The 56635-nt window shown below is 57.2% G+C and carries 61 protein-coding genes (2 of these 61 only partly in view); 19 read left to right on the top strand and 42 right to left on the bottom strand.

Features of this window, described 5'->3' with window-relative positions; translation table 11 throughout:
- Positions 1-158, bottom strand: the 5' end (the start) of a protein-coding gene (gene radA, locus APA10_RS06925) for a DNA repair protein RadA (protein WP_035367384.1). Its footprint begins 1234 nt before the window's first position; the window shows 158 of its 1392 coding nt (coding positions 1-158); the start codon lies at positions 156-158; its stop codon lies off the left edge, out of view.
- 85 nt (positions 159-243) lie between these two features.
- Entirely contained in the window at positions 244-1275 is a 1032-nt protein-coding gene (locus APA10_RS06920) for a hypothetical protein (protein ID WP_003629139.1), read from the bottom strand.
- A 208-nt stretch (positions 1276-1483) separates the two neighbouring features.
- On the opposite strand from APA10_RS06920, the gene APA10_RS06915 reads away from it, so the two are divergent.
- From APA10_RS06915 to APA10_RS06905, 4 genes are all read left to right on the top strand, one after another.
- A complete protein-coding gene (locus tag APA10_RS06915) occupies positions 1484-2269 on the top strand; it encodes an MlaE family ABC transporter permease (RefSeq protein WP_003629138.1) in 786 nt (261 codons plus the stop codon).
- Positions 2266-3054: an ABC transporter ATP-binding protein gene (locus APA10_RS06910; RefSeq protein ID WP_003629137.1), complete on the top strand. Its 789-nt coding sequence runs from the start codon at positions 2266-2268 to the stop codon at positions 3052-3054. Before APA10_RS06915 ends, APA10_RS06910 begins: the two co-directional genes overlap by 4 nt.
- A gap of 88 nt (positions 3055-3142) precedes the next feature.
- Positions 3143-3292 (top strand): hypothetical protein, encoded by a 150-nt coding sequence (locus APA10_RS15120; protein ID WP_003629136.1) that lies wholly within the window; start codon positions 3143-3145, stop codon positions 3290-3292.
- Positions 3293-3523: 231 nt separating this feature from the next.
- Positions 3524-5941: a mechanosensitive ion channel domain-containing protein gene (locus APA10_RS06905; protein WP_003629134.1), complete on the top strand. Its 2418-nt coding sequence runs from the start codon at positions 3524-3526 to the stop codon at positions 5939-5941.
- A gap of 61 nt (positions 5942-6002) precedes the next feature.
- On the opposite strand, the gene APA10_RS06900 is transcribed toward APA10_RS06905, so the two are convergent.
- The 5 genes from APA10_RS06900 to gmk all read right to left on the bottom strand — a co-directional run bounded on the left by APA10_RS06900 (position 6003) and on the right by gmk (position 11818).
- The gene (locus APA10_RS06900; RefSeq protein ID WP_003629133.1) at positions 6003-6791 is read right to left on the bottom strand and encodes a nuclease-related domain-containing protein; all 789 of its coding nucleotides are present in this window, start codon (positions 6789-6791) and stop codon (positions 6003-6005) included.
- A 178-nt stretch (positions 6792-6969) separates the two neighbouring features.
- Positions 6970-8472, bottom strand: a complete 1503-nt coding sequence (locus APA10_RS06895) for a replicative DNA helicase (RefSeq protein ID WP_035362011.1) — start codon at positions 8470-8472, stop codon at positions 6970-6972.
- A 72-nt stretch (positions 8473-8544) separates the two neighbouring features.
- On the bottom strand, positions 8545-9729 hold the full coding sequence (locus tag APA10_RS06890) for an AGE family epimerase/isomerase (protein WP_003629128.1): 1185 nt from the start codon (positions 9727-9729) through the stop codon (positions 8545-8547).
- A complete protein-coding gene (hldE, locus tag APA10_RS06885) occupies positions 9726-11159 on the bottom strand; it encodes a bifunctional D-glycero-beta-D-manno-heptose-7-phosphate kinase/D-glycero-beta-D-manno-heptose 1-phosphate adenylyltransferase HldE (RefSeq protein ID WP_003629127.1) in 1434 nt (477 codons plus the stop codon). Before hldE ends, APA10_RS06890 begins: the two co-directional genes overlap by 4 nt.
- Before the next feature lie 5 nt (positions 11160-11164).
- The gene (gene gmk, locus APA10_RS06880; protein ID WP_003629126.1) at positions 11165-11818 is read right to left on the bottom strand and encodes a guanylate kinase; all 654 of its coding nucleotides are present in this window, start codon (positions 11816-11818) and stop codon (positions 11165-11167) included.
- A 99-nt stretch (positions 11819-11917) separates the two neighbouring features.
- Here gmk and APA10_RS06875 point away from each other — a divergent pair, with 99 nt between their 5' ends.
- Together APA10_RS06875 and APA10_RS06870 are read left to right on the top strand one after the other, a co-directional pair.
- The gene (locus APA10_RS06875; protein ID WP_003629123.1) at positions 11918-12736 is read left to right on the top strand and encodes an SDR family NAD(P)-dependent oxidoreductase; all 819 of its coding nucleotides are present in this window, start codon (positions 11918-11920) and stop codon (positions 12734-12736) included.
- Positions 12737-12786: 50 nt separating this feature from the next.
- On the top strand, positions 12787-14139 hold the full coding sequence (locus tag APA10_RS06870; protein ID WP_035365723.1) for a purine-cytosine permease family protein: 1353 nt from the start codon (positions 12787-12789) through the stop codon (positions 14137-14139).
- Here APA10_RS06870 and rlmB read toward each other — a convergent pair.
- Complete coding sequence (gene rlmB / locus APA10_RS06865; protein ID WP_035365721.1) at positions 14073-14915, bottom strand: 23S rRNA (guanosine(2251)-2'-O)-methyltransferase RlmB; 843 nt, start codon at positions 14913-14915, stop codon at positions 14073-14075. The genes APA10_RS06870 and rlmB overlap by 67 nt on opposite strands.
- Positions 14916-15119: 204 nt before the next feature.
- On the opposite strand from rlmB, the gene APA10_RS06860 reads away from it, so the two are divergent.
- From APA10_RS06860 to lptB, 5 genes are read left to right on the top strand one after another with little or no spacing between them, the layout of a single operon-like run.
- Positions 15120-15773 (top strand): ribonuclease D, encoded by a 654-nt coding sequence (locus APA10_RS06860; protein WP_035365719.1) that lies wholly within the window; start codon positions 15120-15122, stop codon positions 15771-15773.
- Between the two features lie 47 nt (positions 15774-15820).
- Positions 15821-16834: a KpsF/GutQ family sugar-phosphate isomerase gene (locus APA10_RS06855; RefSeq protein WP_035367383.1), complete on the top strand. Its 1014-nt coding sequence runs from the start codon at positions 15821-15823 to the stop codon at positions 16832-16834.
- Positions 16831-17568, top strand: coding sequence for an LPS export ABC transporter periplasmic protein LptC (gene lptC, locus APA10_RS06850; protein WP_035367381.1), 738 nt, complete (start codon positions 16831-16833; stop codon positions 17566-17568). Before APA10_RS06855 ends, lptC begins: the two co-directional genes overlap by 4 nt.
- A 1-nt stretch (position 17569) precedes the next feature.
- A complete protein-coding gene (locus tag APA10_RS06845) occupies positions 17570-18676 on the top strand; it encodes an LptA/OstA family protein (protein ID WP_003629117.1) in 1107 nt (368 codons plus the stop codon).
- Between the two features lie 2 nt (positions 18677-18678).
- Entirely contained in the window at positions 18679-19500 is an 822-nt protein-coding gene (gene lptB, locus APA10_RS06840) for an LPS export ABC transporter ATP-binding protein (protein ID WP_003629116.1), read from the top strand.
- Positions 19501-19511: 11 nt separating this feature from the next.
- Here the strand turns inward: lptB and APA10_RS06835 are convergent, their stop codons facing one another.
- Positions 19512-20345: an MOSC domain-containing protein gene (locus APA10_RS06835; RefSeq protein ID WP_003629115.1), complete on the bottom strand. Its 834-nt coding sequence runs from the start codon at positions 20343-20345 to the stop codon at positions 19512-19514.
- Positions 20346-20377: 32 nt separating this feature from the next.
- The gene (locus APA10_RS06830) at positions 20378-20680 is read right to left on the bottom strand and encodes a hypothetical protein (protein ID WP_003629114.1); all 303 of its coding nucleotides are present in this window, start codon (positions 20678-20680) and stop codon (positions 20378-20380) included.
- A gap of 345 nt (positions 20681-21025) precedes the next feature.
- Here APA10_RS06830 and hpf point away from each other — a divergent pair, with 345 nt between their 5' ends.
- Positions 21026-21646: a ribosome hibernation-promoting factor, HPF/YfiA family gene (hpf, locus tag APA10_RS06825; RefSeq protein ID WP_003622606.1), complete on the top strand. Its 621-nt coding sequence runs from the start codon at positions 21026-21028 to the stop codon at positions 21644-21646.
- 92 nt (positions 21647-21738) lie between these two features.
- On the opposite strand, the gene APA10_RS06820 is transcribed toward hpf, so the two are convergent.
- Positions 21739-22005 (bottom strand): hypothetical protein, encoded by a 267-nt coding sequence (locus APA10_RS06820; RefSeq protein WP_003622604.1) that lies wholly within the window; start codon positions 22003-22005, stop codon positions 21739-21741.
- Positions 22006-22023: 18 nt separating this feature from the next.
- The gene (locus APA10_RS06815) at positions 22024-22533 is read right to left on the bottom strand and encodes an Hsp20 family protein (RefSeq protein ID WP_035365717.1); all 510 of its coding nucleotides are present in this window, start codon (positions 22531-22533) and stop codon (positions 22024-22026) included.
- 238 nt (positions 22534-22771) lie between these two features.
- Between APA10_RS06815 and def the strand changes: the two genes are divergently transcribed.
- From def to truA, 3 genes are read left to right on the top strand one after another with little or no spacing between them, the layout of a single operon-like run.
- The gene (gene def / locus APA10_RS06810; RefSeq protein ID WP_012812631.1) at positions 22772-23332 is read left to right on the top strand and encodes a peptide deformylase; all 561 of its coding nucleotides are present in this window, start codon (positions 22772-22774) and stop codon (positions 23330-23332) included.
- A gap of 19 nt (positions 23333-23351) precedes the next feature.
- A complete protein-coding gene (gene fmt / locus APA10_RS06805) occupies positions 23352-24290 on the top strand; it encodes a methionyl-tRNA formyltransferase (protein WP_003629111.1) in 939 nt (312 codons plus the stop codon).
- Positions 24287-25075, top strand: coding sequence for a tRNA pseudouridine(38-40) synthase TruA (gene truA, locus APA10_RS06800; RefSeq protein ID WP_003629109.1), 789 nt, complete (start codon positions 24287-24289; stop codon positions 25073-25075). Before fmt ends, truA begins: the two co-directional genes overlap by 4 nt.
- A 24-nt stretch (positions 25076-25099) precedes the next feature.
- Here the strand turns inward: truA and APA10_RS06795 are convergent, their stop codons facing one another.
- The 8 genes from APA10_RS06795 to rpmH form a co-directional block, all read right to left on the bottom strand.
- Positions 25100-25723, bottom strand: a complete 624-nt coding sequence (locus APA10_RS06795; protein ID WP_003622590.1) for a hypothetical protein — start codon at positions 25721-25723, stop codon at positions 25100-25102.
- Complete coding sequence (dapE, locus tag APA10_RS06790; RefSeq protein WP_003629108.1) at positions 25720-26895, bottom strand: succinyl-diaminopimelate desuccinylase; 1176 nt, start codon at positions 26893-26895, stop codon at positions 25720-25722. Before dapE ends, APA10_RS06795 begins: the two co-directional genes overlap by 4 nt.
- Positions 26896-26933: 38 nt before the next feature.
- On the bottom strand, positions 26934-27782 hold the full coding sequence (gene dapD, locus APA10_RS06785) for a 2,3,4,5-tetrahydropyridine-2,6-dicarboxylate N-succinyltransferase (protein ID WP_003622584.1): 849 nt from the start codon (positions 27780-27782) through the stop codon (positions 26934-26936).
- A gap of 136 nt (positions 27783-27918) precedes the next feature.
- Positions 27919-28836 (bottom strand): acetylglutamate kinase, encoded by a 918-nt coding sequence (gene argB / locus APA10_RS06780; protein WP_012812628.1) that lies wholly within the window; start codon positions 28834-28836, stop codon positions 27919-27921.
- 31 nt (positions 28837-28867) lie between these two features.
- The gene (gene yihA / locus APA10_RS06775; RefSeq protein WP_003622581.1) at positions 28868-29551 is read right to left on the bottom strand and encodes a ribosome biogenesis GTP-binding protein YihA/YsxC; all 684 of its coding nucleotides are present in this window, start codon (positions 29549-29551) and stop codon (positions 28868-28870) included.
- Complete coding sequence (gene yidC / locus APA10_RS06770; RefSeq protein WP_003629107.1) at positions 29548-31299, bottom strand: membrane protein insertase YidC; 1752 nt, start codon at positions 31297-31299, stop codon at positions 29548-29550. The genes yihA and yidC overlap by 4 nt, the downstream gene beginning before the upstream one ends.
- A 122-nt stretch (positions 31300-31421) precedes the next feature.
- Positions 31422-31802 (bottom strand): ribonuclease P protein component, encoded by a 381-nt coding sequence (rnpA, locus tag APA10_RS06765; protein WP_003629106.1) that lies wholly within the window; start codon positions 31800-31802, stop codon positions 31422-31424.
- A gap of 23 nt (positions 31803-31825) precedes the next feature.
- Entirely contained in the window at positions 31826-31960 is a 135-nt protein-coding gene (gene rpmH, locus APA10_RS06760) for a 50S ribosomal protein L34 (protein ID WP_003622574.1), read from the bottom strand.
- Positions 31961-32081: 121 nt separating this feature from the next.
- On the opposite strand from rpmH, the gene APA10_RS06755 reads away from it, so the two are divergent.
- On the top strand, positions 32082-32510 hold the full coding sequence (locus APA10_RS06755; protein ID WP_174714299.1) for a hypothetical protein: 429 nt from the start codon (positions 32082-32084) through the stop codon (positions 32508-32510).
- Between the two features lie 7 nt (positions 32511-32517).
- Here APA10_RS06755 and gloA read toward each other — a convergent pair whose 3' ends face one another.
- From gloA to folK, 20 genes are all read right to left on the bottom strand, one after another.
- Entirely contained in the window at positions 32518-32910 is a 393-nt protein-coding gene (gene gloA / locus APA10_RS06750; RefSeq protein ID WP_003622570.1) for a lactoylglutathione lyase, read from the bottom strand.
- Positions 32911-32934: 24 nt separating this feature from the next.
- A complete protein-coding gene (locus APA10_RS06745) occupies positions 32935-33792 on the bottom strand; it encodes an LpxI family protein (protein WP_003629104.1) in 858 nt (285 codons plus the stop codon).
- On the bottom strand, positions 33789-34646 hold the full coding sequence (gene lpxA / locus APA10_RS06740; RefSeq protein WP_003622565.1) for an acyl-ACP--UDP-N-acetylglucosamine O-acyltransferase: 858 nt from the start codon (positions 34644-34646) through the stop codon (positions 33789-33791). The genes APA10_RS06745 and lpxA overlap by 4 nt, the downstream gene beginning before the upstream one ends.
- A 133-nt stretch (positions 34647-34779) precedes the next feature.
- Positions 34780-35208, bottom strand: a complete 429-nt coding sequence (fabZ, locus tag APA10_RS06735; RefSeq protein WP_414144931.1) for a 3-hydroxyacyl-ACP dehydratase FabZ — start codon at positions 35206-35208, stop codon at positions 34780-34782.
- Between the two features lie 95 nt (positions 35209-35303).
- Positions 35304-36389 (bottom strand): UDP-3-O-(3-hydroxymyristoyl)glucosamine N-acyltransferase, encoded by a 1086-nt coding sequence (gene lpxD, locus APA10_RS06730; RefSeq protein WP_003629099.1) that lies wholly within the window; start codon positions 36387-36389, stop codon positions 35304-35306.
- A gap of 2 nt (positions 36390-36391) precedes the next feature.
- Entirely contained in the window at positions 36392-37264 is an 873-nt protein-coding gene (locus APA10_RS06725; RefSeq protein ID WP_003622560.1) for an OmpH family outer membrane protein, read from the bottom strand.
- 4 nt (positions 37265-37268) lie between these two features.
- A complete protein-coding gene (gene bamA / locus APA10_RS06720) occupies positions 37269-39773 on the bottom strand; it encodes an outer membrane protein assembly factor BamA (protein WP_050923457.1) in 2505 nt (834 codons plus the stop codon).
- 85 nt (positions 39774-39858) lie between these two features.
- Positions 39859-40971: an RIP metalloprotease RseP gene (gene rseP, locus APA10_RS06715; RefSeq protein ID WP_080587125.1), complete on the bottom strand. Its 1113-nt coding sequence runs from the start codon at positions 40969-40971 to the stop codon at positions 39859-39861.
- A 31-nt stretch (positions 40972-41002) separates the two neighbouring features.
- Positions 41003-42160: a 1-deoxy-D-xylulose-5-phosphate reductoisomerase gene (dxr, locus tag APA10_RS06710; protein WP_035365715.1), complete on the bottom strand. Its 1158-nt coding sequence runs from the start codon at positions 42158-42160 to the stop codon at positions 41003-41005.
- A 75-nt stretch (positions 42161-42235) separates the two neighbouring features.
- The gene (locus APA10_RS06705; protein WP_003629092.1) at positions 42236-43072 is read right to left on the bottom strand and encodes a phosphatidate cytidylyltransferase; all 837 of its coding nucleotides are present in this window, start codon (positions 43070-43072) and stop codon (positions 42236-42238) included.
- Positions 43069-43809 (bottom strand): polyprenyl diphosphate synthase, encoded by a 741-nt coding sequence (gene uppS / locus APA10_RS06700; protein ID WP_003629090.1) that lies wholly within the window; start codon positions 43807-43809, stop codon positions 43069-43071. Before uppS ends, APA10_RS06705 begins: the two co-directional genes overlap by 4 nt.
- A gap of 62 nt (positions 43810-43871) precedes the next feature.
- Complete coding sequence (gene frr / locus APA10_RS06695) at positions 43872-44393, bottom strand: ribosome recycling factor (protein ID WP_044583078.1); 522 nt, start codon at positions 44391-44393, stop codon at positions 43872-43874.
- Between the two features lie 148 nt (positions 44394-44541).
- Positions 44542-45279 (bottom strand): UMP kinase, encoded by a 738-nt coding sequence (gene pyrH, locus APA10_RS06690; RefSeq protein ID WP_003622547.1) that lies wholly within the window; start codon positions 45277-45279, stop codon positions 44542-44544.
- A 113-nt stretch (positions 45280-45392) separates the two neighbouring features.
- Entirely contained in the window at positions 45393-46295 is a 903-nt protein-coding gene (gene era / locus APA10_RS06685; RefSeq protein ID WP_003622545.1) for a GTPase Era, read from the bottom strand.
- 6 nt (positions 46296-46301) lie between these two features.
- A complete protein-coding gene (gene rnc, locus APA10_RS06680; protein ID WP_003622542.1) occupies positions 46302-47018 on the bottom strand; it encodes a ribonuclease III in 717 nt (238 codons plus the stop codon).
- A 14-nt stretch (positions 47019-47032) separates the two neighbouring features.
- Positions 47033-47839, bottom strand: a complete 807-nt coding sequence (gene lepB / locus APA10_RS06675) for a signal peptidase I (RefSeq protein ID WP_003622540.1) — start codon at positions 47837-47839, stop codon at positions 47033-47035.
- Positions 47840-47927: 88 nt separating this feature from the next.
- Positions 47928-48335 (bottom strand): holo-ACP synthase, encoded by a 408-nt coding sequence (gene acpS / locus APA10_RS06670; RefSeq protein WP_003629088.1) that lies wholly within the window; start codon positions 48333-48335, stop codon positions 47928-47930.
- A complete protein-coding gene (locus APA10_RS06665; RefSeq protein ID WP_035365713.1) occupies positions 48332-50704 on the bottom strand; it encodes a RelA/SpoT family protein in 2373 nt (790 codons plus the stop codon). Before APA10_RS06665 ends, acpS begins: the two co-directional genes overlap by 4 nt.
- Before the next feature lie 5 nt (positions 50705-50709).
- Positions 50710-51081, bottom strand: coding sequence for a DNA-directed RNA polymerase subunit omega (gene rpoZ / locus APA10_RS06660; RefSeq protein WP_003622533.1), 372 nt, complete (start codon positions 51079-51081; stop codon positions 50710-50712).
- A 90-nt stretch (positions 51082-51171) separates the two neighbouring features.
- Positions 51172-51684 carry a 2-amino-4-hydroxy-6-hydroxymethyldihydropteridine diphosphokinase gene (gene folK / locus APA10_RS06655; RefSeq protein WP_003629086.1) on the bottom strand — a complete coding sequence of 171 codons (513 nt, stop codon included), beginning with the start codon at positions 51682-51684 and terminating at the stop codon, positions 51172-51174.
- Between the two features lie 156 nt (positions 51685-51840).
- Here folK and APA10_RS06650 point away from each other — a divergent pair, with 156 nt between their 5' ends.
- The 3 genes from APA10_RS06650 (at position 51841) to APA10_RS06640 (ending at position 54206) form a co-directional block, all read left to right on the top strand.
- On the top strand, positions 51841-52464 hold the full coding sequence (locus APA10_RS06650; RefSeq protein WP_003622527.1) for a LabA-like NYN domain-containing protein: 624 nt from the start codon (positions 51841-51843) through the stop codon (positions 52462-52464).
- A gap of 157 nt (positions 52465-52621) precedes the next feature.
- On the top strand, positions 52622-53308 hold the full coding sequence (locus APA10_RS06645) for a carbonic anhydrase (RefSeq protein WP_003622524.1): 687 nt from the start codon (positions 52622-52624) through the stop codon (positions 53306-53308).
- Positions 53241-54206, top strand: a complete 966-nt coding sequence (locus APA10_RS06640; RefSeq protein ID WP_080587124.1) for an exonuclease/endonuclease/phosphatase family protein — start codon at positions 53241-53243, stop codon at positions 54204-54206. Before APA10_RS06645 ends, APA10_RS06640 begins: the two co-directional genes overlap by 68 nt.
- 76 nt (positions 54207-54282) lie before the next feature.
- Here APA10_RS06640 and APA10_RS06635 read toward each other — a convergent pair whose 3' ends face one another.
- The gene (locus APA10_RS06635) at positions 54283-55620 is read right to left on the bottom strand and encodes a DEAD/DEAH box helicase (RefSeq protein ID WP_003622519.1); all 1338 of its coding nucleotides are present in this window, start codon (positions 55618-55620) and stop codon (positions 54283-54285) included.
- Positions 55621-56076: 456 nt separating this feature from the next.
- A protein-coding gene (metW, locus tag APA10_RS06630) for a methionine biosynthesis protein MetW (protein WP_003622517.1) crosses the window boundary here: on the bottom strand, positions 56077-56635 show its 3' portion. The gene runs 47 nt beyond the window's last position; 559 of the gene's 606 nt are visible here — the last part of the coding sequence; its start codon lies beyond the right edge, outside the window; it ends in the stop codon at positions 56077-56079.

The raw sequence follows: 56635 nt of genomic DNA, 5'->3' as shown, positions 1-56635 counted from the left end.
TTACCACCGCGCACTGCGGCAGAAGATGCGGCCAAGGGTTCCACAGCCATTTCTTCCAGCGTGTTCCATTCACCGCAGGCATCGCACTGCCCAGCCCATTTGGCATGTACAGCGCCACAATTGGTGCAAACATAGGTGCGGGAAGGTTTTTTAGCCATCAGGCAAGCTCTTTTGCTGTCCGGTTCATCCCCCCTGATGTGGAATAAAACAGGAACAAACTCAAGGGCTCACCCGCACTGTTTTTTACGCGTAACCCAATTGCGCGTTCAGATCGGCCATACCGGATTTGTGGAAATATGCCTCAAACACATCGCACCACGGGTCTGGCTGCTGCCGGGCTTCGCCAGAAAATGTTGGGGTGCGGGCACCATAGGTCTGCACAAACGCATCAGACAAACGCTGCGTAAATTCCGGATTGATAGCCTGCAATTTTTCAATGTTATGGGGCTGCAAATCACCCTGCTTCAGGCTTTCATAGCGCAGCACAATGCTTTGGGGGGATGTATCCGCCAGTATCATGCGGGCCATCTGCCGCACATGCTCCAGCCCCCGTTCATGCTCCACAGCCAGAAAAGCTGTTACGCGGGCATCGCCTTCCTGCTCACGCCAGAACTGGCCCAGAAAATCGTCTGGTTCAGGCGGAATCATGTACAGCAAAAAGCGGAACATGCTTTTCATGATATCGCGCAGGTTGCGCACAACAGAAAGTACCAGAACGCCCTGGCTGCGCACATGGTCTATAACGTGCTGAAAATCGCAATGCGCCACAACATGCCCACCTTGCAGCGTGGCGGTTACCAGATCCAGCGGGCAATACAGCCGCAGGGTTTCGGGCATGATATGCACGCGCTCATCCGGCAGGCCGCGATAATCATCCACCACATCCTCACCCCCCAGATGCAGACGGTGGGAAGGGCACCCTGCGGCTTTTAGCGCGGCTTCCACATAATACGTGCCAGCTTTTGGAATGGTGTTGACCATAACCGGCGGCAGGCCCGGTGTTTCACATGTATCTGTTGTTATCAGGGTGTTAAGGTAAAGTGGGTATCTGCGGCCTTCTACCGTGCCTGCCCATCCGTTTCCCGTACGATGATACCGACTGCTCACCTGCCCCCGAATATTTAACAGGCACAGTTCTTCCCCATCCATACGCCATGTATGTTCGTTTTCGTGTTGATACCCATAAAGTTGGCCGTTGGGCAGAAAAACAACCTTGCCGTAGTTACTGTTGCAAGGAGAACCAAACACAAAAACAGAACGGGAAACATCATCCATAATTGAACACCCTCATATTCTACCATTTCGCAAAATGGCTGGGCGCTGTTTGCCACCTCTGTTCGTAAATTTAAACAAAATTTATTATTTGAAAACGCAATACCCCCTGCTCCACCACACAACGATGCTTTGACGAACCCGCCCGCACAGGTTACGGCTGCTGGAACTGCCTTTTTCACACTTCAGCAGGAACGGACAGTCCACACTCATGGACATGGTGCTTGATCTTGTGGCCCGCCTTGGCCGCGCTACACTTTCCCTTATTCGCGCGGCGGGGGCTTTGGCCCTGTTTGCGGCTTCTGGGCTTTCGCACATTGTGCGCCCTCCGTTTTATGGGCGGGTGTTTTTATCCACCTTTTTAGAAACAGGCTTTTTCTCTTTGCCTGTGGTGGCGCTTACGGCGCTGTTTTCTGGCGGGGTGATTGCGCTGCAATCCTATACCGGGTTTGCGCAATACCATGCCCAAAGCGCCATTGCCGGTATTGTGGTGCTGGCCGTTACGCGTGAACTCGGGCCGGTGCTGGCTGGGCTTATGGTGGCTGGCCGCGTAGGCGCTGCCATGGCCGCCCAAATTGGCACCATGCGCGTAACAGACCAGATAGATGCGCTTACCACCCTTTCCACCAACCCCATGAAGTATCTGGTGGCCCCGCGCCTGCTGGCCGGGCTTATTGCCCTGCCCTTGCTGGTGCTGGTAGCAGACATACTGGGTGTGGCAGGCGGCTTTACCGTAGCGGTGGTGAAGCTGGGCTTTTCTGCCCCCGCTTACATTACAGCCACGCTGAACTCCCTCAAGGCCATTGATGTAACCGTAGGGTTGGTAAAGGCCGCGCTGTTTGGGTTCCTTATTGCGCTGATGGGCTGCTACTACGGCTATAACAGCAAGGGCGGGGCAGAAGGTGTGGGCTCTGCCACAACAGCGGCCGTGGTAGCTGCCTCCATCATGCTGCTGGCCTTTGATTACCTGCTGACAGACCTGTTCTTTTCACAATGAGCCAGACCATGACAGGCACCACGCCTAAAATCCGTATTCGGGACCTGCACAAATCCTTCGGCGCCAAAAAGGTGCTGGATGGTGTTTCCATGGATGTTGCACAGGGCACATCCTTTGTTGTTATCGGCGGGTCTGGCTCGGGCAAATCCGTGCTGCTGCGCTGCATCCTGGGGCTGATTACCCCGGATTCCGGCGTTATCGAAATTGATGGCGAAAACGTTCTGGAAGCTCCGGAAAAACGGCGTGAAAAACTGCGCAGTGAAATTGGCATGCTGTTCCAGAACGCCGCCCTGTTTGACAGTTTGACTGTATGGGAAAACGTGACATTCGGCCTGCTGGCGCTGCATAAAATCACCCGCAAGAACGCCCGCAACCATGCAGGCACCATTCTGGCACAGGTGGGGCTTGATCCTTCTGTGGGGGATTTATATCCATCTGAACTTTCTGGCGGCATGCAAAAGCGCGTGGGCCTGGCACGTGCCATTGCTGCCCAGCCGGATATTCTGTTTTTTGATGAACCCACCACCGGGCTGGACCCCATTATGGGCGCGGTGATTGATGGGCTGATTGTAGATTGCGTGAAAAAGCTGGGTTCCACCGCCATTGCCATTACGCATGATATGGCATCTGCCCAACGCATTGGAGATGAAGCCGCCATGCTCTACAAAGGCAAGCTGATCTGGCAGGGTGCAGCATCTTCCCTCATGAACAGCGGCAACCCGTATGTAGATCAGTTCACCCACGGGCGGCGTGAAGGCCCCATCAGCATGGAATTGCGGCGTTAATCACACTTGGCTGCAATCTCCACTTGCCCGCGCTGCCTTGCAATGAGATAGAAAAAGCAGACAAAACGGGTAAGGGATATTCGGTAAGATGAAACGCGCGGTTCTGCTGCTGGCCTGCACCTTGGGACTATCCGCCTGTGGCATGTTTAGCTCCAGTGAACCGAAGCATCTGACCACAGCCGCCCAGTGGGAAAAATACGGATATCATGATCACCTCAAAACAGGTGATGACGACTAACCTCACCACGTTTCCCATACGTTAATTTTTACCCCTGCCACCGTTGATGGCAGGGCTTTTGCCTGTTTGAAAAGTGCACAGCATTGTGCGGCCTGCACCAAACAGAAACTTACGTACATTCCCCCAACATCACCACGCCGCTTGCTTAATGGTGGCGCAACCCCCTCTTACGCCGCTACGTTACGGATATAAGGGTTATTTTTCCAGACACCTGAAACACAAGGTTTTCTGATGCGTTTGAAGCGGTTCTGTTCTCTTTTTCTAGCGTGTTTTGTGCTTACGCAGGGTGCCCTGCCTTTTGCCGCCAGTTCCCCCCTTTGGGCAGCGGATACAGACAATACCTCCGTTACGGCCCCTGCCCCAACAACCCTTATTACCAATACTTCTGATATTGTCAGTAACAGCACGCTGGAAAGTATTGGCTCAGAAATAAGTGCCATTTACCAAAGCAGCCAGCAGGAAAGAACCAACGGCCAAAGCACAACCGAGCTTGCCGCCCTGCTGCGCCGCGCCAATGCTGTGGCCACACAAACAGATACCCTGCAAGCCCGGCTAAAACCCTATCAGGGCGTTTATCAGAACTTTCTGGATATTCTGGGCAAGCCACCCGGCAAGGATGAGCCAGCAGAAGCAGCCTCCATTACCGAACAGCGCAAACTCCTGCTTAAAAAACAGCAGGACATCAATTCCCGCATGACGCGGCTGAAGCTGTATCAGGTAGAAGCCCAGCAACTTGTAAATGAACTGCGCCAGCATGGCACCGCCATACAGCAGGCCACCTTGTGGCAGCGTTTTCCCTCCCCTCTGGGGGTGAACTTCTGGTCTCAGTTTACCAGCAATTTCCATACAGACACCACACGGCTCAGCGCTTTGGGGGGAGAAGCCCTTGGGGTGCTGGGGGTCGCTTTTTCTGGCAAGCGCATCTTTATTTCGCTGGGTGGCATCGCACTTTCTGCGGTGCTTCTGGTGGGGTGGTTTTTCTCGCACGGTATTATTCGCCGGTTGGTGGCGCGTGTTTTACCTGCGGGACGTATCCGCCCCATTATTGCAACCCTTTTGTGTGGTGTGCTCAGCCTGCTGGCATGGGGTTTTGCCTTCCAGATTTTCTGGAGTGTTCTGGCCTTTGACAATTCTGCGCTGGATGAAGATTTAACCACCCTTGGCAGCATGATGGGCGCGCAGTTTCCGCTTTGCGGGCTTGTGATCGAGCTGGGGTTTTGCCTGCTTTCACGCCATCCGGAATGGCGCATCTTTCCGATGTCGGACACCATTGCGCGGAATTTGCGGCTGTTTCCGCTCTGGTTGGCGGCAGCGCTTATTATACGCGGGTTCCTGCGCTATATTGATACGCAAAGCGGCATTTCCATGCTGTCTGTCCAGCTTATGGATGGGCTGTATGTGCTGGCCGTAAGCCCGCTGCTGTTTGCCATCCCGCGGGAACTGCGGATTTCTGACCAAACAGACAACACCCCCAGCCAGCCCTCGCGCACGCAGTTTTTAATCAGTCTGGCTATGGGTATTTCCATTGTCTGCTGGCTGGCTGTTTTTTCAGGCTACATTCCGCTGGCTTACACCATCATCTCATGGCTGAGCATGATGGCCATTAGCATGACAGGCCTTTTGCTGCTTTCCCTTTTGGTAACGGTTACGGCCAGCACGTTGTTTCCGGCCGGTGCGCCTTTGGGGCGGCATCTGGTTGAACTGGGCCTGCCGCCACGGTTTGTAAACCAGATGTGCGTTGTGGTGCCCGGCATTGTAAATGTGCTGCTGCTGGCTGTGGTTTATGCCGTTGCCACCAGTGGCGGAGGGTTTGACCCGCAGCAGATCTGGCACCAGCTTTACTGGCTGTTTCATGGCCAGGCCAGCACCGATGGCTCCCATATCTCTCTGGATGCCATTTTGCTGTGTGCCGTGTTGCCGGTGGCTGGGTATTACGCCATCAGCATTTTAAAATCGTGGTTTCAGCAAAGGTTTTTCCCCACCACGCGGCTGGATATCGGGGCGCAGGCATCTATCCTGAGTATTCTGAGCTATGCCGCATGGATTCTGGTGGGGCTGAGCATGCTGGCGGTGCTGGGTGTAACCGTTAAAAGCATGACATGGGTTGTAAGCGCGCTTTCTGTGGGCATTGGCTTTGGCTTGCAGTCCATTGTGCAAAACTTTGTTTCCGGCATTATCCTTATGGCCGAACGCCCGGTTTCCATTGGGGATGTTGTCACCATTGCGGGCGTAACTGGCACGGTGGAACGCATTAGCGTGCGCTCTACCGATATCCGGCTGGATGACCAATCCACCATGATTGTTCCTAACTCGCAGTTCATTACCTCGGCGGTTAAAAACGCCACGCGGGCACAAAAACCCGGTGTGTTCACCATAGAACTCAATCTGCCTTTTGCATCTGATCTGGATAAAGCCATGGATGTCATGGCCCGCACCCTTGCCACCTGTAAGGATGTGGATGAAAGCATGCGGCCAACTGTAAGCATGTCTTCTGTATCTGATGGCTCTGCCTTGCTGATTGGATCAGCCAAAGCCATGTCTGGCACAGACGTAAAAGTTGTGCGCAGTGCAGCGCTTTTTGAAATCTGGAAGGCGTTTCAGGAAAACAAGATTCCGGTGACGGTGCGGCAGAACCTGATAACCGTTTAACCAGCACGCCCTATTCTGCGGGCCGCCTGTATGGCCCGCAGAAACCAAGCCACGTTGTTTTTCAGGAAAAACGCTGGCGCAATTTATCTATATGCTCACGCCCTCGCCCCGTATTGGCAACAAAGGCCTGTTGCAGAACATGCCATGCTCTTTCCAGTTCGCGGTCATCCACATAGGCAAAACCTTCTGGCCGTGTGCGTAAAACACGCTCCAGATTTTTCAGGCGCACAACCTGATGATGCACAAATGGGCTGGTATAAGCCCGCCCGGCAAACACCACGACAGACCGTACATTTTCCATTCCGGTAAGGTATTTTACGGCACAGACATGCCGATAGTTCTGGTGCACGGGGTCCATAAACAGCCGGTACCCTACGCCGGTAGAATTTGGAAAACTCTGCTTCCACACCCCCGGCGTAGAGGAACCGGAAATAAAGCCATCGTAATTTTTGGTTTCAATAACCACAATGCCCCACGGGGCTTTTACAAGATGATCTATTTCCGTCAGCCCTCTGTCATCTTCCAGCAAAACATTATGTAGGGCGGCCCAGCCCATGTGTTGGAGAATTGCACATACTTTTTCTTCCCCTTCCCGCCCTTTTTCATGGGCATCAAAATACGGCTTCTCAAAAACCGGTTCTGCCGGGGTTTCATCTTGAGAGGTTGGAGACGGCGGTAAGTGCTTTTCTGGTTTTTCAATAAAACCAAAAACCAGAAACCCGGCCAGGGCGAGAAGCCCCACAACCAAAGCAATTTTTACAAGCAGAAACAAGAACGCAAAAACTGTTGAAATATTCAGCAAGACAAGAAGGCACACTGCCATTGCAATAATGGCACCAAGTTTATCCATTAAAAAATCTGCCCAATCTTATTTGTTCTTTTGGCACGCAGTTTACAGGCTGTTCTTGCGCGTGCATGCAGTTGCACATACGGCGCCATACAGCAAGCGGTATGGTTTTTCAAATTTACGTGGATATCAGAAGGTTTTTACCAAAAAAGGCCCCAACATGGGGGCCTTTTCAACTGGTTTAGTGTTCCTGATGAATGGTATCCAAATCTGCAAAGCGCGTGTATTCGCCCTCGAAAAACAGATTAATGGTGCCCGTGGGGCCATGACGCTGCTTTTCCAGAATAAGCTCGGCCTTGTTATGCACCAGGCTCATCTTGCGCTGCCATTCATCCATTGCCACAGAGTATTTCTCCATGGATTCAAAAGCGGTTTCCTTGGGCATACGCTGTTGCAGGTAGTATTCATCACGGTACACAAACATCACCGCATCGGCGTCCTGCTCAATGGAGCCGGATTCACGCAAATCCGACAGCATGGGCCGCTTGTCTTCGCGGCTTTCCACCTGACGGGAGAGCTGGGAAAGTGCGATAACCGGCACTTCCAGTTCCTTGGCAATGGCTTTAAGGCCCTGCGTAATCATGGAAATTTCCAACACACGGCTTTCTGGGCGGGTGCCAACAGATGGCCGCATAAGCTGGAGGTAATCCACCACCACAAGGCATAGCCCCTGCGTACGCTTTAACCTACGGCAGCGTGTGCGCATGGCGGAAAGAGAGATAGCTGGCGTATCATCAATCACCAATGGCAGGCGGGCCAGTTCGTGGCTGACACGCACAAAGCGGTCAAACTCCTTCTGCCCGATATCACCACGGCGGATACGCTCGCCCGAAACCTCGGCCTGTTCAGACAGAATACGAGTGGCCAACTGCTCTGCTGACATTTCGAGCGAGAAAATAGCCACTGCCCCTTTGGGCTTTTCTCCTGTTTCCTCAGCCTCATCCATAATGGCGCGGGCGGCGGAAAAGGCCATTTTGGTGGCCAGCGCCGTTTTACCCATAGCGGGACGCCCAGCCAGAATCAGCAAGTCAGACGGATGCAGCCCACCTGTTTTTTTATCCAGATCACGCAGGCCGGATGTCAGGCCCGTAACGTGCCCTTCGTTCTGAAAGGCTTGGGCCGCAACAGAAATGGCTCCGCTCAGCGCCTTGTTGAAGGAAACAAAATCCCCTTCATTGCCTTTTTCCGTCGCCAGTTTGAACAGGGCTTCTTCCCCTGCCTCAATCTGGTCCTGCCCGGAAAGGCCCATGGTGGTGCCAAACGCGCTGTTCACCACGTTTTCACCAATATCAATCAGCTGGCGGCGGATCCACGCATCATGAATGGTGCGGCCGTAATCTCCGGCGTTGATAATCCCGACCATGGAGGACAACAGCTTGGCCATGTAGGCCATACCGCCCACGCTGGCCAAAATGCCGGAATGTTCCAGCTCGGCCCGCATGGTTACGGGGTCTGCCAGTTGTCCGTTTTCAATGCGCCGGGCAATGGCTTCATAAATCTGGCCATTCACACGGTTGGCAAAATGCTCACCAGCCAGAAAGTCCGAAACACGGTCATAGGCGCGGTTGTTGGTCAGCAACGCGCCAAGCAGCGCCTGTTCGGCCTCCACATTGGCCGGGGGCTGCCGAAGGGTAAGGGCCAGAAGGCTTTCGTCCTTCTGGTTGGGGGTATCTGTTGTTGTCATGTTCACAACACCGCTTGTATCAGATTCGCGCTGCCACGTCCTGCTTACAGGCACATTTCCGCACAGCGTTTTTTATGCAGATGGCACGCAGGCTCGCGCAGCCTGATCCAGCGCATCATACGCCGTTACGATATGATAAAGCGAGCTACTTGGTATTTGTGAAGCCGCAGGTGCGCCCTGTGCATCCAGTTGGTCCACCCATGTGCCTGTGGGGCAACCTGTAAAATACCGATCCAGCAGATTACTGGCCATACGCGTGGCCCAACCGGCTTTACCCTGCGGATCATGACACAACGCGCCACGCAAAGCCTCGCCTTGCACCCATAAGCGGAATGTTGGCTTAAGTATTTGCCCATTCCGTGCAACGGCATCACGCACTAATGCGGTTTGGGCATCTACGCCATACTGATGTGCAAAATGGTAAAGGCGCGCGGCTTGGGCTGCGGTATCCACCCCGCTCTGGCGTGCATAAGCCTGCAACAGCCATACCCATTCAAAATGATGCCCCGGCTCACACCACTGGCCTTCTGGCCCTGCGGCGGGTTGCCAGTCTGGCCCAAAATATTCGCCCAGCGTGCCGGTGCGTTCATCCATAAAGTGTTGGCTGAACAGCGCATATAATGCGTGCGCCTGCGCCAGATCTGCAGCATCGCCCGTAGTTTCATGCAGGGCCAGAACAGCTTCCAGCAAGTGCATATGGGGGTTTTGCTGCCGCCATGCATCATTGGTGGGCCGCGTGTTCATAAAGCCGCCATTGGGCAGAGCCATTGTCTGCCCCAGCCACGCAAGCGTTTGCCGCGCCAGCTCTACCGCCTGGCCTGTGCGGTCCACACGGCCATACCATGCCAGAGCAAACAGCACGAAAGCGATATCGTACAAATCTGCACTGTCATCCAGCACAGCGCCATCACGCGCCAGCAGCTTAACCCACCCGCCATCTGGCCTATGGGCGTTGAGCAGAAACCTGAAAATACTTTCCGCCCGTTGCGCTGCTGGCTGCCAGCCTTTTAAGGCCGCCCATGAAAACACAAAAAGCTGCCGTGCCTGCACCCTTACGCGCTTGAACGGCGGCAAGGCTGGCGTGCCCTGTAGAGTCAGGCACTCCTGCGCCCCCAAGGCCGCGGGGTTTGAGGCTGTGCCATCGCACCCCGTGCTGGCCCAGAAAGGCAAGGCATCCTCAAACAGCCAGCGCGCAAAACGGTTGCGCACGGCAATAAGCGGCAGGTTTTCTGCACCCGGCAGATCATGCACTGTCATGTATTGCGAATCCGCCCGATTGTAGACGTAGTGGAATGTCCCTGCTGCAAATTGGCCAGCACCAGCCTGCCCCCTGCGGCCTGCACAATATCCGCCCCCACAACCTGTTCTGGCCGGTAATCTGCCCCTTTTACCAGCACATCTGGCATCAGGGCACGGATAAGCTCTAGCGGTGTATCTTCATCAAACGCCACAACGGCATCCACATAACGGATGGCGGCCATAACAGCGGCGCGGGATTCCAATGAGTTCACAGGCCGTGTGTCACCTTTCAGGCGGCGCACGCTGGCATCTGTGTTCAGCGCCACCACCAGCCTGTCACACGCGCTCCGGGCTTCTGCCAGCAGGCTGATATGGCCGGGGTGGATGATATCAAAACACCCGTTGGTAAAGCCGACACGCAGGCCACGCGCCTGCCAGCGGGCCACCTGCGCACAAGCGGCCCCTAAAGGCAGCAGGTGCGGCACTTCATCCGGGCCGGATTGCTCTTCCAGTTCGTGCAGAACTTCCTGAATATCCGCCGTGGCCGTGCCCAGCTTACCCACCACCACGCCAGCCGCCGCATTGGCCACACGCATGCCCTGTTCGAACGACATACCCGCCCCAACAGCCAGCGCCATGGTGGCAATAACGGTATCTCCCGCGCCAGAAACATCAAACACTTCCCGCGCACGGGCGGGCACAGCCAGCACCTCGCCCCCACGCCGCACCAGCATCATGCCTTTTTCCGACCGGGTAGCCAGAATGGCCTGTGCATCGGCCTGAGCCATCACCTTACTGGCAGCGGCCTCTACATGGGCTGCGGTATCCACCGGCATGCCGGAGGCTGCGGCCAGTTCCTTGGCATTGGGGGTAATGCAGGTAGCGCCTTTATAGCGCGTGTAATCAGTAGATTTGGGATCTACAAAAACAGGCACACCAGCTTGCCGCGCCACGTGGAACAGATGCGCCAGCACAGCCGGAGTGCACACGCCCTTGCCGTAATCAGACACCACCACAGCCTGACAGGCTCCGATATGTGCATCAATCTGGCGGCACAGGGCTTCCTGCTCTGGCTCTGCAATGGGGGCGTGGCTTTCTTCATCCACCCGCACCACCTGCTGATGCGCGGCAATAAAGCGTGTTTTGCAAATTGTGGGCCGGGTGGCACTTTGCACCGTAGCATCCACCAGCCGGTTTTTTTCTGCCAATGTGGTGCGCAGGCTGGCCCCGGCCTCGTCCTGACCGCTCAGCCCCACCAGAACGGCACGCCCCCCAAGTGAGATAACGTTGCTGGCCACATTCCCGGCCCCTCCGGGCATTTCGCGCCGGGAATCGAGCAACAACACAGGCACGGGTGCTTCGGGCGAGATGCGGTCCATGCTGCCGTATAAAAAACGGTCCAGCATGACATCACCCAGGCACAGCACGGTAATGGCAGAAAAATCCATGCCGTTCAGGCTCCAAAACTGGCAACAAAATCCAACAGCCCCGTGCGCCGACGGGTTTGCAGGCGTGCCGCTATTAGCACCGCGCGGGCTTCTGTAATGGCGCGGTCCAGATCCGTATTGATAATCACGTGGTCAAATTCCCGCCAATGCGAGATTTCATCCCGCGCGGCGGCCATGCGGCGGGCAATTTCATCGGGGTGGTCTGATGCACGGCCACGCAGGCGGCGTTCCAGTTCCTCCAATGATGGCGGCAGCACAAACAGGCTCACCACATCATCAGGCAGTGCACGGCGAATTTGCTGGTGGCCCTGCCAGTCTATGTCAAACACCATATCGTGCCCGGCAGCCAATGCGGCTTCCACCGGGGCGCGGGGTGTGCCGTAACCACGGCCAAACACGGTGGCCCATTCCAGCAACTCACCATTTGCGGCCATGCGCTCGAAATCTTCCATGGTACGGAAGTGGTAATGCACGCCTTCCTTTTCCCCCGGCCTTGGCTGGCGCGTGGTCACGGAAACCGAGTGCTTGAGCGCGGGCTCGGAAGCACGCAGTGCATTGGCAATGGTGGACTTACCCGCCCCGGATGGCGCAGAAATAACCAGGCACACACCGCGCCGCCGTTCTGCTCCGTTATGGTTACCCTGTGCGTTGTGCGCCATGCTGCCTTCCCTGCGTGTTCTATCTATCCGTCTTGCGCCTTCATGCCAGAAGCCGCCATGCTATGCCATAACCACCATAAGCAAAGGCCGATCTGTAATATGAAGCATGATACCGTTCTGATTACTGGCGCATCCTCCGGCCTTGGGCAAACATTGGCCCAAACGCTGGCCCGGCCAGGGCGCACCCTGTATCTGGGCGGGCGTCATGCACAACGGCTGGAAGAAACAGCAAAAGCCTGCATTAGCCGGGGGGCATCTGTGCATTTGCACCTTGGGGATGTGGCAGACCGTGCAGAAATGGATACCTGGATCCGCAGCACAAACGGGCTGGATCTGGTTTTGGCATGCGCAGGCATAACGGGCGGCACGCGCAAGCCGCAAACGCCCGATGGTATGCCCTATGAACCTGCAGCACAGATTTATCGTATTTTTGAAACGGACATGATGGGCGTGCTCAACACCGTGCTGCCTGCGCTGGATGTTATGCAGCATCAGCCACGTGGGGCGGATGGCATGCGTGGGCGTATCTGTGCCATTTCTTCCGTTGCGGGGGTGGTATCTTACCCCGGCACGCCCTCTTATTCCGCAGCCAAAGCGGCGGTGGACAGATTTATGGTGGCCACCGGGGGAGATGCCAAAAAGGCCGGTATCTTATTAAGCTCTGTTGTATGCGGGTTTTTAGATACCCCGATGGTGGCCAAAAACGCCTTCCCCATGCCGGGGCTCACAGATGTTAACAGCGCCAGCCGCCGTATTTTGCGTGGGCTAAGCCGGAACGAGCGGCGCATTATCTTTCCGCTATGGCTGGTTGCCGGCTCCCGCTTTATGGACCTGCTGCCCATCCGGCTGGCAGAGTTCTATTACAATAATCAGCCCTCTGGGGCCGCGGGGTCCATGCCCGAACCTGACCTTTCATGATACTGTAGCGCCAGCCCCACCATTCCCCACGCCGCAGGAACACGCCACCCATGATACAATCACCCCCTTCAGCCCCCCAGACCGGTGGCCTGATGGAGGATCTTTCCGCAGCATCTGTAAGGGAACCTGTTCCGGCAGCGCTCAAAACCATGCCGACAGACCGGGTGTTCTGGAGCCACTTTTCCCCCAACCTTGGCCCCGGTGGCTGGGTCACGGGGGCGTTGCTTACAGGCATGGGGCTGGATTTTCGCACAGGGGTGGCTGCCATTATTCTTGGCAACATCATAGGCGCGCTGCCCGTAGCCCTTGCCGCCGCCATTGGCCCCAAAACCGGGCTGACACAAATGGAGGCCTCCCGCCGCGCGTTGGGGCAAAAAGGTCTGCGTCCTCCGGCGTTTCTGAACTGGATTTATTGCGTAGGGTGGGATGCCGTAAATAACGTGCCCGCCGCCACGGCCCTTATGGCGCTGCTGCTTTTGGCCGGGCTTTCCATGCCCTTCTGGCTGGCTTTGGGCATACTGGCTAGTATTCAGATGGTGGCCTCTATTTACGGACACCATGTGGTGCAGGCCTTGCAGAAATATCTGGGCACCGTGTTGCTTGTGGTGTTCACGCTTATTGGCATTGTGTTTGCGCTAAAAGGGCAAGCCCCGCTGGCCGCGCATCATGCTGTCAGCTTTTCCACCTTTTTGCTGGCAACGGGTGTGTTGGTCAGCTTCAATCTGTCCTGGGCCTCGTATTCATCAGATTACACGCGATATCTGCCTGCCAATACCTGCCCTAAAAAGGTGGTGTTGCTGGCTTTGGCGGGGCTTTTGGGTTCGGCCATTCCGTTCCAGATTCTGGGGCTTATTTCTGCCGGGTCTGTGGCAGAGGCCTCACCCACGGCGGTTATTGCCTCGCTCCAGCAGGCTATGGGGCCACTTGGGGCTGTGGCACTTGGGGCGATTGCGCTTTCATCCATCACCGGCAATTCGTTTAACGATAATACCGCCAGCTACAGCCTTATTTCTGCCGGGCTGCATGTGCCCCGCATTGCGGCGGCCATTCTTACAGCCAGCCTTGGCTATGTGCTGGCTGTGGCCGGTGCAGGCCGTTACACCACACTTTATACAGACTACCTGCTGGTGACGATGTACTGGATTGCCCCGTGGATCGGCATTGTGCTGGCGGACTGGTATTTTGGAGATCGCACGGTGCACCCTATTCCACCGGGCTGGACACGTGGGGCCACCATTTTTGCCGTAACATCCGTGCTGACCATTGCGCTGTTTTCAACCAGCAGCCTGTATACCGGCCCCGTAGCGCGTTGGCTGGGCGGGGCCGATATTGGGTATTACGTGGGCTTTTTTGCTGCGGCTTTCTGGTACGCGCTGGGCATGCCACGGCGCACCAGTTCATAAAGGCCTACAGCAGCGGCCACAGATACGTTCAGGCTTTCCATTTCTCCGGGCATGTAAAGCCCGGCAATTTCATCACAGCTTTCACGCGTTAAGCGGCGCAGGCCCTTGCCTTCTGCCCCCAGCACAAGGGCTACGCGGCGACCATCAAAACTTGTGCCATCCAACGTGGTGCCGCCTGCATCCAGCCCTACTGTCCAGCACCCACTTTTCTGCAACTGCTCGATCGCACGGGAGAGGTTGACCTCACGCACCATGGGCACGGTTTCCAGCGCGCCAGATGCGGCCTTGGCCAGCACAGCGGTTTCTTCCGGCGCGTTGCGGTCCTGCACCACAAGACAGGCAGCCCCAAACGCTGCGGCTGAACGCAGAATGGCCCCGATGTTACGTGGGTCTGTCACCTGATCCAGCACCAGTACCGGGCCGGGGCGTTCCAACGCTTCATCCAGCGGCATGGGGGGCAGAACACGTGCCAGAAGGGCTACACCCTGATGCACCGCATCCGGCCCCAGCAAATCATCCAGCCGCTGGCGTTGCACCAGTTCCGGCGCCACGCGCACACCTCGGCCAGAGCGTGTGGCCTCTTCCAACGCGGGATGATTTTCTTCGGTTACCAGCAGGCGTTCATACACACGGCGCGGATTATTAAGCGCTGCGGCCACTGCGTGCGTGCCAAACAGCCAGCATGTGCCTGCCGGAGCCGAAGGCGCGCCTTCCCGCCCACCAGCAGAAGAAACACGAGGGCGCCGCGCAGGACGGCCATGACGAGGTTGACGCATAAACACACAGTTCCGGGTTGTTAAGGGTATAACAGATCAGGCCCTTCTAGCGCATTCCGCCTGCCTGCGCCTATCCCGCATATAAATGTGCACCGCCGCCATAACAGCGCCATACACAGCGTGCAGGAATGGACATTCCATCACGCCGGCTGTATCGGTCTGGAACACAACAGCATACAGCAACAGAACACGCAGGAGCGGGTTATGACCTCTGCCCCATCCGAAGGTGCCATTACACTGCACCGGAACGATCTTCCAGACAACGTGACCTTTAGTGGGTCCGTAGCCGTGGATACGGAAACAATGGGCCTGAACCCGCACCGGGACAGACTGTGCCTTGTGCAGCTTTCTGCCGGTGATGGCACAGCACATCTGGTGCAGATCATCCCCACCTCCCTTGGGGGTAAAGGGTATGATTGCCCCAACCTCAAGCGTGTTCTGGCGGACCCCTCCATTACCAAAATCATGCATTTTGCACGGTTTGACGTAGCCATTCTGCAGCACGCGCTGGGCATTACCGTAAGCCCGGTGGTGTGCACCAAAATTGCCGCCCGCCTTGTGCGCACCTTTACAGACCGCCACGGCCTTGCTGCCCTGTGCCGCGACATGCTGGGTGTGGAACTGAGCAAACAACAGCAGACATCAGACTGGGGTGCCAAGGAACTTAAGCCCGAACAGTTGGCTTATGCGGCATCGGACGTACTGTATCTGCACGCATTGTGGGATAAAATGTCCGCCCTGCTGGACCGTGAAGGCCGGCGTGAGCTGGCTCAGGCATGCTATGACTTCCTGCCCGCCCGTGCCCGGCTGGACCTGCTTGGGTATGAAGACCCGGATATTTTCTCTCACCGCGCGTAAGCACGCGCCCTCGCATCCCTTTTTCTGATCAACCGGATCGGCTTGGCATGAACATGTCCACCCATATCAGCTCGCAGGCTTCCTCTTTCCCCGGCGTAGAGGCGGCTGACGTTGTGCGCACGGAACGTGCAGGGCTGGATGCGCTGGCAGAGGCACTGGAAAACCCCGTAGGGTTGGGCGGTGCCTTTGCCGAGGCAGTAGAAATTATTCTGGCGCTGCCGGGCCGTGTGGTTGTAACCGGCATTGGCAAATCCGGCCATATTGCCCGCAAGGTGCACCCCCCGCCCCCCCCCCCCCCCCCCCCCGCCATATTTGTGCACCCGGCAGAAGCATCCCACGGTGATCTGGGGATGGTGCAGAAAGGGGACGCCGTTCTGGCTTTTTCCAATTCCGGGGAAACAACGGAACTGGGAGACATTGCCGCCCATGCCCGCCGCACGGGCCTGCCGCTGCTGGCTGTAACAAGCCGGGCCCATTCCACTTTGGCATCTGCGGCCACGGTGGCACTTACGCTGCCATCCCTGCCGGAATCCTGCCCGATGGGACTGGCCCCCACCACCAGCACCCTCACCCAGCTTGCGTTTGGTGATGCCCTGGCCGTGGCCCTGCTGCGCCAGCGTGGTTTTACCGCCACGGATTTTGGCACCTACCACCCCGGCGGCCGCCTTGGCGCGCGCCTGCGCACCGTGCGGGAGCTGATGCGCACAGATAACGCCATGCCACTGGCCACCCCCAACACCCCCATGCGGGACGTTATTGTGGAAATGACGCACAAGGCGTTAGGATGCGTGGCCATTCTGGGCGAGAATGGTACCTTGGCGGGGCTGATCACGGATGGTGACCTGCGCCGCGCGCTTGATCACGACCTGACGACCACGCTGGCGAAAGATGTCATGAACGATTCACCACTCACCATAGGGCCGGGTATTTTTGCTTCTGAAGCCCTGCGGCTGATGAACGAGCGTAAAAGGCCCATTACATCTCTGTTTGTGTTGGATGATGAGCGCAAACCCTTAGGCGTTGTGCATGTGCATGACCTCATCCGAGCCGGGGTTGGATGACCAGCCCGGAAGACAAACGCCCGCAACGGGCCGATTTTGCCCGCTCGGAAGAAACCATTCGCCGCCAGCGTGAACGGCTTGCGCCCTCCGCCCAGTTGCGCAAACTGCCGGATGCCGCCAGGCGGCCCCCCCGCCGCACCATGCTGCGCTGGGCCAAGTGGGTGCTGCCCGCCACAGCCCTGCTGCTGCTGGCCACCATTGCCGTATGGCCAGAAGTGGACAGGCTGCTAAGCGCCAACCAGACCACCATCAAGGAACTGGCCAAGGTTAAGATTGAAAGCGGCAACCTGATAGGTGCCACGTATCGTGGGGTGGATGAACACAACCGCCCGTTCATGATTACGGCAGACAGCGCGCATCAGGTGAATGACAATCGTATGGACCTGATCCACCCCAAGGCAGACCTGCTGACACAGGGCGGAAGCTGGCTTTGGGTTGAATCGGAAAAAGGCGTTTACATGCAGCATGCACAGATTCTCGACCTGACCGGAGAAGTCACCCTGTACCGCGATGACGGCCTGATGATGCACAGCCCCGTAGCCGATATTGATGTCAAACGCGGCATTATTGCCTCCGATTCATGGGTGCGGGCGGAAGGGCCTTTTGGCTCGCTTGATGCCAAGGGCTATCTGCTGGCCCAGCATGAGGGCATTGCCCAGTTTCGCGGCCCCGGCCAGTTGATTCTGAATGATGACCGCCACAGTGATTCAGCCCCCAAAGGCAAGGCTTCCTGATATGCGCCGCCTTTTTTCCCGCTCCCGCCCTGCCCTGCATGTTGCCTCTGCCGTTATGGCGGCACTGCCGTGTGCCATGCTGGCCCTTTCTGGCACCGCGCTGGCGCAGGCCATTGATATGTCTCACGGCGGGCAGATTACCGTTACCGCCGCCGGTGGGTTTGACTGGGACCAGAACCAGAAAAAAGTTACCGCCTACGATCAGGCAAAAGCCATCCGTGGGGATGTTACGGTTACGGCAGATAAGCTGATTGCCTATTACCGCAAAAAAGCCCCTGTCTCCGGCGCGCCAGATGGCAATACTCCGGCTGCGGCAGATGGTGCAAAACCGGCAAGCGTGCAGGCCCCGGCAGCCAACGGCACCACACCGGCCACACCTCCGGCCAGCACGGATCAGCCGCCACCAGCCCCGGCCACCAATGGCAGCACAGATGCAGGCGGCCAGAAAGCCGCCGGAGGGGATGATCAGGATTCCGGCGCCAACGAAATTTTCCGGCTTGAAGCCATAGGCCACGTGCACATCTTCACCCAGACCGATCAGGCATGGGGTGATAAAGCCGTGTACGACATGGATCAGGCCGTGCTTGTCATGACCGGCAAGGCCATGAAGCTGACCACCCCGCAGGATGTGCTGACCGCGCGGGATTCGATGGAATATTACTCACAACAGCGTATTTCCATCGGGCGCGGCAATGCCACCGTCACCACCAATGATCAGCGCCAGATCCGGGCAGATGTGCTGGTGGGCTACAGCGCCCCGCCTGATCAGAACGCCCAGCCACAGCAGCAGGCCAACAACACTAACAGCAATAGTTCAGATCCGCTTAGCAGTGGTTCGGGCAAACTGGAAAAGGTAAACGCCTTTGGCCATGTATGGGTGCATACGCAAACAGAAATCGTAACGGGGGAACGCGGGGTGTATGTGCCTGATACCGGCATTGCCCGCATTGTTGGCAATGTCCATATCACCCGTGGGCCAAACCAGATTCAGGGCGCTGCCGCCATTATCAACATGCACACAGGCATAGCCACCATGACAGAACGCCCCGGCAGCCGGGTAAGCGGGTTGGTTGTGCCTAATAACGGCGATACGTCGGACAGGAAATAAGCATGAATCAGGAAGTCACCTGGACGTCGGAAGAAACGGTTCGTGAAGAAGTGGTGGGCGTTGGGCCAGAACCTACGGATATTCATGCCCCACATCGCCCCGGCCACGGCCTGTACGCACGCGGCATTGGCAAAAGCTATAAAAAGCGTGAGGTGGTGAAGAACGTTTCCATCGAAGTGCATCGGGGGGAAGCGGTTGGCCTTCTGGGGCCAAACGGTGCGGGTAAAACCACCAGCTTTTATATGATTGTGGGCCTTGTGCAGCCCGATACCGGCTCCATCACGCTGGATGGTGCGGATATTACGCAGTTACCCATGTATCGGCGCGCACGGCTTGGCATTGGTTACCTGCCGCAGGAAGCCAGTATTTTCCGTGGCCTGAATGTGGAGCAGAACATTCTGGCTGCGTTGGAAGTGGTGGAACCAGACCCCGACCAACGACAGGTAATGCTGGATGGGCTGTTGAGCGAATTTGGTATCGGCCATCTGCGCCGCTCACCTTCCCTCGCCCTTTCAGGGGGTGAACGCCGCCGTCTGGAAATTGCTCGCGCACTGGCCAGCCAGCCTCATTACATTTTGCTGGACGAACCGCTGGCCGGGATTGACCCCATTGCCGTAGGGGAAATTCGTGATCTGGTATCTCACCTTAAAGATCGCGGCATTGGCGTGCTGATTACCGACCATAACGTGCGTGAAACGCTGGAAGTGATTGACCGCGCCTATATCATGCACAGTGGTCAGGTGCTGATGCAGGGTGTGCCAGAAGAAATTGTGGCCCATGAAGACGTGCGCCGCGTGTATCTGGGTGAAAGCTTCTCGCTCTAGGCTTGAGCCATCTACGCCAATAGGTTGGATGGCCCGCAGTCTAATACGGTTACTGGCGCGCCTACCTCTATCATGCCGGGCTGCTCCACCACTGCATTTTGCGCAAACATTACCCCTTTGGGCGTGCGGTGGAATGCTGCCAGCGTGGCCAGAGGTTCCTTGGGGTTGGGCACTTCTGCTGTAGCCTGATCTATGGTTGTCACCACACAGCGTGAGCATGGGGCCAGAATACGCAAAATGGCCGCACCAACACGTATGCGCAGCCAGCCATCTTCGGCCCACGGCGTAGCCCCCTGCACCACAATATTGGGCCGAAACCGCGCCATAGGCACAGCCTGCCCTTCAGGCAAACGCGCGTTCAAATCTGCCAAAGATGCCATAGTGGCCACCAGCAGCGGGTATCCATCTGCAAAGGAAACCGGAACCTCGGCCATATCCAAATGGCGCAGGCGCGCTTGCTGGGGTGTATCCATCCACACCAACCTGCATGGTTGCGCCAAGGCCTCGGTGAGCCAAACAGCCGCGCCTTCTCCCGCATCCCGCGCCTGCACCGTGTCTTTCCATACAGTAACAGAAAGCGTGGGCGCGTGAGCATCAGGGAACCGCACGGAACACGGGAGCATATTGGCCTTGCCCAGTTCCAGCCCTTCCGGTGTGGGCACAGCGTTTATCAACGCCATATCCCGGCAGGTTCTTTGGGTGATAAACCGGCCTTGCAGGTCTGTAATCATCCACCGCCGATCTGCCTCCAGCCCCCAAGGCCATAATCTGGCTTGGGTGAGAGAAAGCCCCCGTAACCCCTTAACAGGATAAACATGCACGCTGGCAACGCTTAGGCCTGTCATACGGCATACTCCCGACTGATGGAGATTAATTTCTAACGGCGCTGCCCCGCATGGCGCAGCACCAGTTTTGGTGGCGGGAACGAAACCGGCGCAGGCTGCACAAGCACAGGCTCAACAGGTGGCGGCGCAGGCGGAAGCACCATGGGCACTTTGATAAACCGGATAGCAACACGTGCTGCCGGATTGGGCCGTGGGGCTATTTTTTCATGCGCCAGATGCCAGACAAACGCACCATACAACAGGCCAAGCCCGGCCATGCAGCCCAGCTTAACACGCACCATCCGCCCACGTGGCATTTTAGGCATTTCAACCGGCGGAGCAGAGCGCAGCAGCATGGAAAATATACTCTCCTGTCAGAAAAACATCGTTCTGGCAGACAGGCTGCCCCGTACCGTTCTGGCTTTAATGTTTATTGTTAGGCACGCCTGTTTGCCCACTGCAAGCCTGCTGAGCGCTTTTTACGCAGCCATGCAACCGAGAGGCCCAGCCCTGCATTATATTTGAAACAAAGGCATGGACACCAACCGCCACCCATGCCCAAATGTGAAAGAAGCGTTACAGACACTTCGCGTAACGTAACAAGGCTAGCCAGTTGAACCTGAAAAACCCGGTTCTGGTATGGCACCGGTGTTTATTCAGATCTGGAGATTCTGCCACTTAGCAGCAAGGAACGACGTTCTATGCATATTCAGGTTTCAGGTAAACAAATTGATCTGTCCGATGCACTCAAGCACAGAGTCAATTCCCACCTTGGCAACCTAGCGGAACGATATTTTGACAAAGCCCTGCAAGCACAGGTGACGTTTAGCAAGGCGCGTTCCTTCTTTACCTGCGATATCAATGTGCGCACAGGCAGCGGCCTTGTGCTGCGCGGTGAAGGCGAAGCCGCAGATGCCAATGGCGCATTTGATGATGCCGCTGAACATATTGCCAAACGCCTGCGCCGCTATAACCGCCGCGTCACATCCCATGCACGTGGCGCACAACGGCAGGCAGCCGCCCAAAGTGGCCGCACCTATGTGCTGCAACCTCTTAATGAAGATCCGCTACCCTCTGAAAACAGTGCAGAAAAACCCGTGCTGGCCACCCAGCCGGAAGGCACGGATACAGAAACCTTTGCCGCCATTATTGCCGAACAGCCCACGGATATTCCCGTGCTGAGCGTGGGTGAAGCCGTTATGCGGCTTGATCTGGCAGGCATTTCCTTCCTGCTGTTCCGCAACGCGGCCAATGAGCAGGTCAGTCTGGTTTACCGGCGCAATGACGGCAATATCGGGTGGATTGATACCAACCCACGCTAAGCCAGTAGCGTTATGCGCATAAAAAAAGGATCGGCACTGGCCGATCCTTTTTCTCTGTCTGGCATGGCTGAATGGCCCTTGCGCCGCTTCTGTTACTGCAAGCTGGCGGGGATCATATCATTCTGCACAATAGCGCCCCATGCGGTTTCAAGATCTTCCACCACGGCCAGCAAAGACCCGTCAGCCGCGTAAATGGCGCAACCAATTTCATCATCTTCCATCAGCGCCGGGCGCGTATAGGCAACCTCCCGCAGCCCAAGGGAGCGGAACTGGCTTTCTGAAAGCTGGCGAACATTTGCTGGGCGTTCAGCCGCATGCGGCATAACGGGGGCGCTACCGTTGTAGATGGAACTTTTCATGGCGTCCTCCTTATTGGGTCAGCTTTCATCCACGTCCATCACTGGGCGCAGCATGCGCGATGAGCGGGCTTTCAGCACGCTGCCATTACCGGCAGCAGGCGCGCGGCTATTTTTTTGCCCACCCTGCACAATTTCAATGCGTTTCACACGCACCTCCGGCTGGGGGCGAAACAGGTCTATATGCAACAGACCGTTATCCAGCCACGCCCCGCCAATTTCTATACCTTCCGCCAGCACAAAGGCTTTCTGAAACTGGCGGGAGGCAATGCCCCGGTGCAGAAAAACGCGTTCTTCTCCGTCTTCCATCTGCCGGCCACGAATAACAAGCTGATTATCTTCCTGCGTAATCTGCAAGTCATCCATTTTAAAGCCTGCTACGGCCAAAGTGATCCGCAGGCCGTTGGGGGCAATCTGCTCAATGTTATAGGGCGGATATCCATCGCCCGATCCCTTGCTGGCGCGTTCGAGCATCTGCTCAAGATGATCAAACCCTAAAAACATGGGTGAGCCAAACAGTCTTCCAGACATCCAAGCCTCCTCCTTCCTTGAGCGAGACAGAAAAATCAGACCCGTTACGGCATCTGATCTTATCACGATATGGGATAGGCCCGCTGACACGCAACCCCGCCCCCATGCCTGTATTCGGCCATATGGGGGTATTGGACAACACACTGTGGCGCACAGGCAACAGGTTTTAAGGCCAGAGGCAGATTTTCCCTGTGTTTTTCTCTGGCATCAGGCGCGGCGGAACGCTACATCCCGCAGTATGACACACGCAGCCAATACAGACATCTCTTTTTCTGCTGCATCGGATGGCGCAGCACCCCTTCAGATCCTTACGCCGCCGCACCCCGTGCTGCGCCAGAAGGCGCGGCTGGTGAAGCCGGAGGACGTGGCAGAAATTCGCAAGATTCTGCCCAACATGTTCTCGGCCATGTATCAGGCCCCCGGCATTGGGCTTGCGGCACCGCAGGTGGGCCTGAGCCAGCGCTTTATTCTGGTTGATCTGGGAGAAAAAGACGCGCGGGACCCGATTGTCATGATCAACCCCGAAGTGATTGCGGAAACGGAAGACATGGCTGTGCGGGAGGAAGGCTGCCTCTCCCTGCCCAACCAGTATGCGGAAGTGGTGCGCCCGGAAAAGATTCGCGTGCGCTGGAACAACGTGAATGGTGATGTGGTGGAGCGCGAAGCCGAGGGCCTGCTGGCCACCTGCATCCAGCACGAAATAGACCATCTGGAAGGTGTGCTGTTTGTGGACCACCTTTCCGCCCTGCGCCGCAACATGATCCTGCGCCGGCTGGCCAAGGAACTAAAGCGTAAATAAGCCTGAGGGGCCGCCAACCATGCGTCTTGTCTTTATGGGCACGCCGGACTTTTCTGTTCCGGCGCTGCGTGCGCTCCATGCTGCGGGGCACGAAATTGTGGCTGTGTACTGTCAGCCCCCGCGCCCTGCTGGACGCGGCAAAAAGCTTCAGGCTTCCCCCGTGCAACAAGCGGCGGAAGAACTGGGGCTGCTGGTGCGCCACCCGCTCTCGCTCCGTAAAAATGAGCCCGAATGGGCAGATTTTGCAGCACTACAGGCCGATGCCGCCATTGTGGCTGCCTATGGGCTTATTCTGCCCCAAGCCATGCTGGATGCCCCACGCCTTGGCTGCCTGAACATTCATGCCAGCCTGCTGCCACGCTGGCGCGGCGCCTCCCCCATCCAGAGCGCCATTCTGGCCGGAGATACGCAAAGCGGCGTTACCATTATGCAGATGGAAGCCGGGCTGGATACAGGCCCCATGCTGCTGCGTGAAGCCGTGCCCATTACCACCACCACAACCGCCACCAGCCTGCACGATGCCCTTAGCGCATTGGGGGCAGATATGGCGCTGCGTGTACTGGCCGATATGCCCACACCCACTCCGCAGCCGGAAGAAGGCGTTACCTACGCTCCGCGTCTGACGCGTGAAGATGGACGCATAGACTGGGCCAAAACCGCCACGGAAATAGACCGCCAGATTCGCGCGCTCACCCCGTGGCCCGGCACCTTTACTACCCTGCCCGATGGCACGGTGCTGAAAATTGGCGCGGCCACTCCACTGCCCGATACCAAACACACCGCCCAACCCGGCACTGTGCTGGATGATGCCCTCACTATTGCCTGTGGCAGCGGTGCTATGCGGCTAACACGCCTGCAAAAGCCGGGCCGGGGCATGATGGATGCCGATGCCTTTTTGCGTGGCCAGCCATTGGCCGCTGGCACACTTTTAGGGGCCGAGCAGCAAAACCCCGCATGATGGAAGAAGAACTCGCCCCCGTTCAGCGTTGGGCCGTAAAACTGGAATACGATGGTACCGGCCTTGTGGGCTGGCAGCGCCAGAAATCCGGCCTTTCCGTGCAGTCTTTGCTGGAAGAAGCTGCTGCACGGCTGGCCAACAACCGCCCCGTAAGCAGCATTACCGCCGGGCGCACGGATTCCGGCGTGCATGCACTGGCACAGGTGGCGCATCTGGATTTTCCGGCTGATGTGCGTTTCTCCCGCCATTCCGTGCGGGAGGGTCTGAGCTATCACCTCAAGCCCCATAACGTGGTGGTGCTGGATGCTGCCCAAGTAGATACAGACTGGAGCGCGCGTTTTTCAGCCATATGGCGCTCATACCAGTATCGTATTCTCAACCGCCGCTCGCGCCCTACCTTGCTGGCCGGGCAGGTGTGGCACGTTAAAAGCACGCTAGACGTAGAAAAAATGCAGGAAGCGGCCAATATTCTGGTGGGCTCGCATGATTTCACGTCTTTCCGCGCCGTAGCCTGCCAGGCCCATAGCCCTATGCGCACGCTGGACCAGCTAGAAATTTCCCGCCACGGGGATGAGGTGATTGTTTTTGCCAAGGCCCGTTCCTTTTTGCACCATCAGGTGCGGAACATGGTGGGCACGCTTAAACTTGTGGGAATTGGGGCGTGGCAGCCAGAGCGCGTTGCAGAAGCTCTGGAAGCCCGCAACCGCTGCGCCGCAGGCCCTACCGCCCCGCCAGAGGGGCTTTACCTGAACGGCGTGGGGTATGATCCAGACCCGTTTGACTAAAACGGGTCTGGCACAAAACTTTCTTCAGGAATTGTTCATCACAATCATGGGCTGAAGCAGATCAGTCAGCACCTTGTAATGGGGCGGCAGCAGTGCGGCCAAACCATACAGCGCCAGCGTGGCCAGCAGCACAGAGGCATACAGCACAAAGGCACGCCCACCGCTAATGCCCAAGCCCACGCGGGCCACAAACCATTGCAGCCAGAGTTCATAGACAGCAGCCGTCATCACCAATGCGGCCATAAAGCCCGGCTGTTGTGCAATGGCGGGAAACAGCAGAGCAGCCAGCAACGTGGCGGCCAGAGAAATCAGCACCACCACCCAGTTGCACCATGTAGCCGCCGTAATATAGCGCAGCCACAGTGCCCCACGGCCCCAACGCTGGGCGTAAAAGTGAGACACAACAGCAGGCAGCAAGGTAACGCACAAGGAAAGCAGAACCTTGATAAGCGCCATGATCTTGTCAGTCTGGAGGAAGACCTGCATCAGCCCGACCACCAGAAACGCCAACTGCGGCGCAAGCGCTGCGCCAAAGGCATCCAGCGTGCCATCAAAACACGCTATGCCATCGCGGCGCCCGCTGGCCAGCAGCAACATGCCCTGCAATGTGCGCCGGATCACACCCGGCTTGCTGGTATCGGGAATCATGCCTGCGCTCCTTCCAGAAAAGTCTGATAGATCCGTGTCAGCATTTCCAGATCCGCAACATCCGTGTGTTCATCAACTTTATGAATACTCGCGCCCACCAGCCCGAATTCGGAAACCGCACAATACCGGCTGATAAAGCGGGCATCCGATGTGCCACCCCCGGTATCCAGCTTGGGCGTGCGGCCCGTAACCTGCTTGATGGCCTCTACAAGGGCCGTGGTTTCCTGCGTGGGGGACGTAAGGAAAGATTCGCCACTTATCTTGATCTCCACGCGTGAACGCGGGGCATGCTGGCGGCAAACGGTTTCTACCCAGCCCTTCAGCGCGGCCCCTGTGTGCAGATCATTAAACCGAATATTCAGGCGGGCTTCGGCCCGTGCGGGAATAACATTGGTAGCCCCATTGCCTACATCCACACTGGTGACCTGAAGGCTAGAGGGTTCAAAATACTCGGTGCCGTTATCCAGCGGTGTGGCGCGCAACGCTTCCAGCACTGCCAGCAGGCGATGCACCGGGTTATCTGCCCGGTGGGGATAGGCCACATGGCCCTGCGTACCTTCCACCACAATATGCGCGTTTAAGCTACCACGGCGGCCAACCTTCACCATCTCGCCCAAAACCTTGGGGTTGGTGGGTTCACCTACCAAGCAGTAATCTGGGATCTGATTGTGCTGCGCCATCCATTCCAGCACCTTTACCGTGCCATAGGTGGCGGGGCCTTCTTCATCCCCCGTGATCAGAAAACTGATAGAGCCTTTGCCCGGCCCAGCCGCCACATGCCGCGCCACGGCAGACACAAAAGCCGCAATGCCGCCCTTCATGTCACACGCGCCACGGCCATACAGCACGCCATCCACAATATCCGCCGCATAAGGGGGGTGAGACCAATCGGCCTCGTTCCCCGGCGGCACCACATCGGTATGACCAGCGTAACAGATATGGGGGCTGCCCGTGCCCAGACGGGCAAAGAAATTGGGCGTGCGCTCTGCACCCTCGCCAAACGGAAGGTGCGTGACCTCAAACCCCAGACGCTCCAGCATGGCTGCAAGCAGATGCTGCGATGCACCGGGATCTGGCGAGACAGAAGGCAGACGGATAAGCGCCTGCGCCACTCCAACCGGATCTGTCAGTGCCAGATTGGCCGGAATACTCACCTGCGCTGCGTCCGCCATGCTTTTCTGCCTCTTTTTTCGCTTTTTAGTCTGCCAGATCAGTCACGCAGCAGATCGTTAATGGAGGTTTTGGAACGTGTGCGTTCGTCCACCCGCTTTACAATCACGGCGCAAGCCAGAGCAGGATTGGGGCGACCATCCGGCCCAACCGGCTTGGAAGATGGCATGGTGCCCGGCACAACAACGGAATAAGCCGGCACACGGCCCATGTAGATTTCACCCGTTGCACGGTCCACAATCTTGGTGGAAGCGCCAAGGAACACGCCCATGGACAGCACGGAGCCGCGTTCCACAATCACGCCTTCTGCCACTTCGGAACGTGCGCCGATAAAGCAGTTGTCTTCAATAATTACCGGAGCAGCCTGCAGCGGTTCCAGAACGCCACCAATACCTGCGCCACCGCTGATATGGCAGTTCTTGCCAATCTGGGCACAGCTGCCAACAGTGGCCCATGTGTCCACCATGGTACCGCTATCCACGCGGGCACCCACGTTTACAAAGCTGGGCATCAGCACAGCGCCGGGAGCGATAAAGGCGGAGCGACGCACAACAGCGCCCGGCACCACGCGGAAGCCAGCCTTATCAAAACGGGCCTGATCCCAGCCAGCAAACTTCAGCGGCACTTTATCGTAAGCCGGGGCACCGGCTGCGCCACCGGGAATGGCCACGCTATCGTTCAGACGGAAGGAAAGCAGAACAGCTTTTTTCAGCCATTCATTCACCTGCCAGCCATCTTCCTTGGGTTCGGCCACACGCAGCGCACCAGAATCCAGAGCTTCCAGAGCCGTTTCAATGGCTTTGCGGTCTTCCCCCGTTGTAGCGGAGGAAATCTGGTCCCGCTTTTCCCACAGGGCTTCAATATGCGCGCGCAAGGTTTCGTTGGTCATAACACACCGTCAGACAGGATGGACAAACACCGGGCCTGCACCACAGCCCCGGCAGAAAAAATACAGAGCGACCATGCGGACACACACGCGGCGTGTCAACGCATGGCACCCCGGAAAATGGCTGGCAACCGCGGCGTTATTCCGCCCGGATCATGGTGCCGGAGCCAGATGCCGTAAACAGTTCCAGCAGGCAGGCATGGGGCATACGGCCATCAATAATCACGGCTGCACGCGCACCGGCCTGCACGGCCTGAATGCAGGTTTCCACCTTGGGGATCATACCGCCAGTAATCACACCATCCTCAATAGCCTGCATGGCCTGCGCGGCTGTGAGTTCTGGTATCAGCTTGCCATCGGCATCCAGCACGCCGGGTACGTCTGTCAGCATCAGCAGGCGGGTGGCATGCACCGCACCGGCTACAGCACCGGCAGCCGTATCGGCATTGATGTTGTAGGTGGCGCCATCTTCCCCAAAGCCTACCGGCGCAATAACCGGAATAAGGCCAGAGCCGGAGAGCGCATAAATCACGCGCGGGTCCACCTTTATGGGTTCGCCCACAAAGCCCAGATCCAGCACGCGTTCAATCTGGCTTTCCGTATCCCGCACCTTGCGTTGCAATTTGCGGGCGGTAATCATTTTACCGTCCTTGCCGGAAATACCAACAGCCAGCGCGCCTTCTCGGCTGATAAGCTCCGCCACTTCCTTGTTCACGGAGCCCGCCAGAACCATCTCAATAACATCCACCATATTGGCGTCTGTTACGCGCAGGCCATCCACAAAGGTGGAGGGAATTTCCAGCCGTTTGAGCATCTGGTTGATCTGCGGGCCGCCGCCATGCACCACAACCGGGTTGATGCCCACCAGCTTGAGCAGCGCAATATCCCGCCCAAAGGTTTTGGCCAGATCTGCATTGCCCATGGCGTGGCCACCATACTTGACCACAATGGTATCCCCCGCATAGCGGCGCAGATACGGCAGGGCTCCGGCCAGAATGGCGGCTTCCTGCGCCGCATCATGATGGGAATGGGAAGAAGGAACCCGTGGTTCTGTCATGCTCTGCACTTCCTGCTTGTCATCAATCAGATCATGGCGCCTTGGGCAGGGCAAATTCTGCCAGTTCCGCCCGCAAGCCCTCAATACCTTCACCTGTCTGGCTGCTTGTTAAAGACAGGTAGGGAAAAGCCGCGGGGTGGCGGCGAATTTCCGCTTCAACTTCTGCCTGCTTGCGTGCCAGCGGGCCGGGTTTAACGCTATCGCACTTGGTCAGCACCACCTGAAAGCTGACGGCTGCTTTATCCAGCAGGTCCATTACTTCCAGATCATGCGCCTTCATTTCCACCCGCGCATCCAGCAGCAGCACAACACGCTGCAAACTTGGCCGACCGCGCAGGTAATCAAACATCATATCCTGCCAGTCTTCCTTTACGGATTTGGCAGCCTTTGCGTAGCCATAACCCGGCATATCCACCAGCATCAGCCGGTCTGCCAGATTGAAGAAGTTGAGCTGCTTGGTGCGCCCCGGCTCGGAGGAAGCCCGCGCCAGCGTTTTGCGGCCCGTAAGCGCGTTCACCAAGCTGGATTTTCCCACATTGGAGCGCCCGGCAAACGCAATTTCCGGCAGGGTTTGCGGCGGCAGTTGCCCCAGCTTTTGCGCGCCAAACACAAATTCGCATGAACCCGCAAAAAGCCGCCGCCCCTCTTCCAGGGCGGCGGCAATACGGGCTTCATCCTTTAGTTCTCGAAAAGAGGATGCGGCATCATCTGTCATTTGGGCTTAACCAGTTGGGGTTTGGCATCTGCCGCTTTCAGACGGGAGATGATGATAACCTGCTGCACAGCCGTAAGGATGTTGCTCCAGCAGTAGTAGATCACCAGCCCGACCGGCTGCCGCGCCATGAAGAACGTGAACAGCAGCGGAATGAACATCATCACCTTCTGCTGTGATGGGTCCATGTTGGCAGAGCTGGAGCTCACCTTCTGCATCAGGAACAGCGTGGCACCATACATGATGGGCCAAGCCCCCAGCGCCAGAAACGGCGTGATGTGGGTGGGATCAAACGGCACAAGGCCAAACAGATTGAACAGGTTGGTGGGGTCTGGCGCAGAAAGATCCTTCACCCAGCCCACAAATGGTGCATGCCGCATTTCGATCGTGACATACAGATCCTTATACAGGCACCAGAACACAGGCGCCTGTATAAGCAGCGGCAGAAAGCCCCCGAACAGATTAACGTTTTCCTGCCGATACAACGCCATGATCTGCTGCTGCATGGCCATCGGGTCATCCTTCAGGCGGGAGCGGATCAGGTCCACCTGCGGCTTCAGGCGCGCTGTTTTCCATGTCATGCGCATCTGCTTGATGGTGAGCGGCAGGAAGGCCACTTTCACAATCACGGTAAACGTCAGCAGGGCCAGACCAAAGCTGCCCAGATGTTCGTTCAGCCAGTCCAGCACAAAGAACACGGGACGGGTGAGGAAGGAAAGCCAGCCAAAGTCCACGGCTTTCCAGAACATGGGTACGTGCAGGTCTTTTTCATACTGCTCGAGCAGACGCACTTCCTTGGCGCCCGCAAACACGTGGGCCTCGGTAGAGGCAGTCTGCCCCGCAGCCACCTGCACAGGTGCCGTAGCCGTAAAGCCAACCTGATACGCGCCTTGCGCCGCCTGAAAACCATAGGTGCCAATCACGTTGGCGTTCTGGTCCGGCAGCACGGCCATCAGCCAGTATTTGTCTGTAATACCAGCCCAACCGCCGGTGCCCTGATGGCTCCATGCAATATTGTCTGGCGGCACACCACCTGTGCGCACCGTTTTGTAGGAACCTTCGTTCAGGCGGCCATCAATAACCGAGATCGGGCCTTCATGCACCAGCATGCCGCCGGTTTCTTCCGGCGTGTAACCACGGTTCACACGGTAGAAAGGATACAGCGCCACAGCCTGCCCGGTGCTGTTATGCACCTGCTGGCTGATGGTGAACATGTAGTTCTGATCCACCGACATGCGGATATCAAAGGTCAGCCCCTGCCCGTTATCCCAAGAAAGGGTGAGCGGGTGTTCGGCATCCATCTGGGTGCCAGAGGCTTTCCACAATGTGTTGGCATCTGGCAGACGCACAGAAACATCGGACGGTGCACGCCAGCCGAAATCTACATAATCTGCATGGGTGGAAGCGGAGTTAAGAACACGCACATCCGGGCTATCTGGCTTTACGGTTTCCCGATAATGCTTGAGCACCAGATCATCCAGCCGTGCGCCACGCAGGTTTAGCGTGCCCTGTACGGCGAGGGCGTTAATGGCCACACGGGTTTCCGGACCATCCTTTACGGGAGCCGCGGCTTCTGCCTGCGTGTTTTCAGCCGGAGCAGCCGCACCAGAAGAAGCAGGTGTCGGAGGCGCTACAGCATGCACACCCGGCTGCGGCGGGGGTACGGGCTGATGCTGCGGGAAAAGATAGTCATACCCGATAAGTACCAGAGCTGACAGCGCTGTTGCCAGTATTAGACGTTTTGGATCCATAAGCTCCGGCCTTGCGGCCCCCTGCACATACAAATTGGAAAACTTAACACCCGTAAAAAACCCGGAGTCTTAAACGGCATACAGGTTCCAGCGCAGGACGCACACGAATGCAAGGCAGGATATCAGGAATCCCGCTGGCACAACGTTAATGCTTTACGGAAATCAGCCACCAGCGCCGTAAATGGGCGATTTATGGTGGCACCACGGCCTATAAGAACAAGGTCCAGACCGTTTAGCGGCGTATCGGCTTCTACAATACGCACAACTTCGCGCAACCTGCGGCGCACGCGGTTACGCACCACGGAGTTGCCGACCTTTTTGGTAACCGTAAAGCCTACACGCGCGACATCCGTATCCGGACGCCGGAAAAGCTGCAAAACAAGCCCCGGCACAGGCGCTTTACGCCCGCGAGAAGCCAGAAAGAGGAATTGCTTCCTCTTTTTAAGCCGCAGAGATCGTGCAGATTCCGCCGCTGGCTGCTCCTGCGCTGCAGGCCCGTCCATCAAGCCGGACTGCCGGGCAGTTCTTACGCGGAAAGGCGCTTACGGCCTTTGGAACGACGGTTGCCAATGATCTTGCGGCCACCAACGGTTGCCATACGCGCGCGGAACCCGTGACGACGCTTGCGAACCAGCCGGGACGGTTGATAAGTGCGCTTCATGGCGGCACTCCCTTACTATTTGAATACGGTTATCCGGTGGCCTGTTAAAGACCACGCCTCTTGAAGCTGCGGCTTATAGAGTTCAGATAAGGAACCGTCAATCTATACCGTAGAGTCGTGAATGCAGCCTTGCGGCAGAATCCCCCGCAAGATGGAGAAAAACATGAACAACATGCCCTTTCCTATCCGTGCCGCAGCCGTTATTTTCTGCCTACCTGTAGCGGGTGCTGTGCTGGCCGGAGTGCTGGGGCTTTCCTTCCCCGCTGCGTTAGGGCCAATTATATGCGCCGCAGCTTTGGGCGCATGGCTGGGCATCAAGCTTCAACCTCATCATGCAGCGGCACCTGCTCCGGTAGCTGCACCTCAAGCACCTGCCCCTACAGCGGATTCTAAACTGCGGCACGATATTCGGGGCATTGTCTCCCCCGCCATGCTGGCAGCAGAGCAGCTTGATACCTCTGCCGACCCAGCCGTGCAGAAGGCCGCCAAAACCATTAATGATTCGCTAGACCGCCTGACTGCACGCCTAAAGCAGCGCCCGCAAAGCTGAACAGCCTTTATTCAGCGCGTTCGATCAGCTCGACCTTATAGCCATCGGGGTCTTCAACAAAGGCAATCACGGTGGTGCCAAATTTTACTGGCCCGGCTTCTCGCGTCACCTTGCCACCACCGGCCCGCACGCGCGCAACCATTTCCGCCACATTGGGCACGCCTACAGCAAAATGGCCAAACCCGGTGCCCAGTTCATAGCCGTCATCTTCGCCCCAGTTATAGGTCAGCTCAATTTCGGCCTGTCCGGCGGCGTTATCTGCATAGCCAATAAACACCAGCGTATAACGCCCTTCTGGCACCTCGCGCCGGCGGAGTTCATGCATGCCCAGCAGCTTATAAAACGCCAGACTTTTTTCCAGATTGCGCACTCGCACCATGGTGTGCAGAAAACTTGCCATCTGTTTGCTCCTTATTTTGAAGTATCAGGCGGGCGCTGTGCTTGTTCCTGCACCTTCAACAGGATCAAAAGCCAGAAGAAACAGGCCCAGCCGGTCTGCTTCCTCTATACAGCGCTGCCTGTCTGTCAGCAGTGTGTGGGCGGCCTCAAACGCAACACCACGCAGGCCTGCCGCATGAGCATTCTGCACCGTTACAGGCCCTATTGTGGGCATATCTGCCCGTTTTTCCTGCCCCGGCTTGAGCATTTTTACCAGAACACCGCCTTCACCCGGCTGCCTGCATTCTCCTGCGCGGGCCAGCATGCGGTCTGTGCCTTCCATGGCTTCCACAGTCAGCACCACGCCATTTTGCACCACGCAACCCTGCCCTATGTCCAGCCGCCCCAGCGCCTGCACCACGGTTATGCCGCGCTGAATATCGGCCTGCGCCTGCGTATCTGGCTGCACGCGCCCCAGCACGCCCGGTTGCGCCACAGCCTGCGTAAGAAATTCATGCGCCCCACGAATGTGAAAGCCTTCCTCACCCAGAATACGCACAAGCGCACCCAGCAAGCCATCATCCCCGGCAAACAGAGCACGGCCCAAGCGCGCCATAATGCGCGCACCCTCGGCATCTGGCCGCAGATTGCGCAAGGATGGCCGGCGGATTGGCCCGATAAGCACCAGATCCGAACAATTATGTTGCCGTAAAAGGGAGAGCATACGCCCGGCTGCTCCCAGCCGGACAAATTCGTGCGGCCAGGGGCCTATCACTTCGGGTTCGGCAAAACCTTCAAACCCGAGAATAAAAACGGGCCGCCCTGCTGCGGCTGCCGCTTCTGCCACTCTGCCCGGCAGAGGGCCACCGCCTGCAAGAATACCAACAGCAGAGGGAGTGCTCACGCGCCCTCGGTTTCTGCGCGCTCCAGATCCTGCCGTGCGGGACGCACAAGGCCACGCCGGCTTGGAGCATCTATAAAGTCCAGAATTTCGCGCACACGCGGGTTATCACCAAACTCTGTACGCACCCGCTCCAGACGCACGGAGAAAGGATCTTCCGCATTGCCGTTTTTGGGGTACAGCGTGAGGAACGCCTTACGCATGCGGTGAATTTCATCAGACTGCACACCATTGCGGCGCAGCCAGATCCAATGCAGGCCAATCAGCCGCGCACGGTTGCCCAGCACACTGCCGTAAGGGATAACATCGGCTTCTACCCCAGCCACACCGCCTACAAGGGCTGCATGCCCGATGCGGACAAACTGATGGATGGCGGCAGAACCCATAATACGAGCATCGTCCTCAATGGTGACATGCCCGCCCATCACCACGTTATTGACGATAATAACGCGGTCACCCAGCACGCAATCATGCGCCACGTGGGCGTTGGCCATGATCAGCACATTCTGGCCAACCTTGGTTAGGCCAGAACCCGTGGCCGTGCCACGATGGATGGTAACGTGTTCACGCACCACCGTGCCAGCCCCGATCTCGCACCGGGTTGGCTCACCTTTATACTTTAGATCCTGCGGGGCCATGCCCACGGTGCAAAACGGAAAATAGCGTGAACCCGCCCCCAGACGTGTGTGGCCATCGACCACCACATGAGAGATCAGCTCAACCCCGTCTTCAATCGTGACATCTGGCCCGACAGAACACCAAGGGCCGATAACCACCCCCTGCCCAAGCCGCGCACCGGGAGCAACAAGAGCCGTTGGGTGGACAACGGTTGATCTGGCTTCCTCTGCAGCGTGCACCAATTCAGTTCCTTATTTCCGTTCACCGTTGGCCGGGCAGATTTGCCCTAACCTTACCCTTTTGCAAAAAATCTGGGCAGTTTAGGGGCAAACCTGACTTGCCTTAACAGAATGATGTGAACAGGCCGGGTTCTCAACCCATAATCATGGCGCTGAATGTGGCTTCCGCCACCACAGTGCCTTCTACGCGGGCTTCACCACGGAATTTCCACACATTGGAGCGGTGGCGTTCCTTGGCGACATGAATGCGCACCTGATCACCCGGTTCTACCGGGCGGCGGAACTTTGCGCCTTCAATGGTCATGAAATAGACCAGCTTGCCCTCAAAATCCTTACCCAGTGTCAGCACAACCAGCGTTGCTGCGGTTTGCGCCATGGCTTCAACCAGCAATACACCCGGCATAACAGGGCGTGCAGGAAAATGCCCCTGAAAGAATGGTTCATTGACCGAAACATTCTTGATACCTGTTGCCTCTTCTCCCAGGACGATATCTTCCATCCGGTCGATCAGAAGAAAAGGATATCTGTGCGGAATCGCCTGCATGATACGGTTGACGTCAATTCTGTCGATCGTCTGAGCGTCCTGCTGCGATTCTTGTTTCGTCTCCACGTCCCCGAAACCACCCTTTGCGCCGGTTACCAAGCACCGACCTTAGTTTATCCCTTGTCCGAACCGTTCTTGGCCGATCCAGACGCTTTTTTTGCCAGCTTGCGCAATACCGCCACGTTCCGGAAAAACTCCCTGAACGGCATAGCCGGGCTGCCAATTACATCCGCGCCGCCTTCTATATCCGACATTACGCCACATTGCGCGCCAATACGCGCCTTTGCGCCAATGCGGATATGGCCGATAAGGCCAGCCTGCGCGGCAATCGTTACATAATCTTCCAGCACGGTGGAGCCAGAGATCCCGGCCTGCGAAACCACAATACAACACCGCCCCAGACGGGCGTTGTGACCGATCTGCACCAGATTGTCGAGACGTGATCCTGCACCAATAACCGTATCATTCACCGAACCACGGTCAATTGTGCTGTTGGCACCAATCTCTACGTCGTTTTCCAGCACCACGCGGCCAAGCTGTGGCACGGTTTCAAACCCCTGCGGGCCAACCGCAAAACCAAACCCATCCTGCCCAATGCGTGAACCGGGCAGAATAATAACCCGCTCACCCAACACTGCATGAGAAAGCGTGACATGGCTGCCAATACGGCAATCCTGCGCAAGCTGCACACCATCACCCACCACTGCGTGGGAGCCAATAATACAGCCCGGCCCAATTTCTGCCTTGGCCCCAACCACCACAAACGGCCCAATTTCTGCCGTGGGGTCTATGCTGGCTGTTGGGTCAATACATGCAGAAGGATGCACACCTGCACGCGCTGGCACCCGCGGATGAAACAGCCGTGCAACACGAGACCACGCCAGATAAGGCGCAGCCGTTACCAGTGCGGCACATCCGGCAGGCACCTTATCTGCAAAAGCGGGTGCAACAATAACCAGCCCAGCCTTGGTTTGCTCCAGCAAAGGAGCATACCGACGGTTATCCAGAAAGCTGACATCACGCGGGCCTGCGGCCTGCAAAGGCGCAATACCCACAAAGCCTTCTTCTGGCACTGCGCCAGCTTTGGGCAGCACCAGTTCCGCCCCTGCGGTTTCAGCCAGCGTGGCCGCGTCAAACGGCCCCGCACGGGTGAAAAAGCGCGGGTCTGCCGGCCCGGAAAATGTTGTACCCTCAGCCACGATTACTGCTGCCCGGCTGCCGGTGCCACCACTGGGGCTGGGCCTGTGCGCGGGCCCTGATCTGCATCAGCCGTTGTGGGCATCTTGCCAGATTTTGCCAGTTCTTCCGGATCAACATTGGCTTCCGGAATGAACACGGACGGCAGAATCTTGTTCAGCTGCACGGCCACTTCGTTGGTGATATCCTGCCCATCAACATGCAGGGCCACCTGTTCGCTGTGCAGAACAAGGTTCATGCCATGTGCAGCGGCCACTTTCTGGATAACCTGCACCAGTTCACGTTCGATCTGGCCCAGAGAAACCTGCGCCGCTTCCTGAATGATGCGGTTGCGGTTACGGAAATCACGCTGGGCTTTCATCACGCGGGCCTGAAGGCTGCGTTCACGCGTCTGAATCTGTTCGGATGTCAGAGACTTGGCCTGTGCCTGCAGCTTCTGCTGCTCATCACGCCAGCCAGCCTGTTCCTTCTGGAGGTCCTGCGCCAGTTCATCACGGCGGCCACCCAGAGTACGCTCAACCTGCATGGCTGCGGAAGACTGACGCATAACGCCACCAACGCTGATCACACCAATAACGGTTGTGGGTGGCGGAGCTTCCTTGGCAACTTCTGGCGCAGATGGAATAGGCGGCAGCGGCAGTACGGGCGGAGCCTGATCTGCTTCCTGGCTATCAGCCGGCGGTGCGGGCAACTGCACCGGAGCCGGGGCGCGACGAGCCGCAGCCGGATGCTGTGCCGGAGCCTGCGCGGCAGGCTGCTGGGTTTTGGGCACAAACCACCCGCCCCCATTCTGCGCCTGTGCAGATGGCACAAGTGCGGATGAGAAAGACAGGACAACAGCCCCCAGCAGGGCAGTTCTGGTGGAAAAACGCATCATTACCTCAGAATTGCTGGCCGAAGCCAAAGCGAAGGAGCTGCGTGCGGTCATTATGGCTCCGCATAACGGGCACACCCAGATCGATGTTCAGCAGACCAAACGGACTTTTCCATGAAAAACCAGCACCAGCACTTACACGTGGGCGCAACGTATCACCGCTGATGGGCGTGTAATAGATACCATCATTCGCCTTGCTTGTATAAAGGCGCTTCACACGCAAACCAGCGACACTCCCGGTATCCACAAACGCACGTCCGCCAATACCCATGTCAGACAGGAACGGAATAGGGAAGTTAAGCTGGGCGGAAGCGTTATACATAAAGCGCCCACCCAACAGATCTTCGGAGGAATGGTTCAGGATACCCACACTACGCGGGCCTGCACCACCATCCAGGAAGCCGCGTAGGTTGTTACCACCCAGATAGAAGTTATCGATAATATCGTGGCGGCCATTGCCCCAGTCGGCCATGTACCCGGCACCACCGCGCACCATGAACGTCCAGCTATGGCTGTTGGTGATATCATCCAACGGCACATAATACGCACCGTTAACCTTGCCGCGGACGTATTTTTCATCGCCGCCAATACCGGCAAAGTCACCACCTACAGACACATAGTACCCACTATGCGGCGCCATGCGGTTATCACGCGTATCATACATAAGGGTTGTGCCGATCTGCGAGAGCAGAGACTTACCCTTCTGGTCCAGCACGTAGTAGGAGGACTGATCCCACGTATCACCCACCCAACGGCGAATCAGGCTGTAGTTCCAGGACTGGGACAGGTAGCGGTTGTACGAATACCCCATACGCAGGGTGATACCGTAGCGGCCTTCAGAATAGTTCTGATAGGTCTGGTAGTTGTTTTCAACAAAGAAGATATCCGCACCGGCAACAAGGTTGCGCCCCATGAATGCAGGGTTGGTGATGGAGATATCTGCCTGCTTCTGCCACTGCGAAACCGTACCGGAGAACCCGGCATCAACCCCGGTGCCCAACAGGTTATGCTGTTTCAGCCCGACGTTACCGATCACGCCCACGTCGGTGGAGTAACCACCACCCAGCGAGAATTCGCCAGTGGGTTTTTCCACCACGTTAACAGCCACATTGGTGCGATCAGGCGCAGAGCCTTGGGAGGTGGATACATCCACGCTCTTGAAGAAGCCCAGATCCTGCACCGCTTCCTTGGCGTACTTCTTGTAGCTGGTTGTGTAGGGGTCACCCTCAGCAAACGGCAACTGGCGGCGCACCACGTTATCCTGCGTGATAGTGTTGCCGTTCACGTCAATACGCTCAACGTAATGGCGCGGGCCTTCGCTCACATCAAACAGCAGGTTTACAATCCGCTTTTCCGGATTGCGGGCAATGGTGGGGCGTACCTGCGTAAACGGATGCCCTTCGGCCTGAAGGATTTCCTCCATATCCGTGGCGTTATCCTGCACGGCCTTGCCATCGTACCACTGGTGCGGGAACAGCTCGACATACTTACGCAGAGATTTAGCCGGCACATGGCGCAAGCTGGAGCGGATATCCACCTTACCCAAACGGTAGCGCACACCTTCATCCATGGTGAAGGTGACGTAGAAGGACTTCCGATCCGGCGAGAGCTCGCCTTTTACGTCCTTGATCTGAAAATCCACAAACCCGTTGCGCAGGTAAAACCGGCGCAGCAATTCCGCATCGTATTTAATACGTTCGGGGTTGTACTCATCGGATGAGGACAGGAAGTGGTACCAAGCTGTTTCCTTGGAGGAAACAACACCCGCCAGACTGGATTCGCTGTAAGCCTTGTTGCCCACAAACGCGATCTTGCTGATGAGTGTCTGCGGCCCTTCGTTAATCTGGAAAACCACATCCACACGGTTATGGGCCAGCTTGATAATCTGGGGTGTGACCACAGCCGCAAAGCGGGCCTTCTGGGCATACACTTCCAGAATGCGCTGGCGGTCATCCGCCGTGGTTTCGGCCGAGAACACCGCACGCGGGCGTAGCGCCAGCACCTTGCGCAGGTCTTCATCCTTGGCCGCGTGGTTCCCCTCGAACACGATACGGTTGACGATGGGGTTTTCCTTCAGGCGCACCAGAAGGATGTTGCCATCACGCCGCAGCGTTACGTCCTTGAACAGGCCGGTGGCGTAAAGGGTCTTGAGCGAACGGTCCAGATCATCCTGGCTGAACGGGTCCCCCACACGTGCAACCATGTAGGACAGCACGGTGTTGGTTTCGATACGGGTGTTACCCGATACCCGGATATCTTCAATATATCCGCCCGTAGGCGCAACAGATGATGTGGATTCGGAAATGCGCGGCGTGCGCGCATGTATAGCGCGGGATGGCGCCACCACTGCCGCTGGTGCGGCAGCACTTGTACCTTCTGTTGATGCGGCGGATGCCTGTCTGCCATCCACCATCACAAAAGGTAGCACACAGACAGAAACGAACAGGGCTGAACGCTTACCCGTCAAGATCTGCTTCCTTCCATCCGGGTCGCTTTTCGTACGAAAGCCCATCTTCCGTTCTCATTCCGCCCGCAACGGGAGGTATCCGAAATCACCCCTGTCACGCAAGCACTTCCCTTCCTGTTCCCGCCGTCATTCATCCTACAAGCGAAGCAATCCACCTGAACAGGCCAAAACCTGAAAGGTCATTGAACGTGGAGAACAGGAACAGGCCTGCAAGCAATGCAAATCCAACCTGAAAACTGATCTCTTGCACCCGCTTGGAAACCGGGCGGCCTCTTATTGCCTCTATGGCATAAAAAACCAGACGTCCACCATCAAGAAGCGGCACGGGGAAGAGATTAATCAGCCCAAGGTTAACAGAAAGCAGCGCCATAAAGGACAACAGGCTGGCAAACCCATACTGCGCCACCTGCCCGGAAAGTTGCGCAATCTTGAGCGGACCGCCCAAATCTTTGGCTGTATGCTGGCCAGAGAGAATCTGCCACACGCCATCCAGCGTTTGCACGCTGGCGTTCCACGTGGCTTCCCCCCCCGCCACAACAGCCTGCGGAAATGGCAGTGGCTTGCCCACTTCCGTGGCAAAAATAATGCCAAGCTGGCCATGCGGTTTTTGGGAAGTCGAATCCGGGGCCTTGCCGATGGTGATCGGCAACGTCACGCTCTGTTCGCCGCGTTTGACGGTCAGCGTGGTTTGTGCGCCAGCCTGCGTGGAAATGGTGGCCTGAATATCCTCCACACCCGTTACATCGTGGCTGCCGATACGCTGAATGACATCGCCCTGTTGCACGCCAGCCACAGCCGCCGCACCATTTGGCATGACGGTTGCAATCTGATCACGCACATGCGGTTGGCCCGTTGTGGCAAACAGCAGCGCAAACAGCACAAAGGCCAGAATGAAGTTAAAAATCGGCCCCGCCAGAATAACGATGGCGCGGGAGAAAACCGATTTATCGTGGAAGGTGCGGCCCTTAATCCACGCCGCCTTTTGCTCTGGCGTGGCATCTTCGGGGTCTTCAAACCCGTGGGGGCGTACGTAACCACCCAAGGGGATGGGGCAGACACGCCATTCCGTGCCAGATTTATCGCGCCAGCGGAACAAGGCCGGGCCAAACCCGAGCGAGAACACCTCCACATGCACGCCGCGCCACTTGGCCGCCAGATAGTGGCCAAGTTCGTGAAAGCTCACCAACACACCCAGCACGAAAACGAAGGAAAGCAGTGTACGCAGGTAATCGTGTATCATCATTCTTCCGATATCGGCTGGGGGCTGCGTTTTCTCAAGCCGCGTGGGCGGGAATCAGGCGCTGTGCGGCACGGCGTGCCTCGGCATCCCAATGCAGCACGGCATCCAGCGTATCTGCTGGCGGTGCGCCAAGGGCCACCATCACCTCTTCCACAATACGGGAGATATCCAAAAAGCCGATCTGTTCATGCAGGAAGGCATCAACCGCAATTTCATTGGCAGCAGAAAGGATGGCAGATGCTGCCCCACCCTTACGCAGGGCCTCACGCGCAAGGCGCAGCGCGGGAAAGCGCACTTCATCCGGCGCATAGAATTCCAGCTTGCCAAAAGCTGCCAGATCCAAACGCGGAGACGTGGTGGCCATACGCTTGGGCCATGTGAGTGTGTGGGCAATGGGGATACGCATATCGGCAGAGCCCATCTGGGCAATCAGGCTGCCATCTGTGTACTGCACCATGCCGTGCACCACAGATTGCGGATGCACCAGCACATCAATCTTGTTTTCCGGCAGGTTAAAAATACGGGCGGCCTCAATAACTTCCAGCCCCTTGTTGAACATGCTGGCAGAATCGATGCTGATTTTGGCCCCCATGCTCCATGTTGGGTGCTTGAGCGCCTGCGCACGGGTGGCCACGCGCATTTCTTCCAGCGTGGAGGTGCGGAACGGCCCACCCGATGCTGTGAGAATAATTTTTTCAACCTGATCAATCTGCCGATCGGCCATAGCCTGAAAAACAGCATTGTGCTCAGAATCCACAGGCAGCAGCGTGGCACCCGCTTCCTTTACGGCACGTAGCATCACATCACCGGCGCACACCAAGGCTTCCTTGTTGGCCAGTGCAATGCTTTTGCCGTTTTTAACCGCTGCCAGCGTAGGCTCCAGCCCCGCAGCACCCGTAATGGCAGCCATTGTCCAATCTGCCGGAAGGGCTGCGGCATCAATAACCGCCTGACGGCCACAGGCTACTTCCGTGCCGCTGCCTGCCAGCAGGGTTTTCAGTTCCTCAAACGCGCTTTCATCCGCCAGAACGGCCAGTTCTGCCTTTAAGCTGCGGGCCTGCTCTGCCAGTTTGGCAGCGTTTTTGCCCCCCACAAGCGCCCGTACCCGAAACTGGTCTCGCGCCTGCTCCAGCAGATCTACGGTTGAACAGCCAATGCTGCCTGTGCTGCCCAGAACGGTTACGGTTCTCATGCTTAACGTCTTTCCAAACCTGAAAATACAAATGGCGGCAGACCGCCCAACAGGCGGCCACACCACCTATTGGCCCTACCCCGGCAGATGGCCTGCCAGAGCCCTTAAAATGGTGCGTGCGCCCGCTGCCCAAAACGGCATGGAAGCCCCCGCACATACAGAAACCAGTGCCGCCACAGGTGCAGCCACCACCAGCCCATCAAACCGATCCAGCAGCCCACCATGCCCCGGCAGCAGCTTGCCCGAATCCTTCACGCCCAAGGCGCGCTTCATCGCGCTTTCGGCCAGATCCCCCACTTGGGCGGAAATACCCAAAATGCCACCCCACACCAGTGCGGAACCCACGCCACCTAAGCCGGAAAGTGTGGCAACAATACCGCCGGTTGCAACAGCGCCCACCAAGCCGCCAACAGCGCCGGAACGTGTTTTACCCGGAGAGATACGCGGTGCCAGTTTGGGGCCACCAAAAATACGACCTGCCACGTAGGCCGAACTATCGCTGGCCACCACAACGGCAATCACAAACAGAACGGGCCAGAAGCTGCCCTGCCGGAGCCACAGCAACGCGGTGCCTGCCAGAATGATCACGCACATAATGGCGCAAAGCGGGGCACCAAATATCCAGGAGCTGATGCAGAAAACGCTAAAATAGGCCCAATGCCCGGTAGCGGCAGAAAGCCCCGCACACACGGCCCACAGCAGATACACCACGCCGCGCCAGCTTTTAACGGAAAGCCCAAACAGGGCTGCGGCCTCTACCGCCATGCCGCCCATCATGCCCAGAATAAGGGCATCATACGCCAAGCCGCCCAAGCCGATACACGTACCAGCCACAGCTACCAGCACCGCAGCAGACATTAGCCGTGGGCGCAGATCACGCCAAGCCGAGGTATCCTGCGCGTTCGTGCTCATGCCGGGCCTTGCGGGCGGGCGCCAAAGCGCCGTTCTCGTTGGGCGTACTGGTCTAGCACCATCGCAAAATGTCGTTCGTTAAAATCGGGCCAGAACACGTTCAGGAACACCAGTTCGGCATACGCGCTCTGCCACAGTAGAAAGTTGGAAAGCCGGCATTCACCACTGGTGCGCACCACCACATCGGGGTCTGGCACGCCGCTGGTCCAGAGAAAGTTGGTGAATACGCTTTCTGTAATCTGTTCTGGCGCAATGCGGCCATCCTTGGCCTCCTGCGCCAAACGCTGCGCAGCCTGCACAATATCCAGCCGCCCACCGTAAGAGAGCGCCAGAATAAGCGTGAGCTTGCTATTGCCGCGGGTTAAGGATTCGGCCTGCGCCAGTTCTTCCCGCAAGCTGTCATCAAAACGGGCCAGATCACCAATAAAGCGTAGCCGCACGCCTTCCTTATGCAGTTCCCGCACCTTGTGGCGCAGATAATACCGCAAAAGACCGGTGAGGTCTGAAACCTCCTCCTGCCCGCGCGCCCAGTTTTCTGATGAAAACGCATAGAGCGTCAGATACGCCACACCACGCTGCATGGCTGCGCGCACGCAACGGGCCACGGCTTCCGCCCCTGCCCTGTGCCCGGCAAGGCGCGGCAGGCCGCGTTCGCGCGCCCAGCGCCCGTTTCCATCCATGATGACAGCAACATGGGTTGGAATTGCCGGTTTTTTATCAGTTAGCCGCGTGGACATAACAGGCAGGGTTCCACCCCATTAACGTGCACAAACACATCCGAAGAAGCACCAATACTGCCTCAGACCTGTTTGATTTCCTTGTCTTTATCAGCCAGCATATCATCAATTTTCTTCACATACTGGTCGGTCAGTTTCTGAATGGCGTCAGACCAGGTTTTAACATCGTCCTGGCTGATTTCACCTTTCTTTTCAAAGCCCTTGGCTTTGTCCATGCCATCACGGCGCACGCCACGCACGGCCACCTTGCCGCCTTCTGCATAACGGGCGGCAGCTTTTGCCAGCTCGTTACGGCGTTCTTCCGTCAGCTGCGGAATGGGCACACGAATGGTCTGGCCTTCACCCGCCGGGTTCAGGCCCAGACCGGAATCACGGATAGCGCGTTCTACGGCGCCAGCCAGTGCGCGGTCCCACACCTGCACGGTAATCATACGGGCTTCTGGCACAGCAATGGAGCCAACCTGTGTGAGCGGCACTTCACCGCCATAGGCTTCCACCCGCACAGGTTCCAGCAAAGCCGGGCTTGCGCGGCCAGAGCGCAGGCCGGAAAAATCACGGCGCAGGCTATCCAGCGCGCCATCCATACGGCGCTTCAGGTCATCCAGCAGAGCATTCAAGTCAGACACGGTGTTTTCTCCCGTTGCATCCTACAGCAGGGCATGGCCTTACATGCCCCGTTCAGTTTGTCGGTCATTCTGGTGGCTTATGCGTGCCAGAATGATGCGGCGCTTTTCAGGCGGCTTCGATAATCCGTGTGAAAGGTCCTTCATTGCGCATCACACGCGGGAAGGCCCCTTCCGCGCCAATATTGAAAACAATGATAGGCAGACGGTTTTCACGCGCAAGGCTAATGGCGGCGGCATCCATCACGTTTAGCTGGTTGGCCAGCACGTCCATGTATGTCAGCTCTTCATAGCGCTTGGCGGAAGGATCTTTTTTAGGGTCTGCGGAATACACGCCATCTACCTGCGTGCCTTTCAGCAGCATGTCGCATTCCATTTCCGCAGCACGCAGGGCGGCGGCTGTATCCGTGGTAAAGAACGGGTTGCCTGTGCCTGCGGCAAAAATAACCACACGCCCTTTTTCCATGTGCCGCACGGCACGGCGGCGGATATATGGCTCCGCAATGGAGGACATATGGATGGCGGACATCACCCGCGTTGCAATCTGCTCGCGCTCCAGCGCGTTTTGCAGCAACAGTGCGTTAATAACGGTGGCCAGCATACCGGCGTAATCACCCTGCGCACGGTCCATGCCCTTGGCGGCTGCCGCCAGCCCGCGGAAGATGTTGCCACCCCCCACAACAAGGCACACTTCCGTGCCGGAACGCACCACTTCGCCAATATCATGGGCAATGCGTTCTACCGTCTGCTGATCCACTCCGAAGGCGCCATTCCCCATCAGGGCTTCCCCCGACACCTTGAGCAACACGCGTTTACGGCTTGGCTTTTCGCCTACAGAAGCAGTCATTGGCCCTCGATCTTGCAGAAAGTCCCACACAGATCCCACACCGTATGCAGATACGGCGAGATCGCCCCCTCTTATCCTTCATGGCCCACGGCCACAAGCGCCCATGCGGTAGTTTATGGCACGTCGTCCAGACCAATGGCACGCAAACGCGCGCGCTCTTCATCCCATCCACCGCGTTCCTTTACGTTCAGAAACAGGTGGCAGGGGCGTTCCAGCAGGCTGGAAAGCTGCTTGCGTGCGCGTTCCCCAATCTGGCGAATTTTCTGCCCGCCATTACCGATCAGAATAGCTTTGTGCCCCGCGCGGGAAACATAGATGGTGGCATCTATGCGCACAGATCCATCTGGCCGTTCCTTATAGCTTTCGGTTTCCACCGTGGCGCTGTAGGGCACTTCCTCATGCGTTTGCATAAAAATCTGCTCACGCACCAGTTCGGCAGCCAAAAGCCGATCTGGCAGGTCTGTCAGATCATCTTCAGGGTACAGATACGGGCCTTCGGGCAGGCTTGCGGCCAGCTTGTCCAGCAGGTCTTCCACACCATTGCCGGTGCGTGCGCTTACCATGAACACATGCTCAACGGGCAGCTTTTCCGTAATGGAAGCCGTAAGCGGCAGCAGGGCTGTGGCAGGCACAAGATCGGTCTTGTTCAGCACCAGCCAGACCTTGCGCTTGGTTTCTGCCAGACGCTCGATAATGGTCTGCACCGCTTCTGTCAGCCCGCTGCGGGCATCTACCAGCAGCAGCGTGATGTCTGCATCTTCGGCACCTGTCCAGGCTGCAGCCACCATGGCGCGGTCCAGCTTGCGGCGGGGGCGGAAAATTCCCGGCGTGTCCACCAGCAAAATCTGGCTATGCCCGCGCATAAGAATGCCCAGAACCCGAAAGCGCGTGGTTTGCGCCTTGGGAGAAACGATGGACAGCTTGGCCCCAGCCATGCGGTTAAGAAGTGTTGATTTGCCTGCGTTTGGCGCCCCCACAAGGGCAGCAAAACCGCAGCGCGTGGTATCGTCAGCCATGCTGGGCTACCCCTCCAGTTTTTCTAGTAAATCAGCGGCGGCGGCACTTTCCGCAGCACGTTTGCTGCCTGCCCGGCCTTCACCAAACAGGCCACCCGCTGTAACGCGCACCACAAACAGCGGTGCGTGAGAGGGGCCATCTGCCCCTATTGTTTCATACACAGGCAGACTTTGCCCACGGCCAAGCACCCATTCCTGTAATGCGGTTTTGGGGTCCTTGGGCGGATGTGCCTGTGCATCCAGCGCAGATTTCCACCAATCCCGCACCATCTGGCGTGCAGGCTCCAGCCCGCCATCCAGAAAAACCGCACCAAGCACGGCTTCCAGCGCATCGGCCACTACGTTGGCCGCCGTTTGCACCCCAGCGCGGGCCTCATGCGCCGCAACTGTAAGAGACTGCGGCAGATCCAGCCTATCCGCAATTTCTGCCAAGGACACGCGAGAGACCAGATGCGCCAGCCGAGAACCCAGCGCCCCTTCCTGCTCGTTCGGGAAGCGCTCCAGCAGCCATTCGGCCATCAGCAGGCCCAGAACGCGGTCTCCTATAAATTCCAGCCGCTCGTTAGAGCCTGCGCCCTTGGCTTTCTGCCGCTTGCGCCCGCCTGCCTTCTGGTGCGCTGCGGAACGATGCGTAAGCGCCTCCTGCAACAGATCAGGATTAACAAAGCGATAGCCCAAGCGCACTTCCAGCTCTTCCAGCCGGAAGCGTGCGGCATCGGACATGTTGTTTGGTTTTCTCACGATACGCCCCGCAGAATACGCGCCCAGCGGATTTCAGCCGGCCAGTACCAGACCTGCCAGAACGGATGGGAAGACTGAACCGAGAAGAAAATACGCTGCGCCCGGCCTACCAGATTTTCCATGGGCACAAAGCCCAGATCCTTGGGGCCATCACCCATAAAGCGGCTATCGGCGCTGTCATCCCGGTTATCACCCATAGCAAAGAAGTAACCCGGCGGCACAACATATTCAGGCGTGTTGTTCTGCGGGCCTTCATCCGTCAGCTTAAGGATATCGTGCTTCACCACCGTGCCGTTGGCGCTGCCGGGCAGTTGCTCGGTGCAGGCTTCGCCTTCCATATCCACCTGCGTTTCATCCCGCGTGGTGTAGTTATGGGGGTTCAGGCACGGCACTTCCTGCCCGTTCAAGATCAGATGGCCGTTGGTGACCTGAATGTGGTCTCCCGGCAGGCCTACAATGCGCTTGATGTAATCAACCGATGTATCTTTGGTGTAGCGGAAAACAGCTACATCACCCCGATGCGGTTCCGCCCCAAAAACACGCCCTTCAAACAGGTTGGGTGAGAACGGGAAGGAATATTTGGAATACCCGTAGCTGAATTTGGACACCCAGATGTAATCCCCCACCTGTAGGGTTGGGATCATGGAGCCCGATGGGATCACAAAAGATTCAAACAGGAAGGTGCGCACCACTGTCACCACCAGCACCACCGTTATGATGGTGCGCAGGGAGTCCAGCACGGTATTTCCGCCCTTTTCGGGCTTGCTTGCCCCGGTGGTGGGAGGATGTTCCGGTGTGCTCATACGCTGTCTCGCCCGTTCCTGCGGTTCAGTAAAAAAGAAAAATCCGGCGGATCAAGCCGCGCAGGGCGCTGGATGTCAAGGCAGGTGTTCATGCCTTGCGGGCTGATACCAGCACCTGCGCCAGCGCGTATGGGGGCTCATCCGTCATGCTCAGCACAATATGGGGCACAGTGCCGGGGGGCATAAACTGCGCCAGTTTTTGTGCGGCCGCCCCGGTAAGCACCAATGTTGGCTGGCCGGATGGCAGGTTATGCACGCCTATCTGGCTATGCGCCACCCCTTGCGCAAAGCCGGTGCCCAATGCTTTTGCGCAGGCCTCTTTCGCGGCCCAGCGCTTGGCATAGGCCCCAATGCGTGCCTGGCCGGATCTGCTTTCTGCCTTTGCGCGTTCCTGCTGGGTGAACACGCGCTGCGTAAACCGATCTCCAAACCGTTCCAGGGCCTGAGCAATCCGCCGCATATCGCACAGATCCACTCCGGCGGAAATCAGTGTCATGATTTCACCCTGTCTGCCTGCGTAATGCCGGGAGCCGCGCGCAGGCTGGCAATAACCGAGGAGAGATGGCGCAGATCGCGCACTTCCACATCCACAAGAATTTCCGTGAAATCAAGCTGGCGATGCACGATTTTGAGGTTCACCATTGCTGCATCGGATTTGGAAATGGAGTTGGTGATGTTGGCCAGCACGGCGGCCTCGTTTTCCGCCACAATGCTGATACGGCCAACCCGCATCTGCCCGGCGCCGCCAGAGCGGGCCATGGCATCGTAATCCCAATCCACATCCAAAAAGCGCTCTGGCGTTGCGGAAAAACTTTCCAGCGTCTGGCAGGTGCGGGTGTGAATGGTCACACCGCGGCCTGTGGCCACCACGCCGACAATCCTGTCTCCCGGCAGGGGATGGCAGCAGGCAGCGTAATGCACGGCCACACCGGCACCCAGCCCCACCAGCGGCACGGCGGCATTGGAAGACCGGCGGCCAGAACCACCACCTGCCCCACGCGCACGCGGCCCTGCCGTACCCAGCACGCCCGGCAGGCCGGAAAGCATACGCGGCACACGCTGCACACGCTTGAGTTCGGGGTACGCTGTATGCACCACATCCCGCGCGGCCAGATTGCCTGCACCCACGGCCACATACAGATCTGTCAGCGAGCTTTGCTTGAGTGGCTTGAGCGTGGTTTCCAGAATCTTTTCAGAGCCGTCCACACCTTCCTGACGGAAGGCTTTAGCCAGTGCAGCACGCCCACCATCCAGCGAGACCTGACGCTGCTGCTGTGCCACATAACGGCGGATACGTGCGCGCGCCTTGCCGGTAACAACAAACCTTTCCCACGAAGGAGAAGGCGCGCCGCCACGGGCCGTCATGATTTCAACCTGATCGCCGTTTTCCAGCTCATGCCGCAAGGGCATCAGGCGACCATTGATTTTGGCCCCCACACAGGTATCACCCACATGGCTGTGCACGGCGTAAGCAAAATCTACCGGAGTAGCCCCACGTGGTAGGGAAATAAGCTGACCCTTGGGCGTGAAGCAGAAAACCTGATCCTGATACAGTTCAAGCTTGGTGTTTTCCAAAAACTCATCCGGGGCGGATGAGGCTTCCAGAATTTCCAGCAGATCCTGCACCCAGCGTGGGCGACGCAGGCCGCCATAGCCGCCCTCTTCCGTGCCGGAGCCTTCCTTATAAGCCCAGTGCGCGGCCACACCGTTTTCTGCCACATCGTGCATATCCTGCGTGCGGATCTGCACTTCAATCTTCTGGTTGCGGGGGGAGCGTAGCGTCACCCCCGTATGTAGGCTCTGGTATCCGTTGGCTTTGGGGGTGGAGATATAATCCTTAAACCGCCCGGCTATCATGGGGTAGGCCGCGTGCACGGCACCCAGCGCCATGTAGCAATCCTCCCGCGTATCCACGATCACACGGAAAGCCATGATGTCTGAAAGCTGCTCGAACGCCACATTGCGGCGCTGCATTTTCTCCCAGATGGAATAGGGAGATTTCTCGCGCCCGGAAACCTGAACATTCTTCAGCCCGGCTTCATGGCACAGGCGCAGCAGTTCACGCCGCACTTCTTCAATAACATCCGCACCCTGCCCGCGCAGATAGTTCAGGCGTGTGCGGATGGTGGCATCGGCTTCTGGCTCAAGCTGCGCGAAGGACAGGTTCTGCAACTCTGTCTTAACGCGGTCCATACCAATGCGCTCGGCCAGCGGCGCATAGATATCCAGCGTTTCACGCGCAATGCGCTGCCGCCTGTCCTGCCGCTCCACAAAATGCAGGGTGCGCATGTTGTGCAAACGGTCTGCCAGCTTGACCAGCAGAACGCGGATGTCCTTGGACATGGCGAGCACAAGCTTGCGGAAGTTTTCCGCCTGCTTGGTGCGGTCTGATTGCAGCTCCAGCCGGGTAAGTTTGGTAACGCCATCTACCAGATCGGCCACTGTGGGGCCAAACTGCGCCTTGAGCGTATCGTAGGTAACGCCGGTATCTTCTATGGTGTCGTGCAGCAAAGCAGTGCAGATGGACTGCACATCCAGCCGGAAGCGGGCCAGAATCATGGCCACGGCAAGCGGATGGGTTATGTACGGATCACCATTATCGCGCTTCTGGTTTTCGTGCGCCTTGTAGGCCACGGCAAAAGCGCGGCGAATGCTGTCTACATCCGCCTTGGGTGCGTAACTGAGCACCCGGTTAACCAGACGTTCACAGTTCAGCTCACTCCGCCCACCATTTTCTGCGGCGGGAACCGGAGCGGTGTTTTCTTCTACTGGAGCGTCCGTTTTAACAGGCTGCATGATCCCCTCCCCCGAGTCCTTAACGGAAACCGGAACCGGAGGGGAATGATCGCCGCCCGTATGCGCCACCCGAATTACCGACGTGCGCGACCGGTAAGTGCAGCTTCAATAGCCCGCACATCATCAGCAGCTTCTTCTTCTGCAGAAACTTCCTGCAAGCCAAAGATGTTCTGCTCGGTGGGAACCAGATCCTGCACTTCTTCTTCCACGGGTTCGGGCTCGGGTTCACGGGCCTGAGAACGGATCAGATCATTGCGCAGAGCGGGCAGAGAGACGGTTTCATCTGCAATTTCACGCAGAGCAACAACGGGGTTTTTATCGTTATCCCGATCAACTGTCAGCTCTTCCCCGCGGGAGATATTGCGGGCACGCTGTGCGGCATAGACCACCAGTTCAAAACGGTTCGGGACCTTTTCCACACAGTCTTCAACGGTGACGCGGGCCATTGCGGAGAGCCTCCAGACAAGTTTCAGCTTATAGATGCTTACAGGAACAGAAAGAGTATATTACCGCATCCGCCCCACCTACGAAAGAGTTTATTCCTTTGCGGGCTGTATTTCCTGCCCTGCAACGTCTTTAAGCAGGGTATCCAGCCCCTTGCCGGTTGCGGGGTCTTTCCATTCCGGCGCAACATCGTTCAGGGGGTACAGCACAAAGGCGCGCTGGGTTGCGCGGGGGTGCGGCAATATAAGTCGCTCTGTATTTAGCTGTATATTGTCTATTGAAATAATATCCAAATCAAGCGTGCGCGCTGCATTTGGCACGGAACGTACACGCCCCAACCGCGTTTCCACCCCTTGAAGCGCATCAAGCAGAGCCAGAGGCTCCAGCGTGGTGCGGCAACGCACAACCCCATTCACATAAGGAGGCTGCCCAGATGGTGGCACAGGCGCACTTTCATACCAGCGAGAAACAGCCTCAACCTCCAATTGGGGTAGGTTTTTCAAGGCCTGCACGGCTTGTTCACACGTCTGGCGCGCGCTTAATCGCAAATGCGGAAGATTCGCACCTATCGCTATCAGCACTGATCTGGTATTATTTTCCGGCATCGTTATAAACTCGTTCCACGCAGACAATTCTGCCACATTTGATGGATATCGTTATCTGATGATCTTACCATTCTTTCTAGCAAAACCGAAAAGACCTCAGACCATTTCATAATAATGCCCAAAACAGCACCCCAAAGTATTTAGAGGAAACCTACTATGAACCTTCAGAAAACCGAAAAGACCTGCCTTTTCATTGATGGCTCCAGCCTTTATTCTACATCCCGCAGCCTTGGTTTTGATGTAGACTACAAAAAGCTGTTGGATTTCTTTGCAGCAAAAACACACATCATCCGCGCTTATTATTACGCCGCCATTCTGGATACGGAAGATTACTCTCCGCTTAAGCCCCTTACGGACTGGCTTTCCTATAACGGGTATTTTCTTGTCACCAAACCTGCGCGCGAATTTACCGATTCCACCGGCAAGCGCCGCGTAAAAGGCAATATGGACATAGAAATTGCCGTGGACATGATGGAAATGGCCCCGCATATCGACCACGCCATTCTGTTCAGCGGCGATTCCGATTTCCGCCGCGTGGTGGAAGCCGTGCAGCGGCAGGGCACGCGGGTTTCCGTTGTTTCCTCCATGCGCTCCACCCCGCCGTTGATTGGGGATGATTTGCGCAGGCAGGCTGACCAGTTTCTGGAACTTTCCGCTCTGGCTGGCAACTTTACCCGCAGGCAAACAGAAAACCCCCGCCCCGTGCGCACCAATGCCCCACCCGTGCGCCACCCGGCAGACCAGATGAGCGAACCGGATGAAGATGATCCGCTAAGCTAAGCGCTCTACGCAAATGCCACCTTCTAACAGAGGGTGGCATTTTTTTTCATCTGCGTGCAAAACTCTCAAGTTGTCTTGCCGTTATTTAACCGTCACCATTGTTGAAGCCCTTTTGTTACAAGGGTGAACCGACATAGTAATTTGCCGGAGTTTTTATATGCCCTCATGTTCTGAAGCCAGAAGCAGCCTTCTTTCCCTGCTGCGTGGCGTTGAGCACTTCAACACCGAAATTTTCCCTGCCAAGAAAGAACTGTTTGCCAGCCTGGCAAAAGGGCAAGCACCAGAAGCTCTGTTTATTGCATGTGCAGATAGCCGCATTAACCCTAACCTGATTACCCAGACAGGGCCGGGTGATTTGTTTATTCTGCGCAACATTGGCAACCTTGTACCCGCATATGGTGAAATGCTGGGTGGTGTGTCCTCCGCAGTGGAATATGCTGTTCTGGGCCTTGGGGTTTCCACCATTATTGTGTGCGGCCATTCTGATTGCGGTGCCATGAAGGCTCTGCTGGAACCAGAAAAGAACGGGCTGGATAAAATGCCAACCGTGCGCAAATGGCTGCGTAATGCAGAAGCCGCCCGCGCGGCCACACTGCACACCTTTACAGGCGAAGATGTTGGCCCCGCCACCGTGCGCTCTGTTGCAGAACAGAACGTGCTGTTGCAGTTGGCGCATTTGCGTACGCACCCTGCCGTGGCCGCTGGTCTGGCAAAGGGTACGCTGTTCCTGCAAGGGTGGTTTTATGATATCGGCACCGGTGAAATTACGGTGCTGGATGAACAAACACGTAAAAGCCTGCCCATTAAAACTGTTATTACACAGATGGAAGAAAAAGCCGCCTAAAGGCCCTTCGTTCTTCTTTTCTGCACTTGTTCTGGCTGCGTGTTGCCTGAGTTTTACTTCGGCAACCGCAGCAGACACACTTAAACTCAGCACATGGAATTTAGACTGGCTGCTTGATCCGGTACACCCCGGTTACGCACAGGCGCCGCCAGATATTCCCCATCGCACATCTGCCGATATTTCCAGCCTTGCCAGCTATGCCGCCCATTTGCACGGCGATGTTGTGGCCTTGCAGGAAGTAGAAAGCCCTGCCGGTGCCGGGCAGCTTTTTCCATTAGCGCGTTATCACCTTGCCATCAGCCAAGACCATATATTGCAGCATACGGCGCTGGCTGTGCGGGCAGATATTCCGTTTGAACAAAACCCGGATGTTACGGCGCTGGATGCCTACGCAACAGCCCCGGCCACGCACCATCACTTACGCAGTGGGCTGGATATTACGCTGCACCAGAACGGGCAGGCCCTGCGCATTCTGGTTGTGCATCTTAAAGCCGGATGCCCAGATAACCTGCTCCATGCTTCCCGCCCTGCCTGCACAACGCTTTGGCAGCAATTTGCCGCGCTGGATGATTGGGTGGCCGACCGCACCCAACACCATGAAGCCTTCGCCATTATGGGAGATTTTAACCGCCACCTTACGGTGCATGATCCGCTGTTTCTTACGCTGTTACGTATTGCACCGCTGGATCTGGCAACCGCTGGCATGGCAAGCCCATGCCAAGGTGGCAGCTATTTTATAGACCACATTATTCTGGGTGGAGCCGCACGGGCATGGAAAGTCCCTAACTCCTTGCGCGTGATACCTTTGGCGGAGGAAACCGGGCAAAACCTTTCCGATCACTGCCCCGTTTCCATCTCACTACGTTTACCATCCACCAAAAAACAGCCACAGCCTTAGCGCACCCCAAAACAAAAAAAGCTGCCGCACCCAAAGGATGCAGCAGCCTTATTTTGCAAGCTATGCGCCTGAGATATTACATGCGGCCAGCAGGTGCACCGGAACGGCCACCGCTGCGAGCACCACCACCGGAACGGCGCGGGCCACCACGACCACCACCGGGAGCACCCCCACGAGGTGCGCCACCACGTGGAGCACCACCGCCGCGCGGGCCACCACGGCCACGGCCACCGCCACCCAGAACAGGCGGACGCATGGTGGAAGCTTCGGCCTCAGCCGAGTGCCACGGATGATCCCGAACCACCGGCACAGTCTTGCCAATGGTGCGTTCAATATCACGCAGCCAAGCCCGCTGTTCTGCATCGCAGAAGGAAACAGCCCAGCCATCACGCCCCGCACGTGCTGTACGACCAATGCGGTGCACGTAGCTTTCCGGCACGTTTGGCAGATCGTAATTGAACACGTGGCTTACGTCGTCCACATCAATACCGCGGGCAGCAATATCTGTTGCCACCAGCACCTTAACGGAACCGGAGCGGAAGCCCTTCATGGCTCGCTCACGCGCACCCTGAGACTTGTTGCCGTGAATGGCTTCTGCCACCACGTTGTTCTTGTTCAGAAATTCCGCAACCTTGTTGGCTTCATGCTTCATGAGCGTGAACACCACAGCGCGGGAAACCTTGGGAGATTCCACCATGTTCAGCAACGCATCGCGCTTATCGCCCGCGCCATTTACGAACATGACAGCCTGCTGAATACGATCCACCGTGCTGGAAGGCGGTGCCACTTCAACGCGTGCCGGATCATTCAGCAAGGATGCTGCCAGATCTTCAATGCTGCGCGGCATGGTGGCAGAGAACAGAAGCGTCTGACGCTGCTCTGGCACAAAGGTCATGATGCGGCGGATATCGCGCACAAAACCCATGTCCAGCATGCGGTCGGCTTCGTCCAGCACCAGAATTTCCAGACCGGACAGGTCAATAAAGCCCTGACCCATCAGATCAAGCAGACGGCCCGGTGCAGCCACAAGCACATCTACACCACGGCGCATGGCTTCAACCTGCCTGCCCTGGCCTACACCGCCGAACACAACGGCCTGCGTAAACTTCATGTGGCGTGCGTAAGCCTTAAAGCTATCGCTAATCTGGGCCACAAGCTCACGCGTGGGGGCCAGCACCAGAACACGCGGCTGCTTGGGCGTGTTTGCGCGGGGGTTTTTGATCAGATGTTCCAGAATAGGCAGCGCAAAAGATGCGGTTTTGCCTGTGCCTGTCTGGGCCAGACCCAGCAGATCACGCCCCTGCAACAGATAGGGGATGGAACGTTCCTGAATAGGAGTGGGTGTATCATAACCCTGCTCTGCCAGTGCCTTCAGCAGTGGTGGAGCAAGTGCTAGATCGGAAAATTTGGTCATCAGGGCCAACCTTATTTGTGCAGCCTGAAAACGAGATCGAGAGACCGCACCCTTTTCAGTTATGCACTGTATGTTTTGTGGCGCACACGGAACATTTTTGCACCGGTTTTTAGCTGAGCACCCACAAATTTTTGAACACATCAAGATCCGATAAGGAAGTTTTCAAACTGAGTTCGTTCCTCACAAACCTTGTAAAAGTGTATATAAGGGGACTTCCCAAACCCCGCAAGGCTTCCGTACCATATTAGTCCTAAAATGATGTTCGTGTAATGTTGAGGAATTTTTAGAAATCGGGGTAAAAATCGTTATAACATTGTCGGTTTTAAACGGTTTATGCTGATATCTTAAAGGTCTTTTTAAAATATTGCCATTTAGAGCATTCAGCGGATCATTCACGCAAATGGCATAAATCTAACATAATTTTTAGGCAACTTATTGGCGCACAGCCTTCACCCCTTAGCCATTTCGGCGCCGGAGCAGGAAAAGTGCTTGCTCCCCAAACAGATTGGCCAGCCGGATAGAGCGCCGCCACGGGGCACGTTCGCCCTCCTCATCCACGGCCATCCATTGCTCTACAATGTAGCCATCCTGTTTACACAACTCCAGAAAGTCTCGGATTGTACAGGGGTGAATGTTCGGGGTTTCATACCACGGTGTGTGCCAGACGGATGTCATGGGCATACGGCCACTGAGCAGCAGCTTGAGCCGAAGTTCCCAATGTCCAAAATTGGGGAATGAGACAATGGCATGCCGCCCAATACGCAGCATTTGCCGCAGCACCTCCCGCGGGCGGGCCACTGCCTGCAAGGTGCGTTGCAGCACCACGTAATCAAACGCATGGTGCGGATAATGCGCCAGATCGTGGTCTGCATCACCATGCACCACAGGCAGGCCATGTGCGACAGACTTGGTAACAAGCTCCATATTCAGCTCAATACCGCGCGCATCACACCCACGGTAACGGAACAGATGGTCAATAAGCGTGCCATCTCCGCTGCCAATATCCAGCACGCGG

The organism is Acetobacter pasteurianus subsp. pasteurianus LMG 1262 = NBRC 106471, assembly GCF_000285275.1.
In the GTDB taxonomy this organism is placed as follows: Bacteria; Pseudomonadota; Alphaproteobacteria; order Acetobacterales; family Acetobacteraceae; genus Acetobacter; species Acetobacter pasteurianus.
This window is presented reverse-complemented; position numbering and strand designations above follow the sequence as displayed.

Coding starts and splice junctions, on each gene's coding strand:
- APA10_RS06920 (WP_003629139.1), bottom strand. CDS start 1,275: ATGGATGATGTTTCCCGTTCTGTTTTTGTGTTTGGTTCTCCTTGCAAC.
- APA10_RS06915 (WP_003629138.1), top strand. CDS start 1,484: ATGGACATGGTGCTTGATCTTGTGGCCCGCCTTGGCCGCGCTACACTT.
- APA10_RS06910 (WP_003629137.1), top strand. CDS start 2,266: ATGAGCCAGACCATGACAGGCACCACGCCTAAAATCCGTATTCGGGAC.
- APA10_RS15120 (WP_003629136.1), top strand. CDS start 3,143: ATGAAACGCGCGGTTCTGCTGCTGGCCTGCACCTTGGGACTATCCGCC.
- APA10_RS06905 (WP_003629134.1), top strand. CDS start 3,524: ATGCGTTTGAAGCGGTTCTGTTCTCTTTTTCTAGCGTGTTTTGTGCTT.
- APA10_RS06900 (WP_003629133.1), bottom strand. CDS start 6,791: ATGGATAAACTTGGTGCCATTATTGCAATGGCAGTGTGCCTTCTTGTC.
- APA10_RS06895 (WP_035362011.1), bottom strand. CDS start 8,472: ATGACAACAACAGATACCCCCAACCAGAAGGACGAAAGCCTTCTGGCC.
- APA10_RS06890 (WP_003629128.1), bottom strand. CDS start 9,729: ATGACAGTGCATGATCTGCCGGGTGCAGAAAACCTGCCGCTTATTGCC.
- hldE (WP_003629127.1), bottom strand. CDS start 11,159: ATGGATTTTTCTGCCATTACCGTGCTGTGCCTGGGTGATGTCATGCTG.
- gmk (WP_003629126.1), bottom strand. CDS start 11,818: ATGGCGCACAACGCACAGGGTAACCATAACGGAGCAGAACGGCGGCGC.
- APA10_RS06875 (WP_003629123.1), top strand. CDS start 11,918: ATGAAGCATGATACCGTTCTGATTACTGGCGCATCCTCCGGCCTTGGG.
- APA10_RS06870 (WP_035365723.1), top strand. CDS start 12,787: ATGATACAATCACCCCCTTCAGCCCCCCAGACCGGTGGCCTGATGGAG.
- rlmB (WP_035365721.1), bottom strand. CDS start 14,915: ATGCGTCAACCTCGTCATGGCCGTCCTGCGCGGCGCCCTCGTGTTTCT.
- APA10_RS06860 (WP_035365719.1), top strand. CDS start 15,120: ATGACCTCTGCCCCATCCGAAGGTGCCATTACACTGCACCGGAACGAT.
- APA10_RS06855 (WP_035367383.1), top strand. CDS start 15,821: ATGAACATGTCCACCCATATCAGCTCGCAGGCTTCCTCTTTCCCCGGC.
- lptC (WP_035367381.1), top strand. CDS start 16,831: ATGACCAGCCCGGAAGACAAACGCCCGCAACGGGCCGATTTTGCCCGC.
- APA10_RS06845 (WP_003629117.1), top strand. CDS start 17,570: ATGCGCCGCCTTTTTTCCCGCTCCCGCCCTGCCCTGCATGTTGCCTCT.
- lptB (WP_003629116.1), top strand. CDS start 18,679: ATGAATCAGGAAGTCACCTGGACGTCGGAAGAAACGGTTCGTGAAGAA.
- APA10_RS06835 (WP_003629115.1), bottom strand. CDS start 20,345: ATGACAGGCCTAAGCGTTGCCAGCGTGCATGTTTATCCTGTTAAGGGG.
- APA10_RS06830 (WP_003629114.1), bottom strand. CDS start 20,680: ATGCTGCTGCGCTCTGCTCCGCCGGTTGAAATGCCTAAAATGCCACGT.
- hpf (WP_003622606.1), top strand. CDS start 21,026: ATGCATATTCAGGTTTCAGGTAAACAAATTGATCTGTCCGATGCACTC.
- APA10_RS06820 (WP_003622604.1), bottom strand. CDS start 22,005: ATGAAAAGTTCCATCTACAACGGTAGCGCCCCCGTTATGCCGCATGCG.
- APA10_RS06815 (WP_035365717.1), bottom strand. CDS start 22,533: ATGTCTGGAAGACTGTTTGGCTCACCCATGTTTTTAGGGTTTGATCAT.
- def (WP_012812631.1), top strand. CDS start 22,772: ATGACACACGCAGCCAATACAGACATCTCTTTTTCTGCTGCATCGGAT.
- fmt (WP_003629111.1), top strand. CDS start 23,352: ATGCGTCTTGTCTTTATGGGCACGCCGGACTTTTCTGTTCCGGCGCTG.
- truA (WP_003629109.1), top strand. CDS start 24,287: ATGATGGAAGAAGAACTCGCCCCCGTTCAGCGTTGGGCCGTAAAACTG.
- APA10_RS06795 (WP_003622590.1), bottom strand. CDS start 25,723: ATGATTCCCGATACCAGCAAGCCGGGTGTGATCCGGCGCACATTGCAG.
- dapE (WP_003629108.1), bottom strand. CDS start 26,895: ATGGCGGACGCAGCGCAGGTGAGTATTCCGGCCAATCTGGCACTGACA.
- dapD (WP_003622584.1), bottom strand. CDS start 27,782: ATGACCAACGAAACCTTGCGCGCGCATATTGAAGCCCTGTGGGAAAAG.
- argB (WP_012812628.1), bottom strand. CDS start 28,836: ATGACAGAACCACGGGTTCCTTCTTCCCATTCCCATCATGATGCGGCG.
- yihA (WP_003622581.1), bottom strand. CDS start 29,551: ATGACAGATGATGCCGCATCCTCTTTTCGAGAACTAAAGGATGAAGCC.
- yidC (WP_003629107.1), bottom strand. CDS start 31,299: ATGGATCCAAAACGTCTAATACTGGCAACAGCGCTGTCAGCTCTGGTA.
- rnpA (WP_003629106.1), bottom strand. CDS start 31,802: ATGGACGGGCCTGCAGCGCAGGAGCAGCCAGCGGCGGAATCTGCACGA.
- rpmH (WP_003622574.1), bottom strand. CDS start 31,960: ATGAAGCGCACTTATCAACCGTCCCGGCTGGTTCGCAAGCGTCGTCAC.
- APA10_RS06755 (WP_174714299.1), top strand. CDS start 32,082: ATGCAGCCTTGCGGCAGAATCCCCCGCAAGATGGAGAAAAACATGAAC.
- gloA (WP_003622570.1), bottom strand. CDS start 32,910: ATGGCAAGTTTTCTGCACACCATGGTGCGAGTGCGCAATCTGGAAAAA.
- APA10_RS06725 (WP_003622560.1), bottom strand. CDS start 37,264: ATGATGCGTTTTTCCACCAGAACTGCCCTGCTGGGGGCTGTTGTCCTG.
- bamA (WP_050923457.1), bottom strand. CDS start 39,773: ATGGGCTTTCGTACGAAAAGCGACCCGGATGGAAGGAAGCAGATCTTG.
- rseP (WP_080587125.1), bottom strand. CDS start 40,971: ATGATGATACACGATTACCTGCGTACACTGCTTTCCTTCGTTTTCGTG.
- dxr (WP_035365715.1), bottom strand. CDS start 42,160: ATGAGAACCGTAACCGTTCTGGGCAGCACAGGCAGCATTGGCTGTTCA.
- APA10_RS06705 (WP_003629092.1), bottom strand. CDS start 43,072: ATGAGCACGAACGCGCAGGATACCTCGGCTTGGCGTGATCTGCGCCCA.
- uppS (WP_003629090.1), bottom strand. CDS start 43,809: ATGTCCACGCGGCTAACTGATAAAAAACCGGCAATTCCAACCCATGTT.
- frr (WP_044583078.1), bottom strand. CDS start 44,393: ATGGATGGCGCGCTGGATAGCCTGCGCCGTGATTTTTCCGGCCTGCGC.
- pyrH (WP_003622547.1), bottom strand. CDS start 45,279: ATGACTGCTTCTGTAGGCGAAAAGCCAAGCCGTAAACGCGTGTTGCTC.
- era (WP_003622545.1), bottom strand. CDS start 46,295: ATGGCTGACGATACCACGCGCTGCGGTTTTGCTGCCCTTGTGGGGGCG.
- rnc (WP_003622542.1), bottom strand. CDS start 47,018: ATGTCCGATGCCGCACGCTTCCGGCTGGAAGAGCTGGAAGTGCGCTTG.
- lepB (WP_003622540.1), bottom strand. CDS start 47,839: ATGAGCACACCGGAACATCCTCCCACCACCGGGGCAAGCAAGCCCGAA.
- acpS (WP_003629088.1), bottom strand. CDS start 48,335: ATGACACTGATTTCCGCCGGAGTGGATCTGTGCGATATGCGGCGGATT.
- rpoZ (WP_003622533.1), bottom strand. CDS start 51,081: ATGGCCCGCGTCACCGTTGAAGACTGTGTGGAAAAGGTCCCGAACCGT.
- folK (WP_003629086.1), bottom strand. CDS start 51,684: ATGCCGGAAAATAATACCAGATCAGTGCTGATAGCGATAGGTGCGAAT.
- APA10_RS06650 (WP_003622527.1), top strand. CDS start 51,841: ATGAACCTTCAGAAAACCGAAAAGACCTGCCTTTTCATTGATGGCTCC.
- APA10_RS06645 (WP_003622524.1), top strand. CDS start 52,622: ATGCCCTCATGTTCTGAAGCCAGAAGCAGCCTTCTTTCCCTGCTGCGT.
- APA10_RS06640 (WP_080587124.1), top strand. CDS start 53,241: ATGAACAAACACGTAAAAGCCTGCCCATTAAAACTGTTATTACACAGA.
- APA10_RS06635 (WP_003622519.1), bottom strand. CDS start 55,620: ATGACCAAATTTTCCGATCTAGCACTTGCTCCACCACTGCTGAAGGCA.